Below are 46,869 nucleotides of genomic sequence, written 5' to 3'. Positions count from 1 at the left end.
TTCAGATGTTTGCACACATACTCCTTATAATAATGCTTGAAACAGCGGAAACCGCCAGAATGGAACAGAATAAGAATAACCATAATCTCAGCATCACTCATGCGGTTGGGCTTGTTGCGATGCTTCTTTTTACTGTCTTCAATCATATATTTTTCCTGTTGTAACGCAAATTCCTTGCAAAAATCATCAGCCATACAATAAATCTCTGTAACTTTAGACTCTGGAAACATAGTGGTAATCGTTTAAATGTTATAATTCAGCACTATAAATTTAATACTTTTATCGCTATGTTCCTAACTATCAGTTAAATATATTTATTCTTATTTCGAACTCACGTTATTTATTATTGTCACCACCTAAATTTCCACTGAAAGTGGTACCACCACAAACTCCAGCTGCATCCAGGTTAATATTACGTACAGTCACACCTTCATCTTTATACTTATCGGCAACGTCCTCCATGCGGATAGCAAAGATAGGATATTTGCCAGCATGCAGCCAAGTCTTGGGACTCCAACATCTAAAGTCACCACGTTGCTTGGTTCCAGCAGTCTGTGTATAAGTAGTCACTGTCAAATACCCATCATGCCATACATGAGAAGATTCAGTTCCATTACTGCCTTGTTTTGCATTATACCATGTATAGTTATTTTCATCATGGAACAGTTCACGTACTAGCCCTTCTTCCAGACGCAACTTGATAGAAGATGACTTTCCTGTTTCAGGGCAAGTTGCGGTAATCGTCACATCACCAAAAACTCCATTCTGATTAAAACTTACCACACCTTGATGTACAGTAGCAATATCCTCGTTACTGGAAGTCCATTCTATCAAAGAAGTGGTACATTCCTCAGGATATGTATCATATTCCAGTGTGACCGTCTTATCCGTAATCGCCCATACGTATCCCTGTTCTACAGACACACTCTGTTCAATAGTAATATCCTCAGGCTGAACAATCTTCATTATGGTAAGTTGCTTACTTGCATATACTTGTGATCCATCCAAAGCCGAAGCTGTAATGGTAACCGTTTCGGTAATTGCATCAATAAGCTGAGCTGTAACCAAGCCATTTTCATCCACTGTGGCAACCGACTCATCAGAAGTAGACCATTTCACAGTCTTATAGGTTGTGTTTTCTGGCAATATAGCGTATTGCAGCTGCACAGTCTCTCCCATGTATACCTGATCAGACTCAGCAGACAAAGAAATACTTTCCGCTTGTATCATGTCATTGGATACCATCACTTTCAATGTGCCATAGATACCACTTCCAGCATAAAAGGCAGAAGGAGAAACTTGTATGACTGAATAAGTTGAGCCATCTCCATTAACAGCCTTGACTACACCATTCGGGTCTACTTCGGCCACATCCGAATCACTTGAAGCCCATACTATCTCATTGAACGTTACATTCTCTGGAAGAATGGTATATCCCAGCTGAACTGTTTCACCTTTTAACAAAGGCAATACATTTGTACCATTCTCGTCTTTATAAATTAACGGTTTTACCTCTTCCGGAATATCAAGTGTTATTGACTCCGGATACACTGATTGACTTAATTCAGCACTTTCATCATCCTGACATGCAACCATTGCAATAGAAATTGCAGCCAATAAGATACCGCCAAACTTTTTATATAATTGATATGTCATCATACGAATCTTCTAAAATGAATAAACACAATTTTAATTATTACTCCAACCCGGATTCTGTCCCAATTGCGGGTTCAATTGCAACTGGTCTGAAGGCAGAGGATATAAATAGAGTTTGTCATCCCACACACGTCCGTCGTACAAGATAATACATCCCTCATCATTCAACTGGCGGGATTGTGCCGACCAGTTTGTTTCAAACCAAGTACCTTTTACCTTTACTCCCAACTGGTCTTGAGGCATTTCTTCCGGCGCTGTAGCCCAGCGTTTCAAGTCATCGATACGGAAACCTTCAAGGAACAGTTCCACGGTACGCTCTCTACGTATTTCTTCACGCATAGACAATCCATGCAGACTCGCAAATTCATTAGTCAGTTCCGGCATATCCGGATTGACACGTGTACGCACATCATTCAGGTATTTCAACTCATCATTACTAATGCTTCCCTGTAACTCATATGCAGCCTCTACATAATTCAACAAGACCTCCGCATAACGGATTACCGGATAATCCATTGATTCATAATAATCGGCCACCTGACGTTCTACACACCATTTATAATTCTGATAACCGCTGTTTGAGCGCACGTTCGCCTCTAATGCATTATTCAAATCCTCATCATTCCATGTAGTACGCCATTTGCCATCATTGTTCCAATATTTCTGTCCATGCTGTAACAATGTATTTGTCATACGGTTATCACGGTTCTGAAACTCTGTAGTTGCACCAGAGTATCCTTTAAAGGTCTCACCCGCCTTTTCTATAGGCAACCCATTGGAGCACAAATACATATTGGCCATTTTACGAGTAATGTAGCATACATTTGCCAACATTCCGTGAGTGATGTTTGTTCCCTTATCACCGTCTCTGTGACGATGCGCCAGAATATATTCCGTGTTATCACTCTTATGCAGGTTAGCCGGATTACATTGGGCGGCATCTTCCAGAATAAACATATAACGATAGCTTTGGTTACCTAATGTTTCATTATAAAACAACTTGTATTTATTGTCCTTAATGACATTATAAGCTGCATTCTTTGCAATAGTCAGCAATTCAGTACTCCGCTCTGTATTAGTTTCAGTATCTGCTCCGTTTGCATGAAACTTCTGCCAGGTCCCCTCATAAAGTGCCACACGTGACAACATAGCATAGGCCGCATACTTGGTCAGTCTTCCTGCCTCTGTAGTTTCAGGTAAGGCCTCTGCAGCCTCCTGCAAGTCTGTCACAATCTGATCAATCACTTCACCTCTGTCATTACGCGCTGCGTACAACTCACCGGATGTCAAATCCAAAGGCTGAGTCAGCAAAATCACATTTCCCCAAATCTGCACAAGTTCAAAATGGCAGTATGCACGGAAAAATTTAGCCTCTGCCACTGGCACAGCAATTGCAGCCTTATCTTCGAACGACTCAGCACGGTTCAGCAATAAATTTGTATAATAAATCTGCTTATACAAAGTAGTATAGTTGTTATCTTCCGCAGGAATTACATTGGTACCCTGACTATACGTATTGATAGAAGATGTAGCAATCAAATCAGAACGGTAATCACTGTGCGGGCCATCACTTACGCCATTGCCATACGTATTGGTTGTAGATAACTGGAAATCACGAGTCCAGCTATAAAACTGATTGGCAAACAACTGAAAATTATCAGCCTTATTCCATACCAGATTGTCTCCCAATTGTGCTTTCGGATCTAAATCGAGACAAGACACCGCAAACAAGCTCAAAACTGACAGGCATGCTGTCCTTATATAATGTTTCTTATTCATAAAGTTTGTCTTTTTAGAAAGTTAAATTAACCCCAAATGTAATATTACGAGTAAATGGATAACGCTTCAAGCCTTTAGCCGGTGTTCCGTCACTCTCATAAGCAGGTGCTTCCGGATCCCATCCATCTTTAATCTTTGTATATTCCCACAAGTCTGTACCGGTAGCGTAAATACGGGCTCCCTACAGGAATTTAATCTTTTGTAGCAGTTTATCTGTAAATGTATAACCGATAGTCAGATTCTTCAAACGAAGATAACGTCCATCTTGTGAGGTAAGAGAAGATGCCTGATAGTTATAATTGTTGATATTTGTATCATTCGTATAAGGTGCATAGTAAGCATCCGGATTTTCTGGGCTCCACACATTGCCGATAGAAGATGTAATGGTATTCGTGTAATTAGAACGGAATGGAACTGTCCAGTTGTCTATTCCACGGTATACAAAACGATTGGCAGATCCTTGGAAAATTACGCTTACATCAAATCCTTTGTAAGAAGCTCCGGCATTGAACGAATAAGATATTTCAGGGGTATCACTTCCCAAGTAGATATAATCTTTTTCATCCAGTACACCATCCCCATTTTCATCACAATACATATTGTCACCTACACGCAGATTACTGGGCATATTGATACCGTTATTTTCATAATACTTGGCCAGATAAGCTTTCAACTGTTCTTCGTTCTGTATCTTGCCTCCATAGCGCAGACCAAAAATAGAGTTCAATGCATAACCCTGCTGAGTAGTAGTGTATCCAGACTTCAAGACAGTTGTTCCTCCATAGTCCACCAGTTCATTACGTGCGAACGTAAACGTTCCTCCTACATAGTAATTTACACCTGCCTCATTTCCGCGATACGTCATCTGGCCTTCAAATCCCCAATCTTTGAATTTACCGGCATTTGCCTTAGGAGCTTTATCTCCCAAAATACCAGGATACGTAATGCTGACCAACATGTTATCGTTCTTCTTCAGGAAGGCTTCAACAGAACCACTCAATGCACCGTTCAGGACTCCGAAGTCTACACCCACATTATAGTTTTTAATGCGCTCCCAGCTACGAGAACGAGAAGCCAGTTCACCATTAGTCTTAATATACGAAAGCTTTCCGTCACCTACATAAGCTCCTGTTCCAGCCACCATATTATACAGCTGTACGCCATCATAATTGGCAATACCACTTTGGTTACCCATCTCAGCGTAAGACACACGCAACTTCAAGTCGCTCAACCAGTCAATATTCTGCATAAAGTTTTCCTGCTTGATTCTCCATCCTAAAGAAGCGCCATAGAATAAATCCCAACGGTTTTCCGGCTGGAATTTGGAAGAACCATCATAACGCCCGTTTACTTCCAGCAGATATTTGTCCTTGTAACTATAATTGAAACGTCCGAAATAAGACATATTTGCATTCTGGTACTTGTCTTCATCCCCACTTAAGGTTATTTCTCCGGAACCGTTTACTATTTCCAGACCATTCTGGGTATCCTTTACTTTAGCACCAAAATAAGTATATTCTTTGAATTCGTACTGGGCACCTAATGTCAAACTTAAATCATGGTCTTGATTAAATGTTTTGTGTGCATTCAAGAACCCTGTTACAGAGTAAAAATCCGTTCTAGAACTGGTTTGTTTATAAGAGGAGTTTGCCTGAATAGGATCAACCAGTGTCTGGACATCACCCAAATAATTATAATAAGTAATCGCATTCTCTTCTTGGTTTCTGGTAGCCGTACTAGTGTTATAACCCACATTGGCATTAGCAGTCAACCAATCTGTCAATGTCCAATTTAATGTCTCACTTACACTGAATGCCGAAACAGACAAACGATTATCCCCTCCTTCTGATACTTTAGCCACAGGAGATCCCCATGTTCCCCAAGCATACGGCTTTCCATCCAACGTCGTGAGAGGTAAACCCGGCATCGGCATCAGCACTGTAAGTACAGACGAAATCATGGACGGTGATACCTGTTCCTGACGATTATACGAAATCGATGAATCTAATGTCAAGTTATCTGTCAGCTTGAAGGTATTGTTCAAACGGAAATTATAGCGGTTATTGTTGTTATTTCCGTATTGAAGTGTAGAGCCATCATACAAATAACTTAAAGAAAGACGGTAAGATGAGCGTTCCGTTCCTCCTGAAATACTCAGATTCTGTTCTGTAGACCAAGTACTTCCGAACAAAGAACCTAACCAGTCGACCGAATCATCAAAAACAAAGTCTGCCACATCGCCAAACTTATCAGTGCCAAAAGGGCTTCCTCCATAACGTTTGTCCAAATAAGAACCTTTCATCTTTTGGGCTAACTGCGCATAGGCATACCACTCATTTGATGTATTGTTGTCATTTTCCAATGCAGTCATTACTCCGTCTGCCCATTGGTCTATATTCATCAGTTGAGGCATCAAACCTACGGTTTTCAATGTAGCCGTTCCGCTATATTCCACCTTTGTCTTCCCTTCCTTACCTTTCTTCGTAGTAATCAATACTACACCACCGGCAGCACGCGAACCGTAAATAGCAGCGGCTCCATCTTTCAAGAAGTTAATGGATTCTATATCATTTGAATTTATCAAACGCAAATCGTTCACACTGGTATAAGCCACTCCATCTACAACCACCAATGGTTCGATTGAGTTAACAGACACGGAACCACGCAGATTCATACTCCAGCTTTCATCACCAGGTGCTGAAGAAGAACGTGAAATCATAACTCCTGGAACCTGTCCTTGAAGAGCAGCCAGCGGGCTAGACAAGCTCCCTTTTTCTTTGAATGCTTTTGAGTCAACCACGGTAACTGCTCCTGTCAATGATTCTTTCTTTTGTGTTCCATAACCTACAACCACAACTTCATCTAACACCTCAGTATCTTCTTTTAAAGTGACTTTCAGCAAATTAGGACTGGAAGCCGGCAATTCCACAGTTTTATAGCCAATATAAGAAATCACCACTATTGCATTTTTAGAAGACACATTCAACGAATAATTTCCGTCTATGTCTGTTATCACACCATTTGTTGTTCCTTTTTCAAGGATACTTGCACCAATAACAGGAATACCCTCAGCATCCAGTACCTGTCCTTTCACACTCACCGATTGCAGAACCGACTGTACAGAAACCACTTCCGCATGCATCGGAGCCACGTTGCCGGCTACTAGAGCCGAAACCATCATGGCTGAAAAAAGGACTCTCTGCGATGAATTTTTCAGAAAACCATTCTTCATAAGATTAAACTTTAAATTAACGTTTTTACTTCTTATCATTATTTATATACATTGTTTCATATAGTTGCGTACTTCCTTACGACTGATGAACAGATGATTCTCCACCGTACGCTGTGAAAGACTTAGTTCGGCAGCAATATCAGCCGAGTTTTTCCCCTCAAAACGATTCATGACATAGATTTTCCGACGCTGGAAAGGCAGACATTTCACCCGCATCAGTTCCAGTTTCTGCAAGTCACGGACAATGACACGGGCATCCGTATCTCCTCCAATCTGCCGAGTCTGATAACTTTCTTCCAAATAAGCGGCAACCTCCTGTCTTTTATAAAAATGGCGGAGGTAGTCGGACACCAGATTACGTACAATCGTAAACAAAAAATACTTCACCGTGTCAGAACGAAGCATGGTACGATATTCCAAAAGACGAAGATACGCGTCCTGAACCAAATCTTCCGAATCTTCCTTTTTCCCTATTTTCTTATAGATATAAAAGAAGACCGACTGATGGTAGTCCGCAAAAATCTGTGCTACTAACTCATTGGATGTGTTCGTCAGGTCTTTCATAAATTAGCTTGTTTTGATTTTTTGACACTGCAAATGTATTTACAATTCCAAAAAACTAAAACAAATGTAACATGGAATGAATCTCACCTTATCCTACAAGACTAATTTTCATACAAACAACTGATTTACAACAAAATAAGAAACCCCATACAAAAGTGTCAAATAATAATTTGAGACTTTTGTATGGGGTTATTTTTCACATTCTGACACGAAAAGCCCCGTCAATCGACCGGACGGTGCTCGTCTGCGACTTGTTTGATATATTCGTTCGGAGTAATTCCCGCTAACTTCTTGAACGTACGGAAAAATGAGGCACGCGAACTAAAACCACAAAGTTCTGCCATGGCAGTCAAGGTGTATTTTGCATACTCGTCTTTCAGGATAAGCGACTTGAATTCTTCCACACGGTATTCGTTGATATAATCATAATAGTTCTTCTCCAAATACTGATTGAAAAGATACGACAGCGAATGAGAAGTAGTACCGATTGCCACGGCAAGATCTGCCACTTTGAGGTCCGGATTACGATAAGGTTTATTACGCTTCATTTCCTGCTCCAGCAAACGGAAAAGCCGCTTGCACTCTTCCGGACTGACTTTGTTCGTCCGGTATTTATCCTCAATGGAAGAAGTTGACTTTTTCTCAGGTTTCGGCGTTGCTGGCCTCTCCAACACTTCTTCCTGAGCGATTTCAACTTCCTGAGAGGTTTCTTCAGGCTCTTTTTCCGTCTTTTCTGTCTCTACTACTACCGGCATTTCGGTATCATTGATACCGTTCAGTTTGCGCAATACAGACCATACCACACGCAGCAAGCAACGGCGAAATACATACACTCCCGAAATCACTAGCAACAATGCTAAAAGAGAATATATCCATTTATACCAGGAACGGTCAGGAATACAAATATCTAAAGTCATGGCTGAGTCGGGATAGCCAATCTGACGGATAACAAAAGAAGTGACTCCCGAAGGCAAATCATACAGTGATACTTCTGATTTTCCCATCAAGGAAATCCATTCTCCGTCCTCTCCTAATTTATACTCATACATCAGACTGTTCGGGTCGCTGTACGTAAGTGCAGAGAACTGAATGATTACACTCTTCTGTGAATTCTCCAAGGTAAGCACGTAATGACCTTCTTCTCCCGAAAGCTGATGCTGCATGCTCTTTCCGTTGACCAGGACATCCGACAAGGAAATAATATAACGGCTGGGGAGCATATCCATGTCTTTCCCGTTCAGGCGCACCAGTCCCCTGGAATTACCAAACCAGAAGTTCCCTTCGTCATCTTTTATAGGAATACAATTGATGAATATCAGGCTGGGAATGCCATCCGCAAAATTGAAAGGTACCACCTTAGTTTTCTTATCAAAACGATACATACCTTTATTGGTCGCCACCCACAACCAGCCTTCCGAATCTTCTACCACGGCCATCAAAGATTTTCCGTCCAATAAAGTACCAGGCATCAGCCTGCTGAAATGGCTTATGGTCAAGTCGGACACAAACAATTCTCCCTTATCCGGAAGAAAATAGAGTTGATGGTCGGAGGTCTCATAAATCATGCGGATTTTTTCTTTATGCACAAATCCTTCCGGAAACACATCGTTCTTTAAGCTTTCGGAAGAAGGATCCCAAATGCAAATACCGCTTTCCGTACAAATCCATCCTTTATGAGAAGAATCAAAATAAATCTCATAGACGTTGCCTTCGGGTAACTTGGAACTGTCGCTTTTAAAATGGCGCACAATTTTCCCGTTCCGATAACAATAAAGTCCGGCAGAAGTACCTATCCACAGATTTCCCCGGTCGTCAGGGCGAAGTACAAAAATATGTCCATACTGGAAGGGTTCAGAAGCAATCTCAAAATCTCGCAGTTCCAATGTAGTGCCATCGAGCACATACATACCTCCTCCATATGTTCCGATATAATATTTTCCGTCGAAATAACAGCTTGATACAATAATGGAAGCCCGCAGACGGGGAGCCTTGAATATCTGGAATCTGCCATCGGCTTCATCGATAAACACGAAGCCGTCGCGCGAACCTATCAGTTTCTGACTTCCATGAAAGGCAATGGTACGGACCGCCATGTCTCTGGAATCAAATACGTTCTCATATTGATAGGTGGAGAACAAGTCACTCTGAAACAAGGTGTAATCCACCCCCAACTGATAAAAGCCAATCCATAACAAGCCGTCACGGTCTACTAATACCGAGTACACAGAATTGGAACGAATCTGCCCGTCTGACTCACGGTCATGCCGGAAGGTACGGACGACACGATGGCTACTTACAGAAATAAAATGTACACCATTCCCGTCCGTTCCCACATAAAGCAGGTCTTTTCCATCGCCTGACAAGGCAGAAATCACTCCGCAACCTACATCCAGATAGCGTGCGAAGTGCTTGGTAGAAGTATCGAAAAACACCAGACCGCTAGTCATTGTGCCCATAAAAATCTTTGAGCCGATGCGCGTGATGTTGTAAAAAGAAAGATTCTGCCCGTCTTTTGCCAATTTATCCGGAAAAGAAGTGATGGCACGGTCGGACAAACGAAGAGATTTCAAGCCTTCCATAGTAGAGAGCCACAATATGCCGCCTTCTCCTTCTGCCATTCCCGTTACAAAATTCGCACGCGAAAAGACATTCTTGTCTACCAGCACATGCTCAAAAACCCCTGCCTTATATACATACAATCCTTTTTCCGTACCCACATAGAGCACATCTTCCAACTTACAAAATGCATGGACTCCACTTGTAATCATTTCAGGAGCCAGCTGTTCAAGCTTTTCGGCATCGTCGGCCAGACGGAAAAGTCCCATACCCGTACCAACCCACAGTTCATTATCCGGCATTTCAACCAGCGCAAACACCCGCTTCAGATTCTCATTGCTACCCTCTACCATGTAATGCTCCAGGCGTATGCCATCAAAACGCTCCACTGAGGTATTAGTTCCCATCCAGACATAGCCTTTTGAATCTTTGTATATCGTATTAATGACCAAATCAGGGAGTCCGTCAGACACGGACAAGCTACGGATTTCGGACGAAACAGCTCCTGCTTGCAAACAGCACAGACTGGTCAACAAAAGGAGGTAGACATATATCAAACATTTCTTCATTTACAAAACAGCCATAGGTTTCATAAGCAAAAATACATAGAATCCGCCTATATTTTATCAAGTCGGTATAAAAAACATGATTACAACCCTGCCGTCGATACCGGCAAGGCATAAGAATGCAAAAGCGCAACCACATAGAAAAGGACACCGGCCTGCACATTTTAGGTTTTCCCCGCGCAAGCCAAACGTTTCCCGAGGCGAAAACACAGGTTTCCCGTAAAGGAAACCCATGTTTCTGCTTCGGGGAACATGTCAAACTACAAGCAGTTCCTTGCTTATCTCTTAAGTGTCTATCAATTCACTTCAAGACTGTCAACACATTAGTAGCCGAGAGTGTATATTTTTTCTTTCCTACAACTACCCGACAAGGAGCTGTAGCCGTGTACATCCACTTTCCATCCTGCTTCAGCAGCAATACATCAGCAGATGCATCTGTCCGGATGCTCACTCCATCCGTTTCCAGCTGTGTACCGTTACCCAGAAAGGCCTGAAGGGGCTCTCCCTTTTCCGACTGACGGCACAGCGCATATCCTGCACAAGCCTGCAAATTTTCCAATTTGCAGTAGTGTGTGCTCTCATCCGACGACAGAATCCAGTCGGTATTTCCATTGGTCTGTGCCACACGTATACCCACATGACTACCCTGCTGTTCGCTCTTCACCTGCGGATAGTCTACCGACACAATGCAGGAAGGCTCTTTTACGGTAGAAGGTTCATACACTGCCACAAAAGGACGGTTCCATGCCTCTCCTTTCTGGCGTGTCACAAAAGTCAGCGTAGGCTGGTCCTTGATGGAGTAAGGCATGTCCTTAATGCGGCTCAGCCCTTCCGTCATGGGGCTCAAGGCCGAAAAGACTTCGCGTCCCTCCTCTCCCTTCATCCAGAGGTTCATCGTAATATCGTCCCTGTCGGGCATCCGGATGGTAAATCCGGCTTTCACGTCTTTGCTTGTGACCGCCCGCTTCTTATTATATATGTAAGAATAGGCATACAGATGAGCTCCGGCAAATGCCAGCTCCTGAGTAGGCTGAAGTCCGAGTTCGCTGCCGTCGGCCGCTGTCAGCGTCATGTGCTGCCCCAGATTGTGATAGAAATAATCATGCATCTTGTCGCCTCCCTCCACTTTCCGGCTCCGGAAAATATCTACATAATAACCTGTAGAATCACTGACGTTAACAATTCCGGTCAACCGGGTTTGATCCGCATAGCTCTCTGGCTCACGGAAATACACTTCACTATAAGAAAGCGGCTGATAAGGGAGTTTCTTACCGGCAGAAGGGTATATAGCCCGTAACTTAAAAGAATGATTACTTTTCATGACGGGATAAGAAGAAATGCCATCCACACAAACCGTGTTATGTGAAGGAAACTGGCTGTAATATTCCAAGTAATCCAATCCTTGATAAAGGGTCTTTCCAATTCCGGCATCAGGACCGAGCACGTAGCCTTTCCCATAAAGCTCCATACTGATGCCGTTGGCGTGCATGTGGTTTCCTTCACTCCCGTTGAGAGACAGCATCAGGCTGTGACGGCGATTCATTCCGTTGCGTTGTACCAGCCAACTGACATTAGGGGCATAGAAAGTCGGAGTAACGTAATCATCAATCTTGCCTGCTTCCACTTTTTCATCCAACACGAGCGGCTTTCCGGCAAAAAAGGAAGTGATGGCCACCGGAGCCTTCCCTCTTTCTGCCACCGGAAGGGAAGCAGAAGAATCGAACAGCTTCAACATGGCCGTAAACTTATGCTCTTCTTCAGGTTTTCCATGCTTGCGGGCATTCTGAATCATATAACGGAATATATCCGTACGAAGCGCGGAGGGGTGTGTATCACCAAATCCGCAAACCATACGGTTAGGGAAAAGATACTGAGGCATGCTTTCCACAGCCTTTGGAAGTACCGGAATCTCCCTGGTCAAATCCATACCCAGATTCTCATCGAACAAGCTGACAAAACTGGCATAATCGCCCACCACCACACTACTGTAACCGGGACATTCCGCCCAAATACCGGTCACGGAATCAAAACCATAATCGGCCAGTTTCTTCAATGACCATTGGCGGATAGAGGACTGGTTCACCAGGTAATCAATATAATATTGGCGTCCTTTACCGTCAGCATACTTTGCATCATCTTCCAGAATCAAAGCAATATTCATGATAAAATGCGCCTGCAACAAGTTCCAGTTGTTGTGAGGTACCCCGTTGGCAATAATGTTGTCGGCACATTTCTTGAAAGCGTCGGCATAGATGGTCATCTTTTCAGGCTTCTCCTTCAGCAGATATGCATAAAGAAAATCATAAAGCGGCACCAACGAATTAATGACATCTTCATGAATCACCTCAAAGGAAGTCATTCCTACCAGCGTCTGCTGGTGACCGTAATTCAAGTCGACAGGTACATTACGATAGTACAGACCAGTCATGTACACATCGAATACGGAAGCTGCGGCCGTGGCATATTTCGACTCTCCGGTCAGCCACCAGAGGAAAGCCGCATCACGGGCTATGCCCACAATTTCATTATTGATGCTCTCAATCATCCTGCCCGTCTTACTGAGGCTCACCCACTCGTAAGGGTTACCCTCCAGGGTACTGTTGGCCAGGTACATTCCTCTGGCATCCTCCTGATAAGGTTTCAGTTCTTCCAGCCTCGGACGTCGGTAATTGGTGGCATGGCTACGTGCTCCGGCAAACACCACTGTTGGAGCCGGTGCCTTCTCACCTCCGGCATAATCATAGTATTCACCTTTTATATAGACCTCAGTAGCATGTGTGTTCCAGTACATCAGCAAACGGGAAGAAAGCCAGTCCGTTCCCAGGTCTACATATTCATCTGTCCGTTGCCGGAGCCGCTCATACACGTCTTTTGCCCAAGGAGCCTTTTTAATCAGTTCCAGAGTCTCTTCCTTCCCCTCCTGTGTGGTCAGATAGCGGGGATGTCCCTGCGGAAGTTTCAAGTCTAGCCGCCCGGTTTGTGCATGTATCCCCCCCAGAACCATAAACAGACACAGCAAAAAAATCAGTTTTTTCATATCTTCTCAATTTTTATTTTCACATAAAATTATACGAACGGACACGTAAAAATACTCAAAAGTCTACAGAAGTTTTTTATTTTCATTGCCGGCTGAAATGTTAAAAACAGAGGAAGACGAAAAAAAAGGAGGAAACATGCTCTAAAACATGGACTTTTATTAGTGTAATTTTACACTTATCCGTAATATTGCAGTTGAATTAGTGTTACTAATACACCTTGAAAAACAAACGAAGCAAAACCAGTTTTGATAACCATGAAATCAATACACAAATAATTAAAATAATACTATTATGAATTGGAATTCAACTGAATTTATTTGGCTCGACTGGTCAGTTCTCGCCGTCGGAGTCATGGCTATTGTATGGGCTGTTTACCGTGCAATAAAAAAAGATCAGGAAAAAATGAAAGGTGCCGATAGTCAGGACTACCTTTTCGGAAAAGGAGAACCATGGTACATTATCGGTGCTGCCATCTTTGCAGCGAACATCGGTTCTGAACATCTTGTAGGACTGGCCGGTACAGGCGCAAAAGACGGCGTGGGCATGGCTCACTGGGAAATGCAAGGCTGGATGATTCTTATTCTGGGATGGTTGTTCGTTCCATTTTACCAACTATTAAACAACAAAATGGGCAAGATTATCACGATGCCCGACTTCCTGAAATTCCGCTACACACAACGTACCGGCTCTTGGCTGTCTATCATTACACTGATTGCCTATGTGCTGACGAAAGTATCTGTAACGGCATTCACCGGAGGTATCTTCTTTGAATACCTACTCGGCCTCCCATTTTGGTGGGGAGCACTCGGTCTTATCTTCATCACGGCCATCTTCACCGTTTTCGGCGGTATGAAAGGAGTGATGACGCTTTCTGCTATCCAGACTCCGATACTTATCATCGGCTCATTCCTTGTCTTATTCCTCGGCTTGAATATGCTCGGCGATGGCAGCATCTCTGAAGGATGGTCACAAATGATGGCCGCTTGTAACGCTGCACATGACGGTTTCGGAACCACACACATGTTCCATACTGACCCTGCCGACCCCATGTATCCGCAATTCCCCGGCTATGTAGTATTCCTCGGAGCATCCATCATCGGTTTCTGGTACTGGTGTACTGACCAGCATATCGTACAGCGTGTGCTCGGACAAACCAAAGGAGAAGATAATCGAAAAGTTATGGCACGTGCACGCCGCGGTACAATCGCAGCAGGCTACTTCAAACTGTTGCCTGTCTTCATGTTCCTGATTCCGGGCATGGTGGCTTTCGCGCTTTCACAAAAAGCCGGCAGCAACATCATCATGGACATCACCAACACGCATGACACAGACGGTGCCTTCGCCATGATGGTAAAGAACATCCTGCCTGCAGGTGTGAAAGGTATCGTAACCATCGGTTTCATCTGCGCTCTCGTAGCTTCCCTGGCCGCATTCTTCAACAGCTGTGCGACATTGTTTACAGAAGACTTCTACAAGCCTATGAAAAAAGGCATGAGCGAAAGCCACTACGTAATGGTAGGCCGTATAGCTACTGTCGTTGTCGTTCTATTGGGATTGGCATGGATGCCTATCATGATGAACATGGGTAACTTGTATTCTTATCTTCAAGATATTCAATCTTTGATTGCTCCTGCCATGGTAGCCGTATTTACACTGGGTATCTTCTCTAAACGTATCACACCGAAAGCCGGAGAATGGGGCCTTATCGGAGGATTCCTTATCGGTATGTTGCGCTTGTTGACCAACGTGCTCACAGACTCTGGTAAAGCAGTCATGGATGGAGCATTCTGGGAATACACTTCTTGGTTCTGGCAAACCAACTGGCTTATCTTCGAAGTATGGCTGCTCGTATTCATCGTTATCATGATGTACGTAATATCCATGTTTACTGCCAAACCGACATCTGAACAAATCGCTGCTATCACCTTCACTGGCGACTACAAAAAAGCCATTCGCGAAAGCTGGAATATGTGGGATGTAATTGCCACATTGGGCGTTGTAGTTCTCTGCGCATTGTTCTATGCATACTTCTGGTAATCCATAAAAACTAACTTATAAATGAAGAGGATATGTAAAAAAGCTGCATATCCTCTTGCTTTTTTTATAAAAACTGCTGAAAACACTCATTCTATGTTGAAAAACATCTGAAAAAATGAACAAGCAATCGCTTTAAGTGTTACTTTTACACCATAGATAAAAACATCAATAATTTCATATGAAAAGCATGAACAAATCTTTTTTAGGGGCAAGTATCATCCTTGCTGTATTAAGCGGTTGTGCTTCCAAGCAAGCCCAGCAACCGGAACTGACATTATCAGGCTTGAACCCTGCTAATTTTGAAGTTTCAGCTGAAAATGCCAAACCTATCAAACTTTATACTTTGAAAAACAGTCAGGGTATGGAAGTTTGTGTAACCAACTTCGGTGGACGAATCGTATCGGTCATGGTTCCCGACAAGAACGGAAAGATGACGGATGTAGTTCTCGGTTTTGACAGCATTGCAGACTATCAGAATATTCCCAGCGACTTCGGTGCTTCCATCGGCCGTTATGCCAACCGAATCAATAAGGGAAAAATCACTATCGACGGACAGGAAATCCAGCTTCCAACCAACAACTTCGGGCACTGTCTGCACGGCGGTCCTACCGGATGGCAGTATCAGGTGTACGAAGCCAGCCAGACCAATGACAGCACCATCGTGCTGACGATGAAATCACCCGACGGAGACAACAATTTCCCAGGAAATGTAACGGCCAACGTAACTTACTCACTGACAGCTGACAATGCCATTGACATTAAATATGATGCTACTACAGATAAGACAACAGTCATCAACATGACCAACCATTCTTATTTCAACTTGAATGGGGAACCGTCTACACCAGCTACAGACCATATACTTTATGTAGCTTCCGACAGCATCACTCCGGTAGACAGCACCTTCATGACAACAGGTGAAATGATGGCAGTAAAAGATACTCCGTTCGACTTCAACACACCGAAGGCCATCAGCGAAGGAGTGACAGATTTCTCTAACGAACAAGTGAAATTCGGTAACGGATTTGACCATAACTGGGTATTGAAAACCAAGGGTGAGATCAATCAGGTGGCTGCCAAACTGACAAGCCCGACTACAGGCATCGGCCTGGAAGTTTACACAGACGAACCTGGTATACAGGTCTATACAGGAAACTTCCTGGACGGTACGGTGAAAGGAAAGAAAGGTATCACTTACCCACAACGTGCCTCCGTGTGTCTGGAAACCCAACACTATCCTGACAGCCCTAACAAACCACAATGGCCTTCTGTTATACTGACTCCAGGACAAACCTACCAAAGCCACTGTATTTTTAAATTTACAGTAGAAAAATAACAGAAACCAAAGAAACCAAAGAAACCAAGTTGTAAAGAACCAAAAGTCACGAACTTCATGACCACATACTATAATAATAATCCTAAATTTTATGTCGGAATCGACTGCATTATCTTCGGATTCGACAAAGGCGAACTGAATTTATTGCTGCTCAAAAGAAATTTCGAACCCGCAATGGGACAATGGTCGCTGATGGGAGGCTTCATTCAGGAAAACGAAAGTGCCGATGAAGCTGCCAAGCGTGTATTAAGCGAATTGACCGGACTGGAAAATGTGTACATGGACCAGATTGGTGCATTCGGCGCAGTAGACCGCGACCCGGGCGAACGAGTTATTTCACTGGCTTATTATGCCTTAGTCAACATCAATGAATATGACCGTGAGCTAGTACAGCAGCACAATGCATATTGGGTAAATATCAATGAACTGCCCAATCTGATTTTTGACCACAATGAAATGGTTGAGAAAGCTCGTGCTATCATGAAACAAAAAGCCTCAAGGGCACCTATCGGCTTCAACCTTCTGCCAGAGCTGTTCACTCTGACACAGCTCCAAAGCCTGTACGAAGCGATTTACGGTGAACCGATGGACAAACGAAATTTCCGCAAACGCATTGCAGAAATGGGATTTATAGAAAAAACGGATAAAATTGATAAAACAGGATCACGAAGAGGAGCCTCTCTCTACAAATTCAACGACAAGGCTTATCAGAAAGATCCGAAATTCAAACTTTAGAAATATGTTAGAAGCACTGAAAGAAAAAGTGTTTCATGCCAACCTGGATTTGGTGAAACACGGATTGGTTATTTTCACGTGGGGAAACGTATCGGCCATCGACCGTGAAAGCGGACTGGTGGTTATCAAACCCAGCGGAGTATCTTACGACGAAATGAAAGCAGAAGACATGGTCGTAGTAGACCTGGAAGGAAACGTAGTGGAAGGGAACCTGCGTCCTTCAAGCGACACACCGACTCACCTTGTACTCTACAAGGCTTTTCCTGAAATCGGAGGCGTTGTACACACTCATTCTACCTACGCTACTGCATGGGCTCAAGCCGGATGTGACATTCCGAATATCGGAACCACGCATGCCGACTATTTCCACGAAGCAATTCCTTGCACAGCCGACATGACTGAAGAAGAAGTGAAGGGTGCCTATGAAATGGAAACTGGAAACGTAATCGTAAAACGTTTTGAAGGCATGAATCCGGTACACACTCCTGGAGTTCTCGTCAAAAACCACGGACCATTTTCATGGGGTAAGGATGCACACGATGCAGTGCACAACGCCGTGGTAATGGAACAGGTTGCCAAGATGGCCAGCATTGCATACGCTGTCAACCCGCACCTGACCATGAATCCGCTGCTCGTAGAAAAACACTTTAGCCGCAAACATGGTCCTAATGCTTATTACGGACAAAAGAAATAACATAAGAACAAATATCAACCCATTAAAATAAAATCACTATGAACGCATTTGATCAATATGAAGTATGGTTCGTAACCGGAGCTCAGCTCCTTTACGGAGGCGATGCAGTTATCGCAGTAGACGCACACAGTAACGAAATGGTAGCAGGTTTGAATGCTAGCGGCAAACTGCCTGTGAAAGTAGTATATAAAGGAACTGCAAACTCCTCAAAAGAAGTAGAAGCAGTGTTCAAAGCAGCCAACAACGAAGAAAAATGTATCGGTGTAATCACTTGGATGCATACTTTCTCTCCTGCTAAAATGTGGATTCACGGCTTGCAGCAATTGAAGAAACCGTTGCTCCACCTGCACACTCAGTTCAACAAGGAAATTCCTTGGGATACCATGGATATGGACTTCATGAACTTGAACCAGTCTGCTCACGGCGACCGTGAATTTGGTCACATCTGCGCTCGTATGCGTGTACGCCGCAAAGTAGTAGTTGGTTACTGGAAAGACGAAAACACGTTGTCTAAGATTGCAGTATGGATGCGCGTATGTGCTGCATGGGCAGATTCTCAGGATATGCTGATTCTGCGTTTCGGCGACCAGATGAACAACGTAGCTGTTACAGACGGTGACAAGGTAGAAGCTGAACAGCGCATGGGTTACCACGTAGACTATTGTCCGGTAAGCGAACTGATGAGCTACCACAAAGAAGTAAAAGACGAAGATGTAGAAGCTCTTGTAAAAACTTACTTCAATGAATACGACCACGATGCTGAACTGGAAGACAAAGCTTCTGAAGCATACCAGAAAGTATGGAATGCCGCGAAAGCTGAACTGGCTCTGCGTGCTATCCTGAAAGCAAAAGGCGCCAAAGGTTTCACTACTAATTTCGACGACCTGGGTCAGACTGACGGAAGCTATTTCGACCAGATTCCGGGACTGGCTTCACAGCGCCTGATGGCAGAAGGATATGGCTTCGGTGCAGAAGGTGACTGGAAATCGGCTGCTCTGTATCGTACAGTATGGGTAATGAACCAGGGATTGCCTAATGGATGCTCTTTCCTGGAAGACTACACACTGAACTTCGACGGTGAAAACAGCTCTATCCTTCAGGCTCACATGTTGGAAGTTTGTCCGATGATTGCTGCTAAGAAACCTCGTCTGGAAGTACACTTCCTCGGTATCGGCGTGCGCAAGAGCCAGACTGCACGTCTTGTCTTCACTTCTAAGGTAGGTACAGGATGTACTGCTACCGTAGTAGACATGGGCAACCGCTTCCGTCTGATTGTAAACGATGTAGAATGTATCGAACCAAAACCACTGCCGAAATTGCCGGTTGCTTCTGCTCTCTGGAAACCGATGCCTAACTTCGAAATCGGCGCGGGTGCATGGATTCTGGCTGGTGGTACTCACCACTCTTGTTTCTCATACGACCTGACCGCAGAATACTGGGAAGACTATGCTGAAATTGCTGGTATCGAAATGGTACATATCAACAAAGATACTACTATCGACAGCTTCAAGAAAGAACTTCGCATGAACGAAGTATACTACATGCTGAACAAAGCTCTTTGCTAATACTTAACCAAGTATATCTTAAAAGTGCTGGACAGAAGATTTCTTTCTGGCAGCACTTTTAATTTTTTATATTGCCTTATTTCTCACTTTAATTAATCGATTTTAATATGAAAGATGCAAAGTCAACCATTGAGGCAGGTAAAGCCATTCTGGGTATTGAATTCGGTTCTACCAGAATCAAAGCTGTCTTGATTGACCAGGAAAACAAACCTATTGCTCAGGGAAGCCACACCTGGGAAAACCAGCTGGAAGACGGACTCTGGACCTACAGCATTGAAGCAATCTGGGCTGGAGTGCAGGACTGCTACGCTGACCTTCGCGCGAACGTAAAAAGCCAGTACGGCATCGAAATAGAAAACTTGGCAGCCATCGGCATCAGTGCCATGATGCACGGCTACATGGCTTTCAATGACAAAGAAGAAATCCTCGTACCGTTCCGTACCTGGAGAAATACCAACACCGGAAAAGCAGCTGCCGAACTGTCTGAACTCTTTGTTTATAACATTCCGTTAAGATGGAGTATCTCTCACCTCTATCAGGCTATCCTGAACAAGGAAGAACATGTGAAGGACATCACTTTCTTCACGACACTGGCTGGTTACGTGCACTGGCAGATTACCGGCGAAAAAGTTCTGGGTATCGGTGATGCTTCAGGTATGCTTCCTATCGACCCTGAAACAAAGAACTACTCTGCCGAAATGATTGAAAAGTTCGACAAGTTAGTCGCTCCTTACGGATATAGCTGGAAACTGACAGACATTCTGCCCAAAGTATTGCTGGCAGGAGAAAATGCCGGCTGCCTGACTGAAGAAGGCGCCAAGAAACTCGACGTATCAGGTCATCTGAAAGCAGGTGTACCTGTATGTCCGCCAGAAGGTGATGCCGGAACAGGGATGGTAGCTACCAATGCCGTAAAACAGCGCACAGGTAATGTATCGGCTGGTACTTCTTCTTTCTCTATGATTGTACTGGAAAAAGACCTGTCTAAACCTTACGAAATGATTGACATGGTAACCACTCCGGACGGAAGTCTGGTAGCCATGGTACACTGCAACAACTGTACTTCCGACCTGAATGCATGGGTAAACCTGTTCAAGGAATACCAGGAACTGATGGGTATGCCGGTAGACATGGATGAGATTTTCGGCAAACTGTATAACCACGCACTGACGGGTGACGCTAATTGCGGCGGACTGATTTCTTACAACTATTTCTCTGGCGAACCTGTAACCGGGCTTACAGAAGGACGTCCGTTGTTCGTACGTACAGCAAGCGACAAATTCAACTTGGCTAACTTTATGCGTGCACACTTGTATGCATCTGTAGGCGTACTGAAGATTGGAAATGACATCCTCTTCAACGAAGAAAAAATCAAAGTAGACCGCATTACCGGTCACGGAGGTCTGTTCCGTACCAAAGGTGTAGGTCAAAGAGTACTTGCTGCAGCCATCAATTCTCCGATTTCCGTCATGGAAACCGCGGGAGAAGGTGGTGCATGGGGTATTGCGCTGTTAGGTTCTTATCTGGTGAACAATGACAAGAAGCAGTCACTGGCTGACTTCCTCGACGACAAAGTGTTTGCCGGGAATGCTGGCGTAGAAGTATCTCCTACGGCAGAAGACGTGGCTGGATTCAATGAGTATATTGAAAACTACAAGGCTTGTCTGCCTGTGGAAGAAGCAGCGGTAAAATACAAGAAGTAAAAAAATGTGAAATAAATAAGTTATTTCCACTTTGTAATTTACATATAAATGTCATACCTTTGCTCATAATTTAAAAAGCGGGTGACCTATGCCACCCGTATTTTATGTAGCATACAAATCAAACTTTAGTTATATGAACAGCAAACAAGTAATGAACCACGCTGCTGATAATATTCGTATTTTAGCTGCTTCAATGGTTGAAAAAGCAAAGTCCGGACACCCCGGAGGTGCAATGGGCGGAGCCGACTTCATCAATGTCCTGTATGCAGAGTACCTGCAATATGATCCTCAGAATCCGAAATGGGAAGGACGTGACCGTTTCTTCCTGGACCCGGGCCACATGTCACCGATGTTGTACTCACAATTGGCTCTTATCGGTAAATTTACATTAGACGAATTAAAACAATTACGTCAGTGGGGCTCTCCTACTCCGGGACATCCTGAAGTAGACGTAATGCGCGGCATTGAAAACACTTCTGGCCCGCTGGGACAAGGACACGTATTTGCTGTAGGTGCTGCCATCGCTGCCAAATTCCTTGCAGCTCGTACTGGCAATCCTACTTTCAATAAAGAAACTATCTACGCTTATATCTCTGACGGTGGTATTCAGGAAGAAATCTCTCAGGGTGCAGGCCGTATCGCCGGACACCTGGGTCTGGATAACCTGATTATGTTCTATGACTCAAATGACATCCAGCTTTCTACAGAAACAAAGGATGTCATCTCTGAAGATACAGCCATGAAATACCGTGCATGGGGATGGAATGTCATCGAAATCAACGGTAACGACTGCGAACAAATCCGTACTGCACTGGATGCGGCAAAAGCAGAAAGCAAACGCCCGACGCTGATTATCGGTAAATGTATCATGGGTAAGGGTGCCCGCAAAGATGACAACTCTTCATACGAACACAACTGTAAGACTCACGGTGCTCCTCTGGGTGGCGACGCTTACAAGAACACCATGATTAACTTGGGGGCTGACCCTGAAAATCCGTTCGTTATCTTCGACGACGTAAAAGAGATTTACGCAAAACGTGAAGAAGAACTGAAGACCATCGTAGCTGCACGTTATGAGGAAGAAGCTGCATGGGCTGCAGCCAATCCGGAAAAAGCAGCTCAGCTGAAAGAATGGTTCAGCGGAGCTGCTCCGAAAGTAGACTGGGCAGGTATCCAGCAGAAAGCAAACGATGCAACTCGTAACGCATCTGCCACTGTATTGGGTGCATTGGCACAGCAGGTTCCTAACATGATCTGTGCTTCTGCCGACTTGTCTAACTCTGACAAGACTGACGGTTTCCTGAAAAAGACTCATGCATTTGTTAACGGTGACTTCAGCGGTGCCTTCTTCCAGGCCGGAGTAGCCGAACTGACTATGGCTTGCTGCTGTATCGGTATGGCACTGCACGGTGGTGTTATCGCTGCCTGCGGTACATTCTTCGTATTCTCAGACTACATGAAACCTGCCGTACGTATGGCTGCCCTCATGCAGTTACCAGTGAAATTCATCTGGACACACGATGCATTCCGCGTTGGTGAAGACGGTCCTACCCACGAACCGGTAGAACAAGAAGCACAAATCCGCCTGATGGAAAAACTGAAAAACCACCACGGAAAGAACTCTATGCTGGTACTTCGTCCGGCCGATGCAGAAGAAACTACTGTCTGCTGGAAACTGGCTATGGAAAATACCGATACTCCGTCGGCTTTGATTCTGTCTCGCCAGAACATCACTCTGCTGCCGGAAGGTACAGACTACTCACAGGCTGCCAAGGGAGCTTACATCGTAGCTGGTTCTGACGAAAATCCGGATGTCATCATGGTAGCTTCAGGTTCTGAAGTCTCTACACTGGTAGCTGGAGCTGAACTGCTTCACAAAGACGGTGTGAAGACTCGTATCGTGTCTGTTCCGTCAGAAGGTCTGTTCCGCAGCCAGAGCAAGGAATATCAGGAAAGCATTCTTCCGAGTGGAGCTAAGGTATTTGGTTTAACAGCTGGTCTGCCAGTTAACTTGCTAGGTCTGGTAGGTGCCAACGGCAAGATTTGGGGATTGGAATCATTCGGTTTCTCTGCTCCTTACAAAGTACTGGATGAAAAGCTGGGCTTCACTGCTGAAAATGTATATAACCAAGTAAAAGAAATGCTCTGATGAAAACAATAGGACTTGCATCCGACCATGCCGGATTTGAATTGAAACAATACGTAAAAAAATGGCTGGAAGCCAAAGGATGGGAATACAAAGATTTCGGGACCTACACAACCGACAGTTGTGACTATCCCGACTTTGCTCACCCGCTGGCTTTGGCAGTAGAGAACGGAGAATGCTATCCGGGAATTGCCATCTGCGGAAGCGGTGAAGGAATCGGTATCACCCTGAACAAGCATCAGGGCATTCGTGCCGCGTTGTGCTGGATTCCGGAAATCGCTCATCTGGCTCGTCAGCATAACAATGCCAACGTACTGGTAATGCCGGGACGTTTCATTGATGAAGCAATGGCCGACAAGATTATGACGGAATTCTTCACCACAGATTTTGAAGGCGGACGCCATCAGACACGCATCGACAAGATTCCCGTTCGATAATCCCCTGCTCCTGCTTCGGAGAGGTTCTATTTGATAGAAATACGTACAAAGCCTGTTTTCCTGAAAAGGGAAACGGGCTTTGCTGTTTTTACTGAAATGTATAATTGTTTCACAAAAAAATAATAAGAAATCCTATTCCTACACCGCAGTTAAAAAAAATACCTATCTTTACACATGCTATCTTTAAGATATACTATTTCATACTATAAAAAACTTTGATACCAATCATGAAAAAATTATTATTCATCTTATTGACCTGCCTGCCGTTGTTCGGAATGGCCAAGGATAAAAAAGACAACTCTGACCCCAAATATCTGGCCGGAGCTATTACACTGGAGGATGGAAAAGTGACTTTCCGCCATGAAATCAAGGCTCCATCACTCTCCAAGGAGCAACTCTACAAACAAATGCTGGAATGGGCCAATAACCGTTTTAAATCTGACGGGAAACTGCAGAGCCGCGTAGTCTACACCAATGAAGAAGAAGGCGACATAGCCGCCTCAGCCGAAGAATATATTGTGTTCTCTTCTTCGGCTCTTTCACTGGACCGCACCCGCATCTACTACCAGTATCTTATTAATGTTACCGATGGTGTATGCCGCATGACCATGACCCGCATCCGCTACTGGTATGACGAAAACCGTGATGGAGGAGATAAATATACCGCCGAAGAATGGATTACCGATGACATGGCGCTGAACAAGAAGAAAACGAAGCTGGCTCCTATCTGCGGAAAATTCCGTCGTGAGACCATTAACCTGAAGGACCAGCTTTTCCAGTCGGCTACCGATGCATTAGGACAAAAGGTACTGGCTAACGAAGCAGCTCCGGCTGTAGTTCCGGCCACACCTCTGACTCCGGCCATGGCCCTGACCGGCGAACTGAAGGAAGTACCTGTAGCACAATTTTCAAACAGCTGGAACAACCAGCTACAAAACGGACGCATCACCTTGACTGCCAACGAGGAAGAAATCGAAATCAAGGCGGAAAACTGGGGAGGTTTTGGCAAACTGTTCAACAAGAACGTGGCTTACCTGCTGATTGCCCAAGACCGTATTGCGCTCAGCGCTCTGATGGAACAGTGCAGCGAATACAAGATTTCATTCTATGCACAAGGTGCCTCCCAGCCGACAGCAGTTATTGAATGCAAGAAGTCAATGAACCAAAAAATGACGGCTGATGACCTGAAATCACTTAACATTCAGGCTGACAGCAGTAAGTCATACACCATGTATACAGGCGAAATCACACGCACACTGCTGCGTCAGTAATATCACATAGAAAAAACGTCCTTGCGCTTCAACCGAAACACAAGGACGTTTTGTTTTAAACGCTTCGACGTTTTACCTTAAACGCAAGTGCGTTTTAAAGGAAACGCTTCGACGTTCTGTTACAAACGTCAAAGCGTTTTTTTATGACTAAATTTTAAGTTTGTTTTTATGCCTGACGAAGCTGGCGATCCATGGCAGCAGCCGCACGGCGTCCGTCACCCATCGCCAAGATTACAGTGGCTCCTCCACGCACGATGTCACCACCGGCATAGATGGTCGGGATAGACGACTGCATGTCATCGTTGACAGCAATGGTTCCCTTGCGTCCTAATTCCAGTCCCGGAATAGAATTCGGCACAATCGGGTTAGGTGATACACCTACACTGACAATGGCCATGTCAATGTCGAGAGTTACAGTGGCTCCCGGAATGGCAACCGGACTACGACGACCGGAAGCATCAGGCTCACCCAATTCCATCTTCTGAAGTACCACCTGTTTTACACGTCCCTTCTCATCGGCAATGTATTCTATCGGATTGTGCAGTGTCAGGAATTCCACACCTTCTTCCTTGGCATGCTTCACTTCTTCCAGGCGGGCCGGCATTTCTGCTTCCGAACGACGGTAAATAATCATCGCCTTCTCCGCTCCCAGACGACGTGCTGTACGTACAGAGTCCATCGCTGTATTTCCACCACCGATTACAGCTACTCGCTTACCGAATGTCACCGGAGTATCGGCATCTTCGCTGGCCGCATCCATCAGGTTCACACGTGTCAGGTACTCATTCGAAGACATGATGTTGATGGAGTTCTCGCCCGGAATGTTCATGAAGTTAGGCAGTCCGGCACCCGAAGCCACGAAGATACCCTTGAAGCCTTCGCTTTCGAGGTCTTCCACGCTGATAGTCTTGCCTATGATGCAGTCCTTCACGAAAGTCACTCCCATCTTGGACAAGTTTTCGATTTCCACATCCACAATCTTGTTCGGCAGACGGAATTCCGGAATACCGTATTTCAATACCCCACCTATTTCATGCAGCGCCTCGAACACGGTTACATCGTAACCCATCTTGGCCATATCGCCTGCAAACGATAATCCGGCAGGTCCTGAACCCACTACTGCGATCTTGATACCGTTCTTAGCTGCAATTTCAGGCACTGAAATCTGTCCGCTTTCACGTTCATAGTCAGCTGCAAAACGTTCCAGGTAACCGATAGCCACCGCTTCGTGTCCCATCTTCAGGTGAATACATTTCGATTCACACTGCTTTTCCTGCGGACAGACACGTCCACATACGGCCGGAAGCGCACTGGTCTTTTTCAGCGTACGCGCAGCTTCCAGGAATTCTCCACGTTCGATGTTCTTGACAAAGCCCGGAATATCAATACCCACCGGACAGCCTTCCATACAAGAAGGATTGGCACAGTCCAGACAACGCTTGGCTTCTGTCAGCGCCTGCTCTTCGCTCAGTCCCAGATTCACTTCTTCCTTGCGGCTGTGTGAACGGTATTCCGGATCCAGTTCGTTCATCTTCACGCGCGGAATAGCCACACGTTCTTTCGGCTTCATGCTCTTGCGCAACGCTTCACGCCATTCAGCGTTTCGTCCGGAAGCAGCCTGTTCAGCTTCACAAGTTGCAGGTTTGGTATCCAGTTTATGAATTTCTTCACGCTCAATATCCTTGAAAGCCCCCATGCGTTTCAGCATTTCGTCGAAGTCCACCTGATGGCCGTCGAATTCCGGACCATCCACGCATACGAACTTCGTCTTTCCGCCCACGGTGATACGGCAAGCACCACACATACCTGTACCATCCACCATGATGGTGTTCAGCGACACATCGGTCGGAATATTGTATTTCTTCGTCAGCAGGCAGACAAACTTCATCATGATGGCCGGACCAATGGCAAAACACTTATCCACCTTTTCACGCTTGATAATTGCTTCTACCCCTTCCGTAACCAGACCTTTCTGTCCGTAAGAACCGTCGTCCGTCATGATAATCACTTCGTCCGAGCTCTCACGCATTTCCTTTTCAAGAATAATCAGTTCCTTGGTACGTCCGGCCAGCACGGTAATGACCCGGTTTCCTGCAGCCTTCAATGCCTGCACGATAGGTAACATCGGAGCCACACCTACACCACCTCCGGCACAAACCACTGTCCCGAAGTTTTCAATATGAGTAGCCTTTCCCAGCGGACCTACCACGTCTGTAATGTAATCACCCACATTCAGTTCGCACAGACGGGTAGACGAAAGTCCTACCTCCTGCACTACCAACGTAATGGTTCCCTTCACCGGATCGGCTGCTGCAATGGTCAAAGGCATACGTTCCCCCTTCTCGCCTACACGGACAATGACAAAATGTCCCGCCTTACGCGACTTTGCAATCAACGGAGCCTCAATCACCAGTTTGAAAACCTTTTCGGAAAAATGTTCCTTCTGAAGAATCTTGTTCATAATTCTTTCTGATAAGTTAATTATTTAGTTGTTTGCTTTGTGAATAAATTGCCACAAAGTTAAGAGAAATAATAACATAATCAAATATATTTCGCGCATTCAATAAACTTTTGATAAAAACTTACAACATCCAACAAACCTGTTACCCGTCTCTTTATTTCATATGGTTAGTTAGATATGCATCTTTTTCAATTGAAACAAAATCAAGAGTATTGAAATACCTTATAAACCAGAATGTTGCGCATCCTTCAGTAGAAGAAAATTCGGCAATTTTTACTATTTATTCTGCAAAAATGACTCTCGTACCAAATTAAAGACTATCTTTGTAAGGTTACAATATGACATAAAAGCCCATGAATGAACAACTGAATCACATCAGACAACTGATAAATGAAGGAAATGCAGACACCGCTATATCCCGCCTGAATGATTGGTTGCAAACAGCTTCTTCCCCCATGGCAGAGGCGTATTATCTTCTGGGGAATGCCTATCGGAAAAAAGGCGACTGGCAAGGGGCACTCAACAATTATCAGGAAGCCATTGAACTGGATCCGGAAAGCCCAGCCACCGAAGCCCGGAAGATGATGATAGATATACTTAACTTTTATAACAAAGATATGTTTAATCAATAAGAGATATAGAATATGGCTAAAATGAAAGGTGTGGTTATCGTAAATACCGAACGCTGCAAGGGATGCAACCTATGTGTGGTCGCATGCCCGTTGCATGTGTTGTCACTCACCCCGAAAGTAAATCAAAAAGGATATAATTACGTACAGCAGGTAGTGGAAGACACCTGTAACGGATGCTCTTCGTGCGCCATTGTGTGCCCGGACGGTTGTCTGACCGTGTACAGAGCGAAAAATGAAGAATAAAATGCCCAACAAGCAAAATCTAGAAATTATGGCAGAAGAAGTTGTTCTTATGAAAGGTAACGAGGCCATAGCCCATGCCGCCATCCGTATCGGCGTGGACGGTTACTTCGGTTACCCTATCACCCCCCAATCTGAAGTATTGGAAACGCTTGCCGAACAGAAGCCTTGGGAAACTACCGGAATGGTAGTCCTTCAGGCCGAAAGTGAAGTGGCAGCAATTAATATGGTATACGGAGGCGCCGGTAGTGGAAAAATGGTTATGACCTCCTCATCCAGTCCGGGCGTCAGCTTGAAGCAGGAAGGTATCTCCTACATCGCAGGCGCGGAACTTCCTTGTCTCATAATCAATGTCATGCGGGGTGGTCCGGGCTTAGGAACCATCCAGCCCAGTCAAGCCGACTATTTCCAGACTACTAAAGGAGGCGGTCACGGCGACTACCGCCTGATAGCATTGGCTCCGGCTTCCGTACAAGAAATGGCAGACTTTGTGGGACTGGCTTTTGACCTGGCCTTCAAATACCGCAATCCGGCTATAATTCTGGCCGACGGTGTAATCGGTCAGATGATGGAAAAGGTGGTGCTCCCAGAATATCGCCCCAGACGTACAGAAGAGGAAATTCTGGCACAATGCCCATGGGCCAGCACCGGTTGCAAGGGACGCAAACCTAACGTCATTACCTCACTGGAGCTAGACCCGGCCATCATGGAGCAGCGCAACTTGCACCTGCAGGCCAAATATGCAGAAATCGAAGAAAAAGAAACACGCTACGAGGAGCTTGACACAGAGGATGCCGAATACCTGATTGTAGCTTTCGGATCCTGTGCACGTATCGCACAAAAAGCCATGGAGCATGCACGCGAAGAAGGCATCAAGGTAGGTCTGTTCCGTCCGATTACACTATGGCCATTCCCGAGCAAGGCCCTGAAAGAAAGAGCCAAACAGGTGAAAGGTATCCTGACCGTGGAACTGAACAGCGGACAAATGGTCGAAGATGTCCGTCTGGCCGTAGAATGTAAGGTACCCGTAGAACATTTCGGACGTCTGGGAGGTATCGTACCCGACCCGGATGAAGTAATCGAAGCCATCAAGGAAAAACTGATTCAGAAATAAGCTATGGATACCGATAGAATAAGAGCCGTCTTAAACGTACTGTTTATGATTGGAGCATTGATTTCCGTCATTCTCTACTTCACATTAGGCGAAGACAAGACCGTATTTTTTTATGTATGCGGCGCATCCCTTTTTCTGAAGATGATGGAGTTCGTGTTTCGTTTCTTTCTACGATAAACTACAGGAGAACTAATTATGACAAAAGAAGATATAATCAAACCTGAAAATCTGGTTTATCAGAAGCCTCGCCTGCTGAATGATAACCCTATGCATTACTGCCCGGGGTGCAGCCACGGAGTAGTTCACAAACTGATAGCCGAAGTCATCGACGAAATGGGCATGGCAGAGAAAGCTGTCGGAGTAAGTCCGGTAGGCTGCGCCGTGTTCATGTATAATTACCTGGATATAGACTGCCAGGAAGCCGCACACGGACGTGCACCTGCCTTAGCTACCGCCATCAAACGTTTATGGCCCGACCGTCTGGTATTCACCTATCAGGGCGACGGTGACCTGGCCTGTATCGGTACGGCTGAAACTATTCACGCCTTGAACCGCGGAGAAAACATCACCATCATTTTCATCAACAATGCCATCTATGGCATGACCGGTGGACAGATGGCACCCACTACCCTGATGGGCATGAAAACTTCTACCTGCCCATACGGGCGTATTCCGGAAATCCACGGCTATCCACTAAAAATGACCGAAATTGCTGCTACCCTGGAAGGAACAGCCTATGTAACCCGCCAGTCCGTACAGTCTGTTGCCGCCATCCGCAAAGCCAAGAAAGCCATCCGCAAAGCATTCGAATGCTCCATGCAGAAAAAAGGCTCCAGCCTGGTAGAAATCGTATCTACCTGCAACTCCGGATGGAAAATGACACCCGAAGCCGCCAACAAATGGATGGAAGAACACATGTTCCCCTTCTACCCGCTGGGCGACCTGAAAGATACTACCGAAAATAAATAATTATTTGCACATTATATGAAAGAGGAAATTATCATAGCAGGATTTGGAGGTCAGGGAGTTCTTTCCATGGGAAAAATCCTGGCATATTCCGGCCTGATGGAAAACAAGGAGGTGACTTGGATGCCAGCCTATGGTCCGGAACAGCGCGGAGGTACAGCCAACGTCACTGTCATTGTGAGTGACGAACGTATCTCATCCCCGATTCTCAGCAAGTATGACACTGCCATCATCCTGAACCAGCCTTCACTTGCCAAATTCGAGAGCAAAGTAAAACCGGGCGGAGTATTGATTTACGACGGATACGGTATCATCAACCCTCCTACCCGCAAAGACATTCACGTATATCGTATTGATGCCATGGACGAAGCCAACGAACGGAAAATGGCCAAGACCTTCAACATGATTGTACTGGGAGGATTACTGAAAATCCGTCCCATCGTATCAATAGAAAGTGTGGTGAAAGCCCTGCGCAAGACATTGCCCGAACGTCACCACCACCTGATTCCGATGAATGAAGAAGCCATACGCATCGGTATGGACATCATCAAAGAAGTCTGACTCCTTACCAGAAGCATGCTTCTATCTTGCAGGCTGCCAGTGCATTTACAGAAAGAAATGCAGTTGGCAGCCTTCTTCTTTCTTCTGAGTTTCACTTCTAAAATCTCCAATGTTACTTTTTGAAAGCCACAATCTCCCGTTTTCGCATTTTTATTGTATCTTTGCCCCATTATGAAGAAGCTATTTTTTACAACCCTACTCATACTGGTGTGTACTGCCCTTTCGGCACAAAACACCATTTCCCAATACGGACAGGGAATGTCTGCCACCGGAATGGACAATAACAGATATGACCGAAACGGAAATCCGATAGATACGACCGCAGTAATTGATGCCAGCACCGTACCGGTAGGACTGAATGCCTGGAAAATCGACACACGTTTTGGAGAAATGACTCCCGTTCCGGTCGATACCCTACAGCATGGCTTCCAGAACTCCAATGACACGGGAGGCCCTACAGGACATTACACTTACTTGGGTAACTTAGGAGCACCACGTATTTCACACGTATTCTTCGAACGAAAAGAAAGCAGCCAGTTTTTCTTCATCGATCCGTATGACTTTACCGTACGGAAACCCAGTGACGTGGTATATACCAACACCAAATCGCCGTTCACTAACCTGACCTACTTCAAGCAAGGAGATGGACGATACGGAGAAGAGCGCTTCAAGGCCTACTTTGCCGTGAATGTAAATAAGCGCTTAGGCTTCGGATTCGACATTGACTACACTTACGGACGAGGAAAATACGACAGTCAGTCGACGGCGTTGTTCAACGGAAATCTCTTTGCCTACTACCAGGGCGACAAGTACGACATGCACTTCAGCTTCATCAATGAAAACCTGAAGGTAGCAGAAAACGGGGGTATCACAGACGACCGCTACATTACTAACCCATTGGAGATGGCCGAAGGAAACCGGACCTATGAAACGTATTCTATCCCGACCAATCTGTCGAATATCTGGAACAACAATACCGGGTATCATGCCTTCCTGACTCATCGGTATAACTTGGGATTCTATCGCGATGAAACGACTGAGAACGATACGATTACCAAAGAAGTGTTCGTGCCGGTGACCAGCTTTATTCATACCGTCAACGTAGACATCAACCGCAGAAAATACGTGTCTTATGACGTTGACCAGAATGAAGAATACTTTGAACATAACTACTTGGGCAAGGATTCACTAGACATCACCAAGAACTTCTCTATCAAGAACACCGTCGGCATTGCCCTGCGGGAAGGATTCAACAAATGGGCCAAAGCCGGACTGACCGTTTTTGCCAGCTTTGAGCATCGTAACTTTACGCTGACTGATACCATTACCGGCACTCCGGGACGACGCATCCCGACAACTCACAAAGAGAATGTATTGTCCATCGGAGGCCAGCTTATCAAGTCACAGGGAAAGACACTGCACTACAATGTGTTGGGTGAAATAGCCATGATTGGAGAAGATGCCGGACAGTTCAGCGTAGAAGGGCAGGGAGACCTGAACTTCCGCCTGTTCAACGACACCGTACGTCTGGAAGCCAATGCCTATATCAAGAACCTGAATCCTACGTTCTACTATCGCCATTTCCACTCCAAACATTACTGGTGGGACAATGACCTGAGCAAAATCATGCGTACACGCATTGAAGGGAAACTAAGCATCGACCGCTGGCGGACACAATTGAAGGCGGGAGTGGAAAATATCACCAACTATACGTACCTGGACAACACTTCAGTGAAATATACCAATGCCAACGATGTAGTCAGCTACAAAAACAACATGGCTGTACGCCAACATTCCGGAAACATCCAGGTGTTCAGTGCCTGTCTGCGTCAGGATTTCAAGTTAGGTATTCTCCATCTGGACAATGAAATCACCTACCAGAAAACCAGCAATGAAACCGTCCTTCCCTTGCCGGAACTTGTGCTCTATCACGACCTGTATATCCGGTTCGGACTGGCCAAGAAGGTATTAAGTATTGAAATGGGAGCAGACATGCGTTACTTCACACAATATTACGCACCCGATTATGCCCCGGCCATCGGACAGTTCTACCTGCAAAATCCGGACACACGCTACAAGCTCGGCGGATATCCACTCATCAACGGATACATCAACCTGCACCTAAAGCGTACACGTATCTTCGTGCAAATGTACAACCTGCTGCAACGTACGGGGGAAAAGAGCTACTTCCTGGCGCCGCATTATCCGCTTAATCCACGTATCCTGAAAGTAGGACTCTCATGGAACTTCTTTGATTAATTCTCTGCCTATGAAGAGAAACAAGATTCTATACCTGATAGGCGGATTGATTATTCTTCTCGCCATGCTTCGACTCTGTTCACACCATGAAGAAGAACCGAAGTTCACACCGCGCGATTATCCGGAAATCATCGAGTCAGGTATCCTCCGTGCGGTAACAGAATACAACACCATCAGCTATCATGCCGACAAGGACAGCTTGTCCGGCTTTGACTACGAACTGCTGAATGCCTTCGCACAGGCCAAGAACTTACGGCTGGAAGTCACTCCGGAAATGAGTTTTGAGGAACGGTTGAAAGGCCTCAACAAAGGAAAATACGACCTGATTGCTACGGAAACAACCGTAACTACCCGCTCCAAAGACTCCCTTCTTTTCAGCCACACTCTGCTGCTCAGCAAGCAGGTACTGGTACAGCGCAAACCGGAAGAAGGAAAAGATAGTCTGTACATACACAACCAACTGGAGTTAGGACACAAAACCCTGCATGTAGTCAAAGGCTCTCCTGCCCTGTTGCGCCTGCACAACCTCATCAGCGAGATAGCTGACACCATCTACATTCAGGAAATAGAACAATACGGGCCTGAACAACTCATGGCCATGGTTTCCGGAGGTGACATTGACTATGCCGTGTGCGACGAGAATATTGCCAAGGCCAATATACATCTGTATCCTAACCTGGATATTGATACAGACATCAGTTTCACCCAATTCTACGCATGGGGAATAGCCAAACATTCTCCCATCCTGCTCGACAGCCTGAACCAATGGCTCGATGAATACATGAAAAGCGAAGACTATCAGAAATTATATAAAAAATATTTTCATTAAAACCACTCATCTATGATCAAACTAGATAAAGTAAACTGGGGATTCATCGGATGCGGTGAAGTCACCGAAAAGAAAAGCGGACCTGCTTTCAACATGATAGAAGGCTCACGGGTAGTTGCCGTCATGAGTCGCGACGAAGAGAAAGCCAAATCCTACGCCATACGCCATCAGATACCCCGATGGTACACCGACGCACAAGAGTTGATTGGAGACGAAGATGTAAATGCCATTTACATTGCCACTCCTCCTTCTTCGCATGCCACATTTGCCATCATGGCGATGAAGGCCGGCAAGCCGGTGTACATCGAGAAGCCGATGGCTGCCAGCTACGAAGACTGCGCACGTATCAACCGTATCTCGAAAGAAACTGGAGTACCTTGCTTCGTAGCCTATTACCGTCGCTACCTGCCCTACTTCCAGAAAGTCCGCCAGCTGGTGGAAGAAGGTGAAATCGGTAACGTTATTAACGTGCAGATTCGTTTCGCACAGCCCCCGCGCGCACTCGACTACAACAGCAAGAACCTACCGTGGCGTGTGCAACCCGATATTGCAGGTGGAGGTTATTTCTACGACCTTGCTCCCCATCAGCTCGATTTATTGCAAGACATGTTCGGATGCATCCTCGAGGCAGAAGGTTACAAATCGAATCGCGGCGGACTGTATGAAGCAGAAGATACAATCAGTGCCTGTTTCAAGTTTGACTCCGGTCTGCCGGGATCAGGTTCCTGGTGCTTCGTAGCCCATGACTCCGCCAAGGAAGACCGTATTGAGATTATCGGAGACAAAGGGATGATTTGCTTCTCCGTCTTCACTTACGACCCGATAGCTCTGCATACGGAGCGTGGACGTGAAGAAATCCTGCCTCCTAATCCGCCTCACGTACAGCTTCCGTTGATTAAAGCCGTAGTAGAGCATCTGCAAGGAAAGGCTGTCTGTACCTGTGACGGTGTCAGTGCCACTCCTACCAACTGGGTAATGGACCGCATTCTGAACAAACTTTAACCAATACATGATAGGGTGAAGCCACTCTCCTTGTTGACCATACTGTCTATCCTCCTTCTCTATCCGACACACACCATGGCTCAGGTAGAGAAGAAAGACAGCGTGTCAATTAACGAACCAGCCCCTGTAACTTCTCCCCGATTGTCATTAAGCAGTCTGACCGACGACATTGTCCGTTCCATCAAATTCACTGGAAAAGAAATCAAGAAAGCCGGTGCCAAACTGAATACCATAGATACCACCTACATTTCTCCCAACAAATACAACCTGGCCTTCATGCTGGAACAAAGTTCCTGGTATGAACATTACCGATTGGGCAGCAACGATGGACAAAGTCTGAATTTTGCCCCAAACATCAATACTAAGTTAGGAGTCTATTTCGGCTGGAGATGGATCTTTTTAGGACTTTCTTTCGACATCAAAGACCTTATCGGCAAAGGGAAGGAAAAAGCTCCCCGAAAAGAAATTGTATTCAACTTATACAGTGCCAAATTTGGCGTAGACTTGTATTACCGGAAAACGGGCAGCGACTTCAAGCTGTCTTCCTATGAAAAGTTTAACCTGAGCCAAAGCTATACGAACACACAGTTCAACGGTTTTCAAAGCAACATCAAAGGACTGAATGCCTATTGGATTTTCAATCACAAGCGATTTTCCTATCCTGCAGCCTATAGCCAGTCGACCAACCAGCGGAAAAGCTGCGGTTCTCTGTTGGCCGGATTTTCCTATTCCCAGCATAACATTTCTTTCGACCACACCCAATTGCCCGAGGAAATGCAACAGCAACTCAGTTCCTCCCTAAAATTTCACAGCTTACGCTATACCGACTACAACCTTAGTATTGGCTACGGTTACAACTGGGTATTCGCTAAGAATTGTCTGCTGAATGTTTCTCTCCTTCCCGCCATAGCCTATAAAAAAGCACGTATCAATGACCAGCCTACTCAAAGCGGAACCGACTGGGCACAATGGATAAAAGACATCAATTTCGACCTGATTACGCGTGCAGGTATTACCTGGAACAACAGCAAATATTACGTAGGAGCGTCTCTCGTACTCCACACGTACGATTACCGTAAACCTTCCTTCTCCATGACCAACTCTTTCGGAAGTCTGCGTATCTACATGGGATTCAATTTCTGGAAAAAGAAAGAATACCGTGAAAAGAAAGAATAAAAAAGGTAGCTGCCCCAGTGAATAAAAGCAACTCCCATATTAAATAAAACAAACACAATGAACTTCTAAAAGTGAACGCCCAGCGTAAGTAGTACTTGATGACGTTCGTTGGTTACTTTCGTAGCTTGCAAAGCCGCATCACTGAATGCGTAAAAATCAGACTTGTATACATCATATTTATAAGCCAAGTCAGTGTAGAACCACTTGCCTCTGTAACCCAGACCTACAGTTACCGTATTACGGGCCAAATCATTAGTATATTCCGTATCTGTACGCATATCGTTTGCATTCAATGACTTATAAGCCCCATCCTTAAAAGCCGATGTAGAATAATTGTAACCAGCTCTCACACTAAAGGCTGAAGATATACGAGTTTCCATTCCCACACGCAATGTATGTTGTCCTTTCAATGTAGATTTGGTATACCGGTTCTGATTCTCCATCGGAACTCCATCATTATAATACAAACGAGAAGAACCGAAGTCTGCATATTCATATTCCGCCCCTATGGCCATAATACCTCCCAAAGTAGTTCCTGCACTGACATTGAATTTCCACGGAGTAACCAAGCGATAGTCCTGCACCGATTCTCCGGCATAATCTATAGTTCTTTCATTCGCCTTAAACTGTTTGTTATCAGCCTCATTTTCATATTTATAATTCAGTTCCGAATAAATATCCGTAGAATAAGTATCCGTCAATGAATACCAGGTAGGCGTATGAATGGCAATACCGAAACGGAATGGAGACTCTTCTATCGGACGGAAAATCGCACCAAACTTCAAATTAAGACCCGCACCTTCTGTACGATATGCATTTCGCAATTCATAGAAGCCTGAGTGTCCGCCATCATAGATGTCCTCCGTATAATAGGTACTACGTGTATAATTCACATCGTTCACACCTAAAGTAATACCAAAATACATCCGGTCCTCCACATTAAATGCCACATTGAAATCATATTGGTTAATGCCTCCTTCTTCCCGACTACGGAATCCGCTGGCATTTCCATTCCACCCGATGGGTGCCTGATACGTTCCTCCTTTCCCGTCGTCAAAAGTACCTACTCCGACCAGTCCGGTACGGATACCCATTATACCCAGATATGGATAATCAACGTTATAATATGGATTAGTCAAACCGCTGTACCCCTCAGTACCATAATTGTAAATATCATTTATTGCTCCGATAGAAGTAACAGATCCACCCACCATATTAGCCATCTGTTGGGTTTGCGAAACACCGTTAAGCATTCCCCCTGCCGCAAACAATTTATTGAAATTACGACTTTTATGATAGTTAAATCCAAAATTCAAGTAGCGAAGCGTAGTACGGTTGCCTATTTTTGTGGAATACACAAAACCTATCTGATCAAACGAAGCCTTGTTCCGTTTGTCATTCATCTTATTCCCACCAAAGTCACTTTCAGTCTTTGTGCTGTTCATGCCAAAGGATGTAGACAAATCATGCCCTCTGAACAAACCGATACCTGCAGGGTTAGTGCCGATGGTAGAAATATCCGCTCCCAAAGCTCCCATGGCTCCTCCCATACCCACAAACCGGGCCGTACCGTTTAACTCGTCACCAGCATAGCGAACTGCATCATACGCATTCTGCGCCATGGCCTGCGCACTGCACATCAATGAACAGGCCATCGCATACATATATTTCTTTTTCATACTTATTCCTTAATTTAATGTTCAGCCTATCTTCTGTGTGCACCTCCGCCACCACCAGAACTTACACTTCTAGAAGAGCCTCCCCCACTGGTTGTAGTGGAACGATAACTACCTCCTCCAAAGTTATTATAGCTTCTGACAGAAGAATTTGAATTTGTCCGTGAATTGTTTATTTCATTCATCCGATTACCACTATTCTGGTTCATCCGGTCAAACACTCCGGTGTTACGATAAGAATTTGGACGTGTACTACTTGGACGAGAATAAGTAGATTCACCAATACCCTGTGAAGGACGTGTATATCTCACACCTGTATTACGTACTCTTGTGGCATCATCCGGACGTACAGAACGTACACCATTAGTTCCGCTTACTACACGCCCTCCTGTTCTGCCGTTTTGATCCAAGCCACTCATCACACGGCCTCCCGTTCTTCCATTACGGTCAAATACAGAACCCACAGTACCTCTTCGCACTACATTCTCCGCACGGCGGTTATTATAAGAATAAGAATGTCCCTGATAAGCTCCTCCCCATCCATATGACGGATAGTACGGGTGATGATGATGCCATCCCGGCCCCCAATAACCAGCCCAATAGCCACCCCAGTAACCACCATACCAGTAAGGAGAGTACCAGCTGCTATAATACCATGGAGAATACCAATTCCAGCCAAAACAGAATCTTGGTCCGGCAATACTCCAGTTCCATCTCCAGTCCCACCACAGCGGATTGCTATAAGTCGGGAATATGTAGGCATAAAGTCCGTCATCATATACGTTCCAGTCCCATGACAGGAAAGCTCCATACACCACATCCCAGTACAGCGGACTGCTTACCGGAATGGCATAGCGCGGACTACGGAAACGGACAATACGCATAGCATACTCGTAATCATCCTGCGTACCTTCAAATCCGTTCACCCACTCTCCCCGTTCGCTATACGGCTTTTCCTGAATGTAAAGCGTATCGTTCTGCATGGAGAACGTGTTCTCACGCGATGTGTACCGACGGTTGTACTCATCTACATCACGCGTATTTCCTGCCACATCTTTCACTACCACCGGAGTGGAAGTAGTCGATGTGGAATACACCGTTGTCCCCTGACTATTCTGCTTCGGGGCCGCTACGGTCTCCTTCTTCGTTTCCGTTTTTTTCTTGGGAACGAAGTAAAGGTCGTCGTTACTCTGCGCTGCCAAAATGAATGGCAAGCCAGCCAACATCAACGAAGCAAATACTTTCACCTTCATCATAATTATATCATTTAACGGTTTCACCTTTTTAATCTGATACAAAATTAGAAAGATATTTCTCCCCATCAAGCAGGAAATCCCTATTTCGAGGTAGGGATTTCCCTAAACTTGTCGAATGCTCAATCTTTTTACACTCCCAAGAACGGAACTACCACAAACTCTGCGTCTGGATATTCCCGTTTCAGCAAGTCGCGCATATATTCCTCCGTATCGTGACGGATAATCTCATCATCTTCTTCCGGAAAGAGATTATAGGCCAGTGTATGCAGACGGATGCCCCGACGCGTCATCGCTTCCAGGCTCAGCAACGTATGGTTGATACTTCCCAGGCGACCGGAAGTGACGAACACCAGCGGATACTGCTTCTGTGCCACATAGTCGATGGTCAGCAGCTCACGGGTCAGCGGCACCATCAGTCCTCCGGCTCCTTCCAGCAACACCGCATCATAGCGTTCGCTCAACGTCTGAGTGGCACGTTCAATCTTGTCGAAGTCAATCGGACGCTTGTCTATCTCCGCTGCCAAGTGCGGAGAACAGGGATAAGAAAAAATCTCCGGCATGGTCAATCGTTCCTTATCTTCCGGCAACAAGCCGGTACCCATAATCCGGCGGTGCAGTTCGATGTCTTCCGACATGTCCGTATTCCCCGTCTGAATCAGTTTCTCCGTAATGGTACGGATGCCCCGCTCATTCCAGGTCTTAGCCAGGTAAGCCGTGGCATAACTCTTTCCGATATTGGTATCAATTCCGCTGACAAAATATACATTCTTTTTCATTCTCGTAACCTTTTTATTTTCTACATATCATATAAATAGGATGAAAGGTCAGGTACACCTTTCCCCGTTCATCCGAAAATTGTCTCGTATAATTCCGGCAGAATTCCTGCAACCTGCCGCGTGTCCATGGCTGTGCAGCCGTACCCGTCACTCCGGTCTCCTTCAAATGCTTCAACACGTCCAAGGGGGAAGAAAATGACAGGCGCAACTGTTCCTCGTGGGCATATACTACCTCATAGCGTGCCGCCAGCATCTCTTTCAGTTCCTCCAGCGACGGATACGACAATCCCGCCGCAGTCAGTGTCGCCACCTCCTCTGTATTGTGAGGACCGAAGGTACTGAAAGCGAGGTATCCCCCTTCGTGCAGCAACTTACGGCATCCTGAAAAGAAACGTGGCAGGTCTTCAAACCACTGCACCGCCGAACACGATACAATCAGATCCTGCCCCTCCGGAAAAGCTAATGTCTCCGCATCCTTCGCCATGAAATGCACCTTTTCACCCAGCACATCTGCCAGGTAAGGTTCCACTTCCGGACAAAGGTCGTTCAGCCACATCTCTTCCGGTTCAACTTGCTGCAAGTACATCCGCGTGAACATGCCCGTGCCACAACCAATTTCCAGTACCCGTTCCTGTATGTCCGAAGGAATGTAACGCCCGGTCAGTTCCGCCATCCGGGATGCCACGTAACGCTGCACGTCGGCCTTGTCCAGGTAAGTTCCCACAGCCTTGGCAAAGCGCCGACTAATCAGAGCCTTGTCCATAAGCGACTTTCTCCGTTCAGCAACTCACGGAACAACTCCTCGTCATAGTGTTCCGCATCCACTTCTTCCACTGCCACTCCCTGCCAGGCTTCGCGCTGGTTCTGAGGCGGGAAAATTTTGTCGTTCGTCCCGACAACCGCCTTGTCCCAAGTCCACTCCACAGCCGGACGAGCCTTTACTGCCGTCCACAAAGCAGCCAGCTCCTGATGCAAATCATCTGCCTCCCGATAAGGATGATGCGACAGGAACGTCTTCACCTGTGCGGCCGACCCGCAAATCCGCCGACGGAAACGAACCAGCACCGGTTCCGAAAAATTCTCCAGCGTTCCCTGAAAGATGGCTTCAGGTATGCCTTTTGTATCGTGAATAGGGAAAGACGTACCATTCACCGCCAGCCTCACCCCGTAAGGGTACTCTTTTCCGGCCAACGTCTGGCAGGCTACCCATACGCCCATAGACCATGCCATGACCCGTATCTCCCTGTAGCCCTCCAGCAGACTGTAGTCAAAATCCAAATCCTTATAATCGAAGCACAACAGGCAGTCGCATTCTTCCTGCACCGGTCCGGCAAACAGATTTTCGTCCGAGCCCCATCCGGCAAAGAAGAGCAGCAGTGTGGAATTTCCTTCCTTCTTGATAAACCGTTGTTTCATATCTTAATTTCTTTCTGTTTTCATGCTTTCATTTCATGACACAACCGTGCCATCTCATCCTCTTCAATCAGCGAAGTCAGCGAGAAACGCAACCGCGCCGTACCCTCGGGTACGGTAGGCGGACGCACCGGCAACACATAAAAGCCGTGTTCCTGCATCTGCAAGGCCTTCCAGATGGCCTTCTCGTTGGCTCCCACTACCAGGGGAATAATGTGACTTTCCGACGGACATTCCACCCCACTCTCACGGATAGCCGTCCGCAGACTCGCTGAGATTTTAGCCAGATGCTCCCGCCGTGCCTGCATGTCTTCCAGGTGCGACAAGACAAAGCGCGTCCATGCCACATTGATAGGCGGCAAGGCCGTAGTGAAAATCAACGTACGCATCCGGTTCACCAGGTAATCGCGTATCACCTTCCGGCACACTACATACGCTCCCACGGAAGCCATCGCCTTGCCGAAGGTACCGCACAAGAAATCGATGTCCTTCAGACAACCTTGTTCCTCGGCTACCCCCAGTCCTCGCTGGCCCCGTACGGCAATGCCGTGCGCCTCATCCACATACAACATCACGTTGGTATAACGGCGCTTCAGTTCCACCAGCCAGTCGAGCGAAGCCACGTCACCGTCCATACTGAACACACTTTCCGTCACCACAATAATCCGATGATACTCGCCGTGATGTTTGGCCAGCAGATTCTCCAACTGCGCATAGTCCTGATGACGGTAACGGATGCACTTGGCCGCCGACAAGCGGATGCCGTCAATCAGACTCGCATGCACTAATTTGTCGGCTAAAATCAGCGTGTTCGCATCGGTCACCGCCGGAAGAATCCCCGTATTCATGTGATACCCGCTGCTGAACACCAGCGCACTCTCCGCTCCAAACAACGAAGCCAGCAGCGATTCCAGTTCCCGATAGGCCGGGAAGTTGCCCGTCAGCAACCGTGAGGACGAGGAAGAAAAGCACAAATCCCTCTCCTTCACCGTCTGCAAAAACTCCTCACGCAACGCCTTGTCCGAAGCCAGTCCCAAATAATCGTTCGACGACAGGTTCAGCATCCTCCGTCCACCGGCCTCAATCCATTTCCCGTCGCTGCAGGTTTCCGGCAACACACGCAGGTTGCCACACGCCTCCAGCTTGTCCAGTTCCAGCTGAAAATCTCCGTCCAGTCCGGGTTGTATTTCATTTTCCATGATTTACCTCCTTTGTTTTTATTCCGGCATTTCGCCGACAATCTTACACAAACCGCTCGTCAGCTTGTTCAGCTGCTCCGGACGGATGATGAAAGGCGGCATGATATAGGCCAGCCGTCCGAACGGGCGCACCCAGATACCTTCTTCCACAAACCGGCGCTGCATCCAGCCCATGTCGACCGGCTTCTTGGTTTCAATCACTCCGATGGCCCCCAGTACCCTGACATCAGCCACCTGCGGCAACAAAGCCGCCGGTGCCAGTTCTTCTTTCAACTGTGCTTCAATGCGGCGTACCTTCTCCTGCCAGCCTGACGACAACAACAGACGTACGGAAGCCAGTGCCACGGCACAAGCCAGCGGGTTGCCCATAAACGTAGGACCGTGCATGAACGCACGCGGCTCCTTGGAAGAAATGCAGTCGGCCACCTTTGCCGAAGCTAGCACCGCCGAGAAGGTCATATACCCTCCTGTCAACGCCTTGCCGATGCACATGATGTCCGGTTCCACCTGCGCATGTTCCCATGCAAACAATTTTCCCGTACGTCCGAAGCCTGTGGCAATCTCGTCAAAAATCAGGAGCATGCCGTGTTCCCGGCAGAGGCGTGCCGCCTCCCGTAAATACTGCGGATGGTAGAAACGCATCCCTCCGGCTCCCTGCACGATCGGTTCCAGAATCAGGGCCGCCAGCTCGCCATGGTGCTGCGTGATGACTTCCCGCAACGGCTCGATGTCTTTCTCGTCCCATTCCGCATCGAAACAGCACTGCGGAGAAGGTACAAAATAGCGCACCGGAAGGGCCGAACCAAACAGGCTGTGCATGCCCGTCACCGGGTCGCATACCGACATGGCGTTCCACGTATCGCCGTGATAGCCCGAACGGATGGTCACAAAATTGTTCTTCTCCGGATGACCTGCCGCAAACTGATACTGCACCGCCATCTTCAAAGCCACTTCCACAGCCACCGACCCACTGTCGGCATAAAAAATGTATTCCATGCTGGGAGGCACGATTTTCAGCAATTCCTTTCCCAATTCGATGGCCGGCTCGTGCGTCAGTCCCCCGAACATCACGTGCGACATTCGGTGAAGCTGTTCTTCTATTGCCTGGTTCAACACCGGATGATTGTATCCATGCACGGCACACCACCACGACGACATGCCGTCAATCAGTTCCGTACCGTCGGCCAGCGTCAAGGTACAACCCTGTGCCCGTTCCACCTTATAAGTGGGCAGCGGGTTTGAAGTTGAAGTATACGGATGCCACAAATGGTCCCGGTCAAATTCGTCAAACAATTTCTCACAATTCATATCCTGCCTCCTTTATACGTTCTTTGTCTTTAGTTACTTTTGAGCCAAGGGTGGTCAGCAAATCCCCCACAATGGCCGAATTGATTCCCACATACAGCGCACGGTCCGCCGTCTCCTCGCTCAACTGCGAGCGCCCTCCGGCAAAGCGCAGGAAAGCCGTCGGATTCACCATGCGGAACATGGCCACCGTACGCAGCACCTCTTCCGCCGTCAGCGGCTTTGCGTGTTCCAGCGGCGTACCCTTGATGGGCTGCAACAGGTTCAACGGGATGGACTGTACCTCCAGTTCCCGCAAGGTCAGTGCCAGTTCCACCCGCTGGGCCGGCGTTTCTCCCATGCCGATGATGCCTCCGCTGCACACGTCCATACCCGCCCGGCGAGCTGCCTGGAGCGTTTCTATCTTCTGTGCCTGCGTATGCGTGGAACACAAGGTCGGGAAGAACGAAGGCGCCGTTTCCAGATTGCAGTGGTAACGGCTCACCCCCGCACGGTGCAGGGCTACGAGCTGTTCTTCCGTAGCCAGTCCTAACGACGCACACAATTCAATCTTACTGTGCGCCCGAAGGTATTCAAAGTGCTTGCAAAGTTTCTCTACCTCTCCCGCCGAAGGCCGACGACCACTGGTCACCAGTGAGAAACGAGCCACACCCTGGCTTTCGTTCATCTTTGCCTGACGCAAACATTCCTCTTCACTCACCAATCCGTACTCCTCCACGCCCGTGTGATGATGCACCGACTGGGCACACCATTTGCAGTTTTCAGGGCAACGTCCCGACTTGGCATTAATGATGGAACACATGTCAAACTTCCGTGAAGCGTATGCCACCGTAATGCGGTGAGCCACCTCACACAGTTCCTCAAAAGGCGCTTCCTCGAGCAGCCACAAAGCCTCCTCCGAAGTAAGCATGCCTCCTTCCTTTATCTTCTCTTCTAATTTCTGTAATCTTTCCATACGTATTTATCCTAAAAAAGAAGGGATGTATCCGCTTCGGTTAAGTCTGTCAGACTTGACCTGAAACGGGTACACCCCTTCCGGTTATTGTTATCTTATTTATTTCATCTAAAAGCAACGCAGGCACTTCTTCCCTTTGCGGCACCAGCAGACACCACAATCTTGTCCGGTCTGTTTCGAATAGACTTCCTCCAAGCCCTAGTCCTCCACTTCCAAAGAGTGCATCTTCCTCCGAAAGGTCAGTCCATGACGTGCCTTCTATTTTCTTTCCCTCGCACACTGCCGTTTTCTGCTTGCCCAATGAAGCATCTGCAATTCCTCGTCCCACCTGTCCGATGGTGACATGGCGATGCAGGCTCACGAACGCAGCATATTCCTTCCGGCTCCAGCGACGGAACCGAAGCATGACCTTTTGCGAACAGGGAGTGATACGATGCATCTGTTTTCTCTTTGTTTAAATGTATGGCTGCAAATGTATAGAAAAATCTACAGAAAATGCAAGGATTGAGGAGAATACGTTTTTTCGGTCTACAAATTCGCTTTTATCTTCTTTTCTATCTCTGCATCTGTTGTCTTTCCCGCATAGCCTTGAAACTTTGCAATTATCGTGCGATCTTTACCTATCAAGTAAAACTGCGGAACTCCGCTACCAGCCTGATAATCATTTATAAGTTTAGCAATTGTATTCTTATCGGCTGTCAGAAAGCTGTATTCTATTCCCTGATTTTTCACATAGGCTTCGCAAGACGACTTCGACCTTCCCCACGTTTCCACAGCCAGCACTTCAAGCTCGTTCACTGTATATTCTTTTTTCAACCTGTTCAAGAAAGGAATCGAAATCTTGCATGGTCCGCAGCCTATCCCTGTGAACTGCAACAAGATGACCTTCGACTTTATACCGCTTAAAGAAACCTTCTGACCCTTCATATCAGTAAGCGTCCAGTCTGTAGCTTTTTTACCCGTCATATCCACAGTTGGTTTTGAAGATCGCTGCCCTTTTTTTACAATCTCAAAACCTTCTGGATAATAATTTGTCGCTACAATACACTCTTTATCAACCGGGTTATAGATAAAGTCAGAACAAGAAGCTTCATTCATGTTACCCTCCATTTCCCTCCGATAACGATATGGCATGTCATCTTTTTTGGAGATCCAGATTTTGTAGACAGACGTCGGATCATATACATACGGATTCTGCGGCATATAACGAGCTTTACCAAAAAACTCCACCTGAACAGGCATGTGAATGGTCAGTTCCATCAAATAATCATCACCCAAATCTTTCAAGGAAAGCTCTATAGAGTCCTGGGTAGTAATTGCGTATTTAAGAATTGACTGAGTATAGTAAAAGAATTCAGGCATAACCATACGGAAAGGAAGCGGGCTTTTAGTTGTAAAATCATCTTCCCGAATCCATTTTTCCCCCTCCTCTTCATAAACATAAGAGGACACTTTTCCATCATATACACCACGAAAGGCATTGTCCTGAAACTCTACAAAAGATGAACCTATAGCCGTATCTTGTGGGTTAATATGTTCATAAACTTCGGATGTTACTGTATAAACAGGATCTTTTTCCCCAGGCAACCAAGCTTGTCTAACGACCTTATAACTCACTGATTCAACCTTGTTCATTTTCTGTAATACGTCAGACAAATATTCTTTATCGGTACGCGGGCCACAACTAACAGATATCAATATACAAAATGCGGCCATAAGTAGATTTTGAGTTTT

Annotated in this window: 35 protein-coding genes and 2 pseudogenes; 19 read left to right on the top strand and 18 right to left on the bottom strand. The window is 46.1% G+C overall.

The window, feature by feature from the left end; all coding sequences use genetic code 11:
* The 7 genes and pseudogenes from ACMJ0U_RS05180 to ACMJ0U_RS05150 all read right to left on the bottom strand — a co-directional run.
* A pseudogene (locus ACMJ0U_RS05180) lies at nt 1–230 on the bottom strand (IS982 family transposase); the annotation flags it as partial.
* 106 nt (nt 231–336) lie between these two features.
* Nucleotides 337–1,659, bottom strand: coding sequence for an Ig-like domain-containing protein (locus ACMJ0U_RS05175; RefSeq protein ID WP_417128618.1), 1,323 nt, complete (start codon nt 1,657–1,659; stop codon nt 337–339).
* 30 nt (nt 1,660–1,689) lie between these two features.
* The gene (locus ACMJ0U_RS05170; protein WP_417128616.1) at nt 1,690–3,435 is read right to left on the bottom strand and encodes a RagB/SusD family nutrient uptake outer membrane protein; all 1,746 of its coding nucleotides are present in this window, start codon (nt 3,433–3,435) and stop codon (nt 1,690–1,692) included.
* A gap of 13 nt (nt 3,436–3,448) precedes the next feature.
* Nucleotides 3,449–6,667 (bottom strand): annotated as a pseudogene (locus tag ACMJ0U_RS05165) (SusC/RagA family TonB-linked outer membrane protein).
* A gap of 42 nt (nt 6,668–6,709) precedes the next feature.
* The gene (locus ACMJ0U_RS05160) at nt 6,710–7,231 is read right to left on the bottom strand and encodes a sigma-70 family RNA polymerase sigma factor (RefSeq protein ID WP_417128615.1); all 522 of its coding nucleotides are present in this window, start codon (nt 7,229–7,231) and stop codon (nt 6,710–6,712) included.
* Between the two features lie 221 nt (nt 7,232–7,452).
* Entirely contained in the window at nt 7,453–10,356 is a 2,904-nt protein-coding gene (locus ACMJ0U_RS05155; RefSeq protein WP_417128614.1) for a two-component regulator propeller domain-containing protein, read from the bottom strand.
* Between the two features lie 298 nt (nt 10,357–10,654).
* Nucleotides 10,655–13,390, bottom strand: coding sequence for a six-hairpin glycosidase (locus ACMJ0U_RS05150; protein WP_417128613.1), 2,736 nt, complete (start codon nt 13,388–13,390; stop codon nt 10,655–10,657).
* A 292-nt stretch (nt 13,391–13,682) separates the two neighbouring features.
* Here ACMJ0U_RS05150 and ACMJ0U_RS05145 point away from each other — a divergent pair, with 292 nt between their 5' ends.
* The 9 genes from ACMJ0U_RS05145 (at nt 13,683) to ACMJ0U_RS05105 (ending at nt 25,315) form a co-directional block, all read left to right on the top strand.
* Entirely contained in the window at nt 13,683–15,428 is a 1,746-nt protein-coding gene (locus ACMJ0U_RS05145; RefSeq protein ID WP_417128611.1) for a sodium:solute symporter, read from the top strand.
* 178 nt (nt 15,429–15,606) lie between these two features.
* Nucleotides 15,607–16,764 (top strand): aldose epimerase family protein, encoded by a 1,158-nt coding sequence (locus ACMJ0U_RS05140; protein WP_417128609.1) that lies wholly within the window; start codon nt 15,607–15,609, stop codon nt 16,762–16,764.
* 57 nt (nt 16,765–16,821) lie between these two features.
* A complete protein-coding gene (locus ACMJ0U_RS05135) occupies nt 16,822–17,499 on the top strand; it encodes an NUDIX hydrolase (RefSeq protein WP_417128607.1) in 678 nt (225 codons plus the stop codon).
* A 4-nt stretch (nt 17,500–17,503) separates the two neighbouring features.
* Complete coding sequence (locus ACMJ0U_RS05130; RefSeq protein ID WP_304316404.1) at nt 17,504–18,193, top strand: L-ribulose-5-phosphate 4-epimerase; 690 nt, start codon at nt 17,504–17,506, stop codon at nt 18,191–18,193.
* A gap of 38 nt (nt 18,194–18,231) precedes the next feature.
* Nucleotides 18,232–19,758 carry an L-arabinose isomerase gene (gene araA, locus ACMJ0U_RS05125; RefSeq protein WP_417128605.1) on the top strand — a complete coding sequence of 509 codons (1,527 nt, stop codon included), beginning with the start codon at nt 18,232–18,234 and terminating at the stop codon, nt 19,756–19,758.
* Between the two features lie 107 nt (nt 19,759–19,865).
* Nucleotides 19,866–21,461, top strand: coding sequence for a xylulokinase (locus ACMJ0U_RS05120; protein WP_417128604.1), 1,596 nt, complete (start codon nt 19,866–19,868; stop codon nt 21,459–21,461).
* 133 nt (nt 21,462–21,594) lie between these two features.
* Entirely contained in the window at nt 21,595–23,610 is a 2,016-nt protein-coding gene (locus ACMJ0U_RS05115) for a transketolase family protein (protein ID WP_417128603.1), read from the top strand.
* Complete coding sequence (gene rpiB / locus ACMJ0U_RS05110; protein ID WP_417128602.1) at nt 23,610–24,044, top strand: ribose 5-phosphate isomerase B; 435 nt, start codon at nt 23,610–23,612, stop codon at nt 24,042–24,044. The genes ACMJ0U_RS05115 and rpiB overlap by 1 nt, the downstream gene beginning before the upstream one ends.
* Nucleotides 24,045–24,271: 227 nt before the next feature.
* The gene (locus ACMJ0U_RS05105; protein WP_417128601.1) at nt 24,272–25,315 is read left to right on the top strand and encodes a DUF4468 domain-containing protein; all 1,044 of its coding nucleotides are present in this window, start codon (nt 24,272–24,274) and stop codon (nt 25,313–25,315) included.
* 166 nt (nt 25,316–25,481) lie between these two features.
* Here the strand turns inward: ACMJ0U_RS05105 and ACMJ0U_RS05100 are convergent, their stop codons facing one another.
* Nucleotides 25,482–27,776 (bottom strand): bifunctional dihydroorotate dehydrogenase B NAD binding subunit/NADPH-dependent glutamate synthase, encoded by a 2,295-nt coding sequence (locus tag ACMJ0U_RS05100; protein WP_417128599.1) that lies wholly within the window; start codon nt 27,774–27,776, stop codon nt 25,482–25,484.
* A 353-nt stretch (nt 27,777–28,129) separates the two neighbouring features.
* Between ACMJ0U_RS05100 and ACMJ0U_RS05095 the strand changes: the two genes are divergently transcribed.
* The 10 genes from ACMJ0U_RS05095 (at nt 28,130) to ACMJ0U_RS05050 (ending at nt 36,555) form a co-directional block, all read left to right on the top strand.
* Nucleotides 28,130–28,408, top strand: coding sequence for a tetratricopeptide repeat protein (locus tag ACMJ0U_RS05095; RefSeq protein WP_417128598.1), 279 nt, complete (start codon nt 28,130–28,132; stop codon nt 28,406–28,408).
* Between the two features lie 12 nt (nt 28,409–28,420).
* Entirely contained in the window at nt 28,421–28,651 is a 231-nt protein-coding gene (locus tag ACMJ0U_RS05090; RefSeq protein WP_417128596.1) for a 4Fe-4S binding protein, read from the top strand.
* Nucleotides 28,652–28,679: 28 nt separating this feature from the next.
* Nucleotides 28,680–29,762 carry a 3-methyl-2-oxobutanoate dehydrogenase subunit VorB gene (locus ACMJ0U_RS05085; RefSeq protein WP_417128594.1) on the top strand — a complete coding sequence of 361 codons (1,083 nt, stop codon included), beginning with the start codon at nt 28,680–28,682 and terminating at the stop codon, nt 29,760–29,762.
* 45 nt (nt 29,763–29,807) lie between these two features.
* Complete coding sequence (locus ACMJ0U_RS05080) at nt 29,808–29,939, top strand: hypothetical protein (RefSeq protein ID WP_258361454.1); 132 nt, start codon at nt 29,808–29,810, stop codon at nt 29,937–29,939.
* A gap of 18 nt (nt 29,940–29,957) precedes the next feature.
* Nucleotides 29,958–30,731, top strand: coding sequence for a thiamine pyrophosphate-dependent enzyme (locus tag ACMJ0U_RS05075; protein WP_417128593.1), 774 nt, complete (start codon nt 29,958–29,960; stop codon nt 30,729–30,731).
* Nucleotides 30,732–30,746: 15 nt separating this feature from the next.
* On the top strand, nt 30,747–31,289 hold the full coding sequence (locus ACMJ0U_RS05070) for a 2-oxoacid:acceptor oxidoreductase family protein (protein ID WP_022052450.1): 543 nt from the start codon (nt 30,747–30,749) through the stop codon (nt 31,287–31,289).
* Between the two features lie 171 nt (nt 31,290–31,460).
* Nucleotides 31,461–33,548, top strand: coding sequence for a putative porin (locus ACMJ0U_RS05065; RefSeq protein WP_417128591.1), 2,088 nt, complete (start codon nt 31,461–31,463; stop codon nt 33,546–33,548).
* A 10-nt stretch (nt 33,549–33,558) separates the two neighbouring features.
* Entirely contained in the window at nt 33,559–34,377 is an 819-nt protein-coding gene (locus ACMJ0U_RS05060; RefSeq protein ID WP_417128589.1) for a transporter substrate-binding domain-containing protein, read from the top strand.
* Between the two features lie 12 nt (nt 34,378–34,389).
* Nucleotides 34,390–35,379 (top strand): Gfo/Idh/MocA family protein, encoded by a 990-nt coding sequence (locus tag ACMJ0U_RS05055; RefSeq protein ID WP_022052446.1) that lies wholly within the window; start codon nt 34,390–34,392, stop codon nt 35,377–35,379.
* 75 nt (nt 35,380–35,454) lie between these two features.
* On the top strand, nt 35,455–36,555 hold the full coding sequence (locus tag ACMJ0U_RS05050; RefSeq protein WP_417128621.1) for a DUF4421 domain-containing protein: 1,101 nt from the start codon (nt 35,455–35,457) through the stop codon (nt 36,553–36,555).
* Nucleotides 36,556–36,620: 65 nt separating this feature from the next.
* Here ACMJ0U_RS05050 and ACMJ0U_RS05045 read toward each other — a convergent pair whose 3' ends face one another.
* From ACMJ0U_RS05045 to ACMJ0U_RS05000, 10 genes are all read right to left on the bottom strand, one after another.
* The gene (locus ACMJ0U_RS05045) at nt 36,621–38,234 is read right to left on the bottom strand and encodes a hypothetical protein (RefSeq protein ID WP_417128588.1); all 1,614 of its coding nucleotides are present in this window, start codon (nt 38,232–38,234) and stop codon (nt 36,621–36,623) included.
* 26 nt (nt 38,235–38,260) lie between these two features.
* Nucleotides 38,261–39,484: a hypothetical protein gene (locus ACMJ0U_RS05040; protein WP_417128620.1), complete on the bottom strand. Its 1,224-nt coding sequence runs from the start codon at nt 39,482–39,484 to the stop codon at nt 38,261–38,263.
* Nucleotides 39,485–39,615: 131 nt separating this feature from the next.
* Nucleotides 39,616–40,263, bottom strand: coding sequence for a dethiobiotin synthase (gene bioD, locus ACMJ0U_RS05035; RefSeq protein ID WP_417128586.1), 648 nt, complete (start codon nt 40,261–40,263; stop codon nt 39,616–39,618).
* 13 nt (nt 40,264–40,276) lie between these two features.
* Complete coding sequence (gene bioC, locus ACMJ0U_RS05030; protein ID WP_417128585.1) at nt 40,277–41,026, bottom strand: malonyl-ACP O-methyltransferase BioC; 750 nt, start codon at nt 41,024–41,026, stop codon at nt 40,277–40,279.
* A complete protein-coding gene (locus ACMJ0U_RS05025) occupies nt 41,011–41,679 on the bottom strand; it encodes a DUF452 family protein (protein ID WP_417128584.1) in 669 nt (222 codons plus the stop codon). The genes bioC and ACMJ0U_RS05025 overlap by 16 nt, the downstream gene beginning before the upstream one ends.
* 20 nt (nt 41,680–41,699) lie before the next feature.
* Nucleotides 41,700–42,875 (bottom strand): 8-amino-7-oxononanoate synthase, encoded by a 1,176-nt coding sequence (locus ACMJ0U_RS05020; RefSeq protein WP_417128582.1) that lies wholly within the window; start codon nt 42,873–42,875, stop codon nt 41,700–41,702.
* An 18-nt stretch (nt 42,876–42,893) separates the two neighbouring features.
* Nucleotides 42,894–44,183: an adenosylmethionine--8-amino-7-oxononanoate transaminase gene (gene bioA / locus ACMJ0U_RS05015; RefSeq protein WP_417128580.1), complete on the bottom strand. Its 1,290-nt coding sequence runs from the start codon at nt 44,181–44,183 to the stop codon at nt 42,894–42,896.
* A complete protein-coding gene (gene bioB / locus ACMJ0U_RS05010; protein WP_417128578.1) occupies nt 44,173–45,135 on the bottom strand; it encodes a biotin synthase BioB in 963 nt (320 codons plus the stop codon). The genes bioA and bioB overlap by 11 nt, the downstream gene beginning before the upstream one ends.
* Before the next feature lie 49 nt (nt 45,136–45,184).
* Entirely contained in the window at nt 45,185–45,574 is a 390-nt protein-coding gene (locus tag ACMJ0U_RS05005) for a hypothetical protein (RefSeq protein WP_417128576.1), read from the bottom strand.
* An 89-nt stretch (nt 45,575–45,663) separates the two neighbouring features.
* A partial coding sequence (locus ACMJ0U_RS05000; protein ID WP_417128574.1) for a TlpA family protein disulfide reductase occupies nt 45,664–46,869 on the bottom strand: 1,206 nt, incomplete at its 5' end.

The organism is Phocaeicola sp. (assembly GCF_048170425.1).
Classification (GTDB): domain Bacteria; phylum Bacteroidota; class Bacteroidia; order Bacteroidales; family Bacteroidaceae; genus Phocaeicola.
The sequence above is the reverse complement of the archived record's forward strand: the minus strand, read 5'-3'. Positions and strand labels throughout refer to the sequence as shown.

What these genes read in the sequence shown, in the direction of transcription:
- ACMJ0U_RS05175 (WP_417128618.1), bottom strand. Translation starts at nt 1,659, where the DNA reads ATGATGACATATCAATTATATAAAAAGTTTGGCGGTATCTTATTGGCT.
- ACMJ0U_RS05170 (WP_417128616.1), bottom strand. Translation starts at nt 3,435, where the DNA reads ATGAATAAGAAACATTATATAAGGACAGCATGCCTGTCAGTTTTGAGC.
- ACMJ0U_RS05160 (WP_417128615.1), bottom strand. Translation starts at nt 7,231, where the DNA reads ATGAAAGACCTGACGAACACATCCAATGAGTTAGTAGCACAGATTTTT.
- ACMJ0U_RS05155 (WP_417128614.1), bottom strand. Translation starts at nt 10,356, where the DNA reads ATGAAGAAATGTTTGATATATGTCTACCTCCTTTTGTTGACCAGTCTG.
- ACMJ0U_RS05150 (WP_417128613.1), bottom strand. Translation starts at nt 13,390, where the DNA reads ATGAAAAAACTGATTTTTTTGCTGTGTCTGTTTATGGTTCTGGGGGGG.
- ACMJ0U_RS05145 (WP_417128611.1), top strand. Translation starts at nt 13,683, where the DNA reads ATGAATTGGAATTCAACTGAATTTATTTGGCTCGACTGGTCAGTTCTC.
- ACMJ0U_RS05140 (WP_417128609.1), top strand. Translation starts at nt 15,607, where the DNA reads ATGAAAAGCATGAACAAATCTTTTTTAGGGGCAAGTATCATCCTTGCT.
- ACMJ0U_RS05135 (WP_417128607.1), top strand. Translation starts at nt 16,822, where the DNA reads ATGACCACATACTATAATAATAATCCTAAATTTTATGTCGGAATCGAC.
- ACMJ0U_RS05130 (WP_304316404.1), top strand. Translation starts at nt 17,504, where the DNA reads ATGTTAGAAGCACTGAAAGAAAAAGTGTTTCATGCCAACCTGGATTTG.
- araA (WP_417128605.1), top strand. Translation starts at nt 18,232, where the DNA reads ATGAACGCATTTGATCAATATGAAGTATGGTTCGTAACCGGAGCTCAG.
- ACMJ0U_RS05120 (WP_417128604.1), top strand. Translation starts at nt 19,866, where the DNA reads ATGAAAGATGCAAAGTCAACCATTGAGGCAGGTAAAGCCATTCTGGGT.
- ACMJ0U_RS05115 (WP_417128603.1), top strand. Translation starts at nt 21,595, where the DNA reads ATGAACAGCAAACAAGTAATGAACCACGCTGCTGATAATATTCGTATT.
- rpiB (WP_417128602.1), top strand. Translation starts at nt 23,610, where the DNA reads ATGAAAACAATAGGACTTGCATCCGACCATGCCGGATTTGAATTGAAA.
- ACMJ0U_RS05105 (WP_417128601.1), top strand. Translation starts at nt 24,272, where the DNA reads ATGAAAAAATTATTATTCATCTTATTGACCTGCCTGCCGTTGTTCGGA.
- ACMJ0U_RS05100 (WP_417128599.1), bottom strand. Translation starts at nt 27,776, where the DNA reads ATGAACAAGATTCTTCAGAAGGAACATTTTTCCGAAAAGGTTTTCAAA.
- ACMJ0U_RS05095 (WP_417128598.1), top strand. Translation starts at nt 28,130, where the DNA reads ATGAATGAACAACTGAATCACATCAGACAACTGATAAATGAAGGAAAT.
- ACMJ0U_RS05090 (WP_417128596.1), top strand. Translation starts at nt 28,421, where the DNA reads ATGGCTAAAATGAAAGGTGTGGTTATCGTAAATACCGAACGCTGCAAG.
- ACMJ0U_RS05085 (WP_417128594.1), top strand. Translation starts at nt 28,680, where the DNA reads ATGGCAGAAGAAGTTGTTCTTATGAAAGGTAACGAGGCCATAGCCCAT.
- ACMJ0U_RS05080 (WP_258361454.1), top strand. Translation starts at nt 29,808, where the DNA reads ATGATTGGAGCATTGATTTCCGTCATTCTCTACTTCACATTAGGCGAA.
- ACMJ0U_RS05075 (WP_417128593.1), top strand. Translation starts at nt 29,958, where the DNA reads ATGACAAAAGAAGATATAATCAAACCTGAAAATCTGGTTTATCAGAAG.
- ACMJ0U_RS05070 (WP_022052450.1), top strand. Translation starts at nt 30,747, where the DNA reads ATGAAAGAGGAAATTATCATAGCAGGATTTGGAGGTCAGGGAGTTCTT.
- ACMJ0U_RS05065 (WP_417128591.1), top strand. Translation starts at nt 31,461, where the DNA reads ATGAAGAAGCTATTTTTTACAACCCTACTCATACTGGTGTGTACTGCC.
- ACMJ0U_RS05060 (WP_417128589.1), top strand. Translation starts at nt 33,559, where the DNA reads ATGAAGAGAAACAAGATTCTATACCTGATAGGCGGATTGATTATTCTT.
- ACMJ0U_RS05055 (WP_022052446.1), top strand. Translation starts at nt 34,390, where the DNA reads ATGATCAAACTAGATAAAGTAAACTGGGGATTCATCGGATGCGGTGAA.
- ACMJ0U_RS05050 (WP_417128621.1), top strand. Translation starts at nt 35,455, where the DNA reads ATGGCTCAGGTAGAGAAGAAAGACAGCGTGTCAATTAACGAACCAGCC.
- ACMJ0U_RS05045 (WP_417128588.1), bottom strand. Translation starts at nt 38,234, where the DNA reads ATGAAAAAGAAATATATGTATGCGATGGCCTGTTCATTGATGTGCAGT.
- ACMJ0U_RS05040 (WP_417128620.1), bottom strand. Translation starts at nt 39,484, where the DNA reads ATGAAGGTGAAAGTATTTGCTTCGTTGATGTTGGCTGGCTTGCCATTC.
- bioD (WP_417128586.1), bottom strand. Translation starts at nt 40,263, where the DNA reads ATGAAAAAGAATGTATATTTTGTCAGCGGAATTGATACCAATATCGGA.
- bioC (WP_417128585.1), bottom strand. Translation starts at nt 41,026, where the DNA reads ATGGACAAGGCTCTGATTAGTCGGCGCTTTGCCAAGGCTGTGGGAACT.
- ACMJ0U_RS05025 (WP_417128584.1), bottom strand. Translation starts at nt 41,679, where the DNA reads ATGAAACAACGGTTTATCAAGAAGGAAGGAAATTCCACACTGCTGCTC.
- ACMJ0U_RS05020 (WP_417128582.1), bottom strand. Translation starts at nt 42,875, where the DNA reads ATGGAAAATGAAATACAACCCGGACTGGACGGAGATTTTCAGCTGGAA.
- bioA (WP_417128580.1), bottom strand. Translation starts at nt 44,183, where the DNA reads ATGAATTGTGAGAAATTGTTTGACGAATTTGACCGGGACCATTTGTGG.
- bioB (WP_417128578.1), bottom strand. Translation starts at nt 45,135, where the DNA reads ATGGAAAGATTACAGAAATTAGAAGAGAAGATAAAGGAAGGAGGCATG.
- ACMJ0U_RS05005 (WP_417128576.1), bottom strand. Translation starts at nt 45,574, where the DNA reads ATGCATCGTATCACTCCCTGTTCGCAAAAGGTCATGCTTCGGTTCCGT.